The sequence below is a fragment of the Cupriavidus sp. SK-3 genome, assembly GCF_000611145.1.
In the GTDB taxonomy this organism is placed as follows: Bacteria; Pseudomonadota; Gammaproteobacteria; order Burkholderiales; family Burkholderiaceae; genus Cupriavidus.
Genome location: NZ_JFJV02000097.1, coordinates 1 through 47787, shown reverse-complemented (window position 1 = coordinate 47787; position 47787 = coordinate 1). Strand labels below are relative to the sequence as shown.

Annotated in this window: 48 protein-coding genes and 4 pseudogenes; 33 read left to right on the top strand and 19 right to left on the bottom strand. The window is 59.9% G+C overall.

The genetic code is table 11. The features are described from left to right. Positions 1–119: 119 nt before the first annotated feature. A complete protein-coding gene (locus tag CF70_RS09865; RefSeq protein WP_035863611.1) occupies positions 120–1604 on the bottom strand; it encodes a DegQ family serine endoprotease in 1485 nt (494 codons plus the stop codon). Between the two features lie 381 nt (positions 1605–1985). On the opposite strand from CF70_RS09865, the gene CF70_RS09860 reads away from it, so the two are divergent. From CF70_RS09860 to CF70_RS09845, 5 genes and pseudogenes are all read left to right on the top strand, one after another. Continuing rightward, positions 1986–2414 (top strand): carboxypeptidase regulatory-like domain-containing protein, encoded by a 429-nt coding sequence (locus CF70_RS09860; RefSeq protein WP_235184979.1) that lies wholly within the window; start codon positions 1986–1988, stop codon positions 2412–2414. Positions 2415–2727: 313 nt separating this feature from the next. Then, positions 2728–3252 carry a hypothetical protein gene (locus tag CF70_RS09855; protein ID WP_035863608.1) on the top strand — a complete coding sequence of 175 codons (525 nt, stop codon included), beginning with the start codon at positions 2728–2730 and terminating at the stop codon, positions 3250–3252. A gap of 104 nt (positions 3253–3356) precedes the next feature. Continuing rightward, positions 3357–3776 carry a MarR family winged helix-turn-helix transcriptional regulator gene (locus CF70_RS09850; RefSeq protein WP_035863606.1) on the top strand — a complete coding sequence of 140 codons (420 nt, stop codon included), beginning with the start codon at positions 3357–3359 and terminating at the stop codon, positions 3774–3776. A gap of 204 nt (positions 3777–3980) precedes the next feature. Continuing rightward, positions 3981–4082: pseudogene (locus tag CF70_RS39170) on the top strand (IS6 family transposase); the annotation flags it as partial. A 596-nt stretch (positions 4083–4678) separates the two neighbouring features. After that, a complete protein-coding gene (locus CF70_RS09845; protein WP_035863604.1) occupies positions 4679–4996 on the top strand; it encodes a DUF1840 domain-containing protein in 318 nt (105 codons plus the stop codon). A 165-nt stretch (positions 4997–5161) separates the two neighbouring features. Here CF70_RS09845 and CF70_RS09840 read toward each other — a convergent pair whose 3' ends face one another. The 5 genes from CF70_RS09840 to CF70_RS09820 form a co-directional block, all read right to left on the bottom strand. Continuing rightward, the gene (locus CF70_RS09840) at positions 5162–6133 is read right to left on the bottom strand and encodes a branched-chain amino acid ABC transporter permease (RefSeq protein ID WP_035863602.1); all 972 of its coding nucleotides are present in this window, start codon (positions 6131–6133) and stop codon (positions 5162–5164) included. After that, on the bottom strand, positions 6130–7023 hold the full coding sequence (locus CF70_RS09835) for a branched-chain amino acid ABC transporter permease (protein ID WP_035863600.1): 894 nt from the start codon (positions 7021–7023) through the stop codon (positions 6130–6132). Before CF70_RS09835 ends, CF70_RS09840 begins: the two co-directional genes overlap by 4 nt. Next, positions 7020–7754, bottom strand: a complete 735-nt coding sequence (locus tag CF70_RS09830; RefSeq protein WP_035863597.1) for an ABC transporter ATP-binding protein — start codon at positions 7752–7754, stop codon at positions 7020–7022. Before CF70_RS09830 ends, CF70_RS09835 begins: the two co-directional genes overlap by 4 nt. Continuing rightward, entirely contained in the window at positions 7751–8509 is a 759-nt protein-coding gene (locus CF70_RS09825) for an ABC transporter ATP-binding protein (protein ID WP_035863594.1), read from the bottom strand. Before CF70_RS09825 ends, CF70_RS09830 begins: the two co-directional genes overlap by 4 nt. 121 nt (positions 8510–8630) lie before the next feature. Next, the gene (locus CF70_RS09820) at positions 8631–9890 is read right to left on the bottom strand and encodes an ABC transporter substrate-binding protein (RefSeq protein ID WP_081862105.1); all 1260 of its coding nucleotides are present in this window, start codon (positions 9888–9890) and stop codon (positions 8631–8633) included. Between the two features lie 363 nt (positions 9891–10253). Here CF70_RS09820 and CF70_RS35830 point away from each other — a divergent pair, with 363 nt between their 5' ends. Both CF70_RS35830 and CF70_RS09815 read left to right on the top strand, forming a co-directional pair. Next, on the top strand, positions 10254–10475 hold the full coding sequence (locus CF70_RS35830) for a hypothetical protein (protein ID WP_152561764.1): 222 nt from the start codon (positions 10254–10256) through the stop codon (positions 10473–10475). 606 nt (positions 10476–11081) lie between these two features. Next, a complete protein-coding gene (locus CF70_RS09815; protein ID WP_035863592.1) occupies positions 11082–11516 on the top strand; it encodes a universal stress protein in 435 nt (144 codons plus the stop codon). A gap of 264 nt (positions 11517–11780) precedes the next feature. On the opposite strand, the gene CF70_RS09810 is transcribed toward CF70_RS09815, so the two are convergent. After that, positions 11781–13862, bottom strand: a complete 2082-nt coding sequence (locus CF70_RS09810) for an aconitate hydratase (RefSeq protein ID WP_200876723.1) — start codon at positions 13860–13862, stop codon at positions 11781–11783. 243 nt (positions 13863–14105) lie between these two features. Between CF70_RS09810 and CF70_RS09805 the strand changes: the two genes are divergently transcribed. From CF70_RS09805 to phaP (CF70_RS09780), 6 genes and pseudogenes are all read left to right on the top strand, one after another. Then, positions 14106–14759, top strand: coding sequence for an RNA polymerase sigma factor (locus CF70_RS09805; protein ID WP_235184977.1), 654 nt, complete (start codon positions 14106–14108; stop codon positions 14757–14759). A 47-nt stretch (positions 14760–14806) separates the two neighbouring features. Then, on the top strand, positions 14807–15385 hold the full coding sequence (locus CF70_RS09800) for a ferritin-like domain-containing protein (RefSeq protein ID WP_035863585.1): 579 nt from the start codon (positions 14807–14809) through the stop codon (positions 15383–15385). Then, positions 15386–15784: a c-type cytochrome gene (locus CF70_RS09795; RefSeq protein ID WP_035863584.1), complete on the top strand. Its 399-nt coding sequence runs from the start codon at positions 15386–15388 to the stop codon at positions 15782–15784. Between the two features lie 275 nt (positions 15785–16059). Beyond that, complete coding sequence (locus CF70_RS09790) at positions 16060–16497, top strand: PAS domain-containing protein (RefSeq protein ID WP_035863582.1); 438 nt, start codon at positions 16060–16062, stop codon at positions 16495–16497. An 18-nt stretch (positions 16498–16515) separates the two neighbouring features. Continuing rightward, a pseudogene (locus tag CF70_RS09785) lies at positions 16516–17073 on the top strand (DUF488 family protein). 314 nt (positions 17074–17387) lie between these two features. Continuing rightward, positions 17388–17756 (top strand): TIGR01841 family phasin, encoded by a 369-nt coding sequence (gene phaP / locus CF70_RS09780; protein WP_349675102.1) that lies wholly within the window; start codon positions 17388–17390, stop codon positions 17754–17756. A gap of 585 nt (positions 17757–18341) precedes the next feature. Here the strand turns inward: phaP (CF70_RS09780) and CF70_RS09775 are convergent. Then, positions 18342–20147 (bottom strand): PHA/PHB synthase family protein, encoded by a 1806-nt coding sequence (locus CF70_RS09775; protein WP_081862103.1) that lies wholly within the window; start codon positions 20145–20147, stop codon positions 18342–18344. Positions 20148–20524: 377 nt separating this feature from the next. Beyond that, a complete protein-coding gene (locus tag CF70_RS09770) occupies positions 20525–20704 on the bottom strand; it encodes a hypothetical protein (RefSeq protein WP_035863579.1) in 180 nt (59 codons plus the stop codon). Between the two features lie 384 nt (positions 20705–21088). On the opposite strand from CF70_RS09770, the gene CF70_RS09765 reads away from it, so the two are divergent. From CF70_RS09765 to CF70_RS37610, 8 genes are all read left to right on the top strand, one after another. Next, positions 21089–21568 (top strand): RrF2 family transcriptional regulator, encoded by a 480-nt coding sequence (locus tag CF70_RS09765; RefSeq protein WP_035863577.1) that lies wholly within the window; start codon positions 21089–21091, stop codon positions 21566–21568. Between the two features lie 95 nt (positions 21569–21663). Continuing rightward, complete coding sequence (locus tag CF70_RS09760) at positions 21664–21831, top strand: hypothetical protein (RefSeq protein WP_414629440.1); 168 nt, start codon at positions 21664–21666, stop codon at positions 21829–21831. Positions 21832–22042: 211 nt separating this feature from the next. Beyond that, the gene (locus CF70_RS09755) at positions 22043–22609 is read left to right on the top strand and encodes a phasin family protein (protein ID WP_035863573.1); all 567 of its coding nucleotides are present in this window, start codon (positions 22043–22045) and stop codon (positions 22607–22609) included. A gap of 657 nt (positions 22610–23266) precedes the next feature. Then, on the top strand, positions 23267–24451 hold the full coding sequence (locus tag CF70_RS09750; RefSeq protein WP_081862102.1) for a patatin-like phospholipase family protein: 1185 nt from the start codon (positions 23267–23269) through the stop codon (positions 24449–24451). A 265-nt stretch (positions 24452–24716) separates the two neighbouring features. After that, a complete protein-coding gene (locus CF70_RS09745; protein WP_160172247.1) occupies positions 24717–24926 on the top strand; it encodes a hypothetical protein in 210 nt (69 codons plus the stop codon). Between the two features lie 320 nt (positions 24927–25246). Then, a complete protein-coding gene (locus CF70_RS36555) occupies positions 25247–25672 on the top strand; it encodes a GreA/GreB family elongation factor (protein ID WP_051648220.1) in 426 nt (141 codons plus the stop codon). Between the two features lie 251 nt (positions 25673–25923). Further along, a complete protein-coding gene (locus CF70_RS34715; RefSeq protein ID WP_235184981.1) occupies positions 25924–26229 on the top strand; it encodes a universal stress protein in 306 nt (101 codons plus the stop codon). Next, on the top strand, positions 26219–26290 hold the full coding sequence (locus CF70_RS37610; RefSeq protein ID WP_235184980.1) for a hypothetical protein: 72 nt from the start codon (positions 26219–26221) through the stop codon (positions 26288–26290). Before CF70_RS34715 ends, CF70_RS37610 begins: the two co-directional genes overlap by 11 nt. 195 nt (positions 26291–26485) lie before the next feature. Here CF70_RS37610 and CF70_RS09735 read toward each other — a convergent pair whose 3' ends face one another. Then, a complete protein-coding gene (locus tag CF70_RS09735; RefSeq protein WP_035863622.1) occupies positions 26486–26719 on the bottom strand; it encodes a hypothetical protein in 234 nt (77 codons plus the stop codon). A gap of 609 nt (positions 26720–27328) precedes the next feature. After that, positions 27329–27613 (bottom strand): hypothetical protein, encoded by a 285-nt coding sequence (locus tag CF70_RS35825; RefSeq protein WP_152561762.1) that lies wholly within the window; start codon positions 27611–27613, stop codon positions 27329–27331. 721 nt (positions 27614–28334) lie between these two features. On the opposite strand from CF70_RS35825, the gene phaP (CF70_RS09730) reads away from it, so the two are divergent. Together phaP (CF70_RS09730) and phbB are read left to right on the top strand one after the other, a co-directional pair. Further along, positions 28335–28877, top strand: coding sequence for a phasin family protein (phaP, locus tag CF70_RS09730; protein ID WP_035863569.1), 543 nt, complete (start codon positions 28335–28337; stop codon positions 28875–28877). Between the two features lie 511 nt (positions 28878–29388). After that, on the top strand, positions 29389–30132 hold the full coding sequence (phbB, locus tag CF70_RS09725) for an acetoacetyl-CoA reductase (RefSeq protein ID WP_035863567.1): 744 nt from the start codon (positions 29389–29391) through the stop codon (positions 30130–30132). A 229-nt stretch (positions 30133–30361) separates the two neighbouring features. On the opposite strand, the gene CF70_RS09720 is transcribed toward phbB, so the two are convergent. After that, positions 30362–30679, bottom strand: a complete 318-nt coding sequence (locus CF70_RS09720; RefSeq protein ID WP_035863565.1) for a hypothetical protein — start codon at positions 30677–30679, stop codon at positions 30362–30364. Positions 30680–31770: 1091 nt separating this feature from the next. Between CF70_RS09720 and CF70_RS09715 the strand changes: the two genes are divergently transcribed. The 5 genes from CF70_RS09715 (at position 31771) to CF70_RS09695 (ending at position 34813) form a co-directional block, all read left to right on the top strand. Next, entirely contained in the window at positions 31771–32190 is a 420-nt protein-coding gene (locus tag CF70_RS09715) for a MarR family winged helix-turn-helix transcriptional regulator (RefSeq protein ID WP_035863620.1), read from the top strand. A 918-nt stretch (positions 32191–33108) separates the two neighbouring features. After that, the gene (locus tag CF70_RS09710) at positions 33109–33621 is read left to right on the top strand and encodes a universal stress protein (protein WP_035863563.1); all 513 of its coding nucleotides are present in this window, start codon (positions 33109–33111) and stop codon (positions 33619–33621) included. Between the two features lie 27 nt (positions 33622–33648). Continuing rightward, positions 33649–33939: a hypothetical protein gene (locus CF70_RS09705; RefSeq protein WP_035863561.1), complete on the top strand. Its 291-nt coding sequence runs from the start codon at positions 33649–33651 to the stop codon at positions 33937–33939. Positions 33940–34182: 243 nt separating this feature from the next. Then, positions 34183–34428, top strand: a complete 246-nt coding sequence (locus CF70_RS09700; protein ID WP_035863559.1) for a hypothetical protein — start codon at positions 34183–34185, stop codon at positions 34426–34428. Between the two features lie 79 nt (positions 34429–34507). Next, positions 34508–34813 carry a DUF1840 domain-containing protein gene (locus CF70_RS09695; protein WP_035863556.1) on the top strand — a complete coding sequence of 102 codons (306 nt, stop codon included), beginning with the start codon at positions 34508–34510 and terminating at the stop codon, positions 34811–34813. 65 nt (positions 34814–34878) lie between these two features. Here the strand turns inward: CF70_RS09695 and CF70_RS35820 are convergent, their stop codons facing one another. The 5 genes from CF70_RS35820 to CF70_RS37605 all read right to left on the bottom strand — a co-directional run bounded on the left by CF70_RS35820 (position 34879) and on the right by CF70_RS37605 (position 41867). Beyond that, positions 34879–35130: a hypothetical protein gene (locus tag CF70_RS35820; RefSeq protein WP_152561761.1), complete on the bottom strand. Its 252-nt coding sequence runs from the start codon at positions 35128–35130 to the stop codon at positions 34879–34881. A 23-nt stretch (positions 35131–35153) separates the two neighbouring features. Then, a complete protein-coding gene (locus tag CF70_RS09690) occupies positions 35154–35849 on the bottom strand; it encodes a heme-copper oxidase subunit III family protein (RefSeq protein WP_035863554.1) in 696 nt (231 codons plus the stop codon). 700 nt (positions 35850–36549) lie between these two features. Further along, positions 36550–39642, bottom strand: a complete 3093-nt coding sequence (locus tag CF70_RS09685) for a transglycosylase domain-containing protein (protein ID WP_081862106.1) — start codon at positions 39640–39642, stop codon at positions 36550–36552. 34 nt (positions 39643–39676) lie between these two features. Beyond that, positions 39677–40894 carry an SAM-dependent methyltransferase gene (locus CF70_RS09680; protein WP_035863552.1) on the bottom strand — a complete coding sequence of 406 codons (1218 nt, stop codon included), beginning with the start codon at positions 40892–40894 and terminating at the stop codon, positions 39677–39679. 52 nt (positions 40895–40946) lie between these two features. Next, positions 40947–41867, bottom strand: coding sequence for a DUF6306 domain-containing protein (locus CF70_RS37605; protein WP_255350643.1), 921 nt, complete (start codon positions 41865–41867; stop codon positions 40947–40949). Between the two features lie 318 nt (positions 41868–42185). On the opposite strand from CF70_RS37605, the gene CF70_RS09670 reads away from it, so the two are divergent. The 3 genes from CF70_RS09670 (at position 42186) to CF70_RS09665 (ending at position 44516) form a co-directional block, all read left to right on the top strand. Beyond that, positions 42186–42401 carry a DUF2945 domain-containing protein gene (locus CF70_RS09670; protein ID WP_035863616.1) on the top strand — a complete coding sequence of 72 codons (216 nt, stop codon included), beginning with the start codon at positions 42186–42188 and terminating at the stop codon, positions 42399–42401. A 94-nt stretch (positions 42402–42495) separates the two neighbouring features. After that, a complete protein-coding gene (locus CF70_RS35815) occupies positions 42496–43002 on the top strand; it encodes a DUF2231 domain-containing protein (protein ID WP_152561760.1) in 507 nt (168 codons plus the stop codon). A gap of 122 nt (positions 43003–43124) precedes the next feature. Next, complete coding sequence (locus CF70_RS09665; protein ID WP_081862101.1) at positions 43125–44516, top strand: FAD-dependent oxidoreductase; 1392 nt, start codon at positions 43125–43127, stop codon at positions 44514–44516. 123 nt (positions 44517–44639) lie between these two features. Here the strand turns inward: CF70_RS09665 and CF70_RS34700 are convergent. Next, a pseudogene (locus tag CF70_RS34700) lies at positions 44640–44864 on the bottom strand (Tn3 family transposase); the annotation flags it as partial. Positions 44865–44869: 5 nt separating this feature from the next. Between CF70_RS34700 and CF70_RS34695 the strand changes: the two are divergent. Then, positions 44870–45130 (top strand): annotated as a pseudogene (locus tag CF70_RS34695) (integrase core domain-containing protein); the annotation flags it as partial. Between the two features lie 153 nt (positions 45131–45283). Here CF70_RS34695 and CF70_RS09655 read toward each other — a convergent pair. Beyond that, positions 45284–45973 carry a phosphatase PAP2 family protein gene (locus CF70_RS09655; RefSeq protein WP_035863549.1) on the bottom strand — a complete coding sequence of 230 codons (690 nt, stop codon included), beginning with the start codon at positions 45971–45973 and terminating at the stop codon, positions 45284–45286. Positions 45974–47124: 1151 nt separating this feature from the next. Between CF70_RS09655 and CF70_RS09645 the strand changes: the two genes are divergently transcribed. Beyond that, complete coding sequence (locus CF70_RS09645; RefSeq protein ID WP_349675101.1) at positions 47125–47616, top strand: GNAT family N-acetyltransferase; 492 nt, start codon at positions 47125–47127, stop codon at positions 47614–47616. The last annotated feature ends 171 nt before the right edge of the window (positions 47617–47787 follow it).

The window sequence follows — 47787 nt, the reverse complement described above, 5'->3', positions numbered from 1 at the left end:
GGAAGCCGTCAAGTCCATTACGGATGGGTTCTGCTGACGCTTACTGCTTATTTGATCAACGATTGAAAAAGGAGCCACGCATTCAGCCAAATCATCCATTTGCGTCGGTTTGCCCCTGTTTACCCTAGTTCGACCGGAATAAAGATACGAGAGTTGTCGCGCAAGACGAGTAGGGCCACCTGTTTGCCCGCCTTCGCCGTCAGTGCACGCAGTTGTTCTGAAGAGGTAACTGGTGTGCCATTGAGCGAAAGAACGATGTCGCCGGGTTCGATGCCGGCGAGTGCCGCGGAGCCGTCCGTTTCTTCCACCACCAGCCCATTGGCAAGGCCGCTGGTGTGGCGCTCTGCCTCATTGAGCGGGCGCACTGCCACGCCGAGCCGGTCCGCAGCGCTGCCTGCATCCCGCTGAGCGGTTGACTTTCCATCCAATGTGCCGACCTTGGCCGTCACCGTGAGCGGCGCCCGATTGCGGATCAGTGTAAGCGTGGTCTCTGTGCCGGGCTTGAGGTCGGCAATATGCGCAGCAAGCTCAGCGGAGCTGTCAATTGCCTTGTTATCGATCTGGGTAATAACGTCACCTGACTTGAGGCCGCTGGCGGCTGCGGGCGTGTCAGGTTCGACGGAATCTATGAGCGCCCCCGCTGGTCGAGGCAAGCCAAAAGCGCGTGCCAGACCCTGATCGACGTCTTGGATGTCGATACCAAGACGGCCGCGAGTCACTTTGCCATGGGCCAGCAATTGTGCTTCCACCTTGATCGCCACATTGATGGGAATGGCAAAGGCGAGTCCCTGGTACCCGCCCGTTTGCGTATAGATCTGCGCATTAATGCCGACTACCTGGCCGTAGCGGTTGAAGAGGGGGCCGCCGGAGTTGCCGGGGTTGACCGCGACATCGGTTTGGATGAAGGGAACGTAGGTGTCCTCCGGCAACGAGCGTGCTATGGCGCTGACAATGCCGGCAGTGGCCGTGTTCTCGAAGCCGTAGGGCGATCCGATCGCCAGCACCGGCTCGCCTGCGCGGACCCGTGACGAATCGCCAAGCAGCACGGTCGGAAGATTCTTGGCATCGATTCGGATCAACGCCACGTCGCTGCGCGCGTCGACACCCAACACCGTTGCCGGGAACTCGCGCCGGTCGGTCAGCTTGACCTTGACCTGCTTGGCACCGTCTACCACATGGGCATTGGTGAGAACCAGTCCATCCTGGCTCACGATAAAGCCAGAACCGAGACCTCGCATCACACGTGGCGTGTTGCCCTGAGGCCATTGGAATTGGGGCCCGAAGCGCTTGAAGAACTGGTAGAAGGGGGCGTCCGGGTCGATGCCATTGGGCATTGGCACCGAAGTACGCTGCTCCGCCGTCGTCACGCTGATATTGACGACGGCAGGTCCATACCGCTCCACAACAGTGGGGAAGTCGACCGGCGGCGCCGCATCTCCGGACCCATGTCCGGTCCCCGTACCAACCTGTCCAACCTGTCCAACCTGTCCAACCTGTGCGGTACCCACGGCGATCGCCTTGCGCTCCAGGTAGGGATAGCCGCCCGCCACGGTGGCAATGACAGCGGCGCCGAGAAGCGCGCGAGGCAGGATATGCCGGAGCATAGTGCACCTCCAGTGCAGACAATGTGCAGGTCGCCGGCCTCTCACCAGCACCATAACTCCACACTAGACCATCATTCTTAATTCTGCCTTAAAAGGCTGCCGCGCCTGCGAGAGCAGGCGCACCCGTCAACGCAAATGCATAGGCAAGCCATGAGCGGATTGACTGGCCGCTTTAAGCCAGTTTTAAGTCCTGTGCCATAGGCTCAAATAGTCGGCGCGCCTGGGTACATCGGCCGCCACCGCGGTCCATCCGCCTCAATGCGGTCTCCGCACCATCATGAGGCAAGTAACAGGCCATTGTGACGGGCGACCTCAGGTCAAGTATATCCGCGTACGGTAGCGGATAGCGCCGCCATTGCAAGTTCTGAAATGGAGCGCAACATGAAGCAGAAACTGATTTGGCGATGGCTAGCGGTGATCACAACAGTTGGGTGCACACAGCTGGCATGGGCCGGCATGACGGCATTGCCAGCAGCGCAGCACGCCGGACCCGTGACCTATGTATCCGGGGGAGTGGGGTCGGACGAGTCGCAGGCAATCAAGGAAGCGATGCACAACTACCCGTTGGTGCTTGAGTTCGCCGGCAGAACCTCATACGGAAACGAATACTTGGCGGGGGTGCCGGTCAAGATCGTCGATGCGCACGGGAAGACCGTGCTCGAGACCAGCGCGCAGGGGCCATTCCTGCTGGTCTCACTGCCGGCAGGGCGCTATGCAGTCTCCGCCAGCTATGGCGAGAAGACAGAGCATCGCTCGGTCAGCTTGTTGCCAAGCGGCCACGTCCGCGAATTCTTCTTGTGGCAGATGTAAGGGCAGGGGCCGGTGCGGCCCAGTATCCCAAGCCTCGGCGCATTGCATCAGCGTAACTTCAGGCTTGACGCATGATCTTCCGTTTGGACCATCAGATGTCCTGCGCGGTTCGTCACGTTCTACCCGCTTGAATATATCACAACATGATATAAATTAGAGTGTGAAGACATGCTCTGCCGAGGTTGCAAAACACGCCGTTCGCGTCCATCTTCAGTCCGGCTGAAACTGTCTGCACAGGCTGGTTTTGCCGTGCCTCCTGCCAAGTTTTTCGGAGACGGTGTCACCAGGCCCCGGCTAACCGCAGGAGGACATCATGGAACTTCACATGCAATCGCATCACTTCGCGCGCCGAACGCCAGACTGGCGCGTCGCCGCCATCGCCGGACTCGCGGCGGGGGTGATCTTTCTGATACTGGAAGTGTTGGCGACGTGGATCCTGGGAACAAGCCCGTGGGCACCGTTGCGGATGACGGCGGCCATCGTCATGGGACACAGTGTTTCTTCGCAATCGGCGACCTTTGACCCAAGCGTAACGCTGGTGGCGTTGGTGGTTCACTTTGCGCTGTCCATCATTTTCGGACTGATCTTGGCGGCGATCATGGCGTCGTTTAGTCTTGACTCGAGTATCGGCATGGCCTCGCTAGCGGGTGCCATCTTCGGTCTGGTTGTGTATGGGCTTGACTTCTACGGCATGACTCGGGTTTTTCCGTGGTTCGGGGATGCGCGCAGCGCTGCTAGCCTCGCTACACACCTCGTGTTCGGGCTGGTGGTGGCCATTACCTATATGAAACTTGAGCGTAAGCTAGACAACCTTGGCGCGACACCTATCAAGAGGTGACGTAGCTTCGCAGGGACTGGGCTGGTCAAGACGCCTGCTTCGCCCCAATGGCAGGCCAGTGCTTGACCGGCCAAGTGTCGATGGCGAGGCCCAGGGAGCAGAATATGGATTCTGACACGCGATACAACGTCACAAAGCAGAACTTCGAAGCCCTGTCCGAGTTCCGCTATGAGCTGCGCCGCTACCTGCGATTCTCCGAAATAGCGGCGCGCGCGGAAGGCATCACGCTTTTGCAGTATCTGCTGCTGCTACATATCAAGGGGTTCCGCGACCGCGATTGGGCCACGATTGGTGAGCTGGCGGAACGCTTGCAAGCCGCCCCGAACGGTGTCGTCGCACTGGTGTCGCGTTGTGAGGCCGCAGGGTTGGTGACCCGTTTGCAGAGCGATGCGGATCACCGGCAGGTGGAAGTGCATCTGCGAGCGCGAGGAGAGCGCTGCCTGATGCGTCTGGCAACGCTTCACAAGATCGAGCTCAAGTCATTGGGTTCGGTTTTCAAGATAGCAAAACTGTCGGTACCCTAGCTTTGTTTCGGCCGGATGGACGCATTTGTCTGCGGTGCTCGGACAATGCCGAGATACCGGCGCGTGCGTCCGGCCATCCGCCGAATTGGCAAACGTGGTCGGTTTGCGGCACCGACACCCGCACCGGCCACCGCGAACGTTGGCCAGAACAAGTCCTCGCCAACCACGTTGCGGTCATCCTGCAACTTGCCGAGGACTCCCTCCGAGACAGTCACGCTGAACGACTATGCGGCCTCTCACCGTGCGGTGCGCGAAATGAGAGCCGAGGATTTGCTGCTCGAAGGTACGACGTTGCGATTGTCGAAGTGCAAATCACTATAGAGAGACTGTCCACGAAAATGCCGATGGCGCGTTCTTAGAGGTATGGATCGATCCGCTGGGAAAAATCCATATTTGCTATGGCCCTGGCATTCTCGGAGGAATGCGCATCATGAAACTCGTTCACTTTTGGTTCACGGTTCTGCTTGCAGGCGCAGTGGCGGCCCCGGTCTTCGCCGCCGATACGTCCGCGAAGCCGGCCCCAGCTACGGCGGTCACTACGGCACCTGCCATCCCTCAGCACGCAGTGAAATCTTCCACGCACAAGAGGCACCACCATGCGCATGCCGTGAGCAAGTCCGGCGCTTCTGCGACTGCCATCAAGGCAGGCGGGCTCACGCTAGCCCCAAGACGCTAGCGTCCTCGTAGAAGCGCCACAGGCCTCGTCTGCAACGGGCCCCTTGCCGGTACTCCGGGGGTCTTCGCGGCAGTCAGCTGCCGCACCCGGCCCCGGAGCATTGGCAGCAGACATCGGGTACCGGGAGCAGATCTGCATCCTGGAACCCGCGTGTCAGCGGAACAGGCTAAGGTGCCCGGTTGCCGGTGCCGGCAGCATTTCAGCAATCATTGACCAGGAGATTCGAATGCTCGTTACCTTCCACTCTCCCGCCACAGCGGATGTCACCATGCTGAGCGATCTCGCTCAGTATCTGCTGGGCATCGTTGGCAAGCGCATTGGAAAGCGCGGCGTGATTTCCAGCAAGGAGCTGCCTGAAGCCATCAGCAAGCTTGAGGCCGCGATCACGGCAGAGGCGGCTGTTCGGGCAGACGAAAAGTCTGCAGATGGCTTCGCGGTGGCGCGTGCGCCGGCTTGCACTGTGCTACCCAATCGCGCCTATCCATTCTTGGACATGATGCGTGCGGCACGCCAACAGCAAGCAGACATTCTTTGGGGCGTCTGACCGAGATTGGCGTTCCGGACATTGCCATCGAACACTGGGCCCCAGCATGTCGCCATTCGCCCTGCAGGTGTCTTACCAGGCCGCTGTACTGCCACGACCAGCAGGCTGACGAGATCGACGAAGCGCCAGGCAAATCCGGCGACCTCGACAATCGGGTGGTTTTCATTACACCTGCTTCGTCTTGAGCGTCTTCACCAGCGCCTCGCGCGACACAGTCGCCTCTTCGCCAATCAGGCCGCGCGGCCTGAGGATCAACGTCAGCATGAGCACCAGCCCGATCAGGATGATCTGGGCGGCCCCGCCTTTGACCTGCAGGTCGATCGGCAACAGTGCCAGGGCCGCGCTGCCGCTCAGCGTCCACACGGCCCACATCAGTACCGCGCCCAGGATGGCGCCCTTGTTGTTGCCACTGCCACCAACGATCAACATGGTCCAGGCCTGGAAGGTGAGGATCGGCAGGAAGTCATCGGGGCTGATGAAGCCGATGAAGGTGGCATAGAGGGCGCCCCCCAGACCCATGATGGTCGAACCAATCACGAAGGACTGGAGGCGAAAGCTGAAAGGACTCTTGCCGAGGGACGAAGCCGCTACCTCATCTTCGCGGATAGCCTTGAGAACGCGTCCCCAGGGCGAACGCACTATGGTTTCCAGGGCGCCGTAGATCAACAGAACCACTACCATCATGAGCGCAAGCATCAAGAGATTGCGACCCAGCACGGACTGGAACACGTCGGGCAGCAGCCTCGGAATGCTGGCAGCCCCCTGGCTGCCTCCCGTGAGCGGCGAGGCGTTCAATGCGATCAACTGCAGGATGGATCCGATGCCGATCGTGACGATCGCGAGGTAGTCCTCGCGCAGGCGCAAGGTGGGAATCCCGACGATGAACGCGATCAGCGCGGCCGCGCACATCGCCCCTGCCAGGCCGACCCCGAAGGGCAAGCCAAAGCCTCCCAAATGGCTCGCGTAGGGCGGTCCGCACAGAATGGCAAAGGCGTACGCGCCCACCAGGAAGAATCCGGACACGCCGATGTTGAAGAGGCCGGTGTAGCCCCATTGCAGGTTCAAGCCTAGGCAGACGACCGCGAAGATCAGCGCCTGGATCAGGAAGAAGACCAGATAGGAAGCCAGTCCATTCATGAACGTTCCCCCAGAATCCCTTTGGGATAGACCAGAAGGATCAGAAACATCAGGACGAACCCGACTGCCGGCATAAAGGCGGCTCCGATGAACGGCACCGAGATGGATTCAGCCACACCGATGATCAGGCCTCCAAGGACCGCACCGTAGATGCTGCCCACGCCGCCGAGAATAGCGGCGGCGAACATGGACAGGATCAGGTTGGCGCCCATCTCGGGCGAGATCTGCACCGTCAGACCGAACAGCACGCCCGCCACCGCGGCCAGGCTGCCGCCGACCACCCAGGTCCAGTGAATGACCCCTTGCACGTTGATACCTGTGATGCTCGCCAATGCCGGGTTGTCCGAAACGGCCCGCATGGCCTTGCCCAGCCGGGAGCGGGTCAGGAAGAAATGTAGCGCGGCCATCAGCAGGATCGTCGACGCCACGACAAAAACCTCATCCGCGGTGAGCCGCACGCCGGGAAGAATCTCCCTGGCGATGGCGATACTGCGCGAGTAGTACTCCGGCTGCGAGCCCCAGATGAAGACCACCACATTGCGCAGCATCAACGCGGCGCCGAAGGAGGCGATCACCAGCGTGACAGCCACCCCGCTTCGGCGCAGCAGGCGAAAGAGTAGCCAGTCCAGCAGCAGCGCAAGTGCAGCTGTCATGGCACCGGCGAAGACAATTGCCGCGAGGAAGTTCCAGCCAAAGGTAAAGGGGCCGAACGCGGCGCCACTGGCGAAGAGGCTGGTGAATACCAGCGCGAAGTAGCCGCCAAACGTCAGGAACTCGCCGTGGGCAAAGTTGGCGAAACGCAAAATGTTGTAAGTCAGCGTCAGGCCAATGGCCCCGAGGGCCAGAGTTATCCCCAGGATGACGCCGTCGGCAATGTATTGCCCGATCATGACAATCCTCGCAGGATACCGAGATACAAGCGGCCAATTTCGGTGTTCTCAAGTAGTTCACGGGCGTCGCCGTTCACCTGGTCGCGGCCCTCGGCCAGCACGTAGCCCCGGTCGGAAATGGCCAGTGCGGCCTTGGCATTTTGCTCGACGATCAGGATGGTTACGCCAAGATCGCGCGCCTCGCGAATCTTGCTGAAGACCACGCTGACCAGCTTCGGCGAGAGCCCGGCCGAAGGCTCGTCCAGCATCAGCACCTTGGGGTTCGCCATCAACGCCCGTGCTACCGCGACCATCTGCCGTTCACCGCCCGACAGTGTGCCGGCCAGCTGGCGTCGCCGTTCCCACAGTTGCGGGAACAGGTCGAACATACGTTCGATGCCCCGCCTGACCTCGGTTCGCTGGCCTTGGGTGTACGCACCCATTTCCAGGTTCTCCTCGACACTGAGCCTGGCAAAGATGTTGTTGATCTGCGGCACGTAGGCCAGGCCTCGCCGCACCATCAGGTGCGCGGCCACCTCCGCGATGTCCTCACCGAACAATTGCACGCTGCCGCCGCGCACGGCGACCAGTCCGGCGATGACCTTGACCAGCGTGGATTTTCCCGCGCCGTTCGGCCCCAGCACCGTAACGATCTCGCCGCGTCGAACCTCGAGCCCCACTCCACGCAAAATATTTACCTCGGGGGCATAGCCTGCCACCAGGTCATGGACGGATATCGCCAGGTCGTTCATGCCGGCATCCCGCCCAGGTAGGCCTCGAGCACGCGAGGGTCGCTACGCACCAGGTTTGGTGGTCCTTCCAGGATCAGCTTGCCCTGGGCCATCACCACCACCGGATCGCACAAGGTCGTGATCAGATCCATATTGTGCTCAATGATCAGGAAGGTGATGCCCCGAGCATTCAACTCCTGCAATTTATCCATGATGGTGACAAGCAGGCTCGGATTGACCCCGGCCCCGGGTTCGTCCAGCAGGATCAGCTTGGGATCCGCCATCAGCACGCGAGCTAGTTCCAGCAGCTTCTGCTGGCCGCCGGAGAGGTTCCTGGCATACTCGCCCGCGAGCGCGGCTAGTCCGACAAAGGCTAGTATGTCGTGTGCCCGGTCGCGGCAGGCACGTTCTTCGGCGCGTACCCTTGCCCGGTGGAGCCAGTTGTTCCAGAATCGCTCTCCTGCTTGCCGGGACGGCACCAGCATGCAGTTTTCCAGTACAGTCATGGCCGCGAAGGGACGCGGAATCTGAAAAGTCCGCACCAGGCCTTCACGGAAGATATCGTGCGGCCGGGCGCCGCCGATCGGCTTGCCCAGGAAGGAGATATCACCTGACGTCGGGCGATACAGGCCGGCTAGCGTGTTGAACAGGGTAGTCTTGCCTGCGCCGTTGGGCCCGATCAGCCCAGTAATGGTGTTGGTGTGCAAGATGAAGGAAACGTCATCGACCGCACGCAGTCCGCCAAACTCCTTAACCAGCCGGTTGACTTCAAGCATGCGCGTTGTGTCCTTCTCAGGGCAGCCCCCTGCAAGGACCGCGCTCGGTCGGGGGAGGGAGCTGCCATTCTGTGCGAATAAGCCAATGTGTGACGGGTCCTTCGTTTGATGCTCGGCGGGGTTATTTGATCTCCTTGCGCAGTTGTGCGATCTGATCCACCGTAACCATGCCGGTGGGTGCCACCTTCCCGTGACTATCCACGGACCAGACCAGCATAGGCGCATTGATGTCGCCATAGGCGTCGAACTGCAGCGGCCCGGAGGCGCCCACATACTGGATGGCTTTCCTTTGGGAAAGAAGTTGTGCGGCCTTCTTGATCTGGGCCGTGCCGGCATAGATCTTCTCGCCCTTGGGGTCCGTGACCTTGCGGATGCTGTCGCGGACGGCCGTGGCGTCGGCACTCCTAGCGTATTCCATGGCCAGGCCGAGGATCACGGTACCGTCGTAGGCATTCGGGATATAGGCTTGCGTGGGCAACTCGCCGAATTTGGCCTTGTACTCCTGCTTGAAGGTGGCAAGCGATGGCGTTGTCACCGAGCCGGCCGCAGTGCCGTGCACATTCTTCATGTACTTCACACCCACGTCATTGACGAAATCCTGTGATTCCAGGCCATCGGGGAGTAGGAAATTCTGTGGTCCGCCAGCGGAAATCCACTCGCGTGCGATCGTAGTTCCGTCGCCCGGATAGCCGATCAGGAACAGCGTGTCGGGAGCCGGACTCATTGCCTTGTTGACTTCGGAGCGATACGAGGGCTGACTGGGGTTATAAACCACGTTTTCAGTGACCGTGCCCCCCAGTTTGGTGAAGGCATTGGCAAATTCCGTGCTCAGGCCCTGCCCATAGGCATTGTTGAGATACAGTACTGCTGCCTTCTTGATACCCGAATCCATTGCTACCTTGGCCATCGCAACACCTTGTAGCGTGTCCGAGGGCGTTGTACGGAACCAATAGCCTTCTGTCTTGCCGGCCTTGGCAAGCTCGGTAAAGATCGGCGATGTGGAGGCGGGGGAGATCAGAACGACTTTTGCAGGCGTCGCCACCGAGGTCAGGATGGCAGCGCTGACGCCGCTCGAAAGGGCGCCGACAATGGCCGGTACATGTTGTACGTCCACCAGGCGCTTGGCTGCATCCACGCCCACGGAAGCCGTGGTCTGGTCATCCAGCAACGCCAGACTGACGGTGCGGCCATTGACACCACCTGCCGAATTGAGGTCCGCGACCGCCAGCTGCGCACCTTTGGCGATCTGCTGGCCAAGCACGCCCAGCGACCCGGTTAGCGACATCACACTACCAATCGTAGTGGTGCAGGCGGCATTGGCGGTGCCGAAACTCAATACTTCGACGAATGCTGCGCCGATTAGAAGATATCTCATTAACATGGCAAGTACCTCCAATGAGAAAGCCAAGGGTGCCGGCCGCTAGCATATGTGTGCCGGACAGGCGTTGCGAAGCTGCGATCCGCATGTTGCCCAGGTGGGTGCAAGCGCTGACCACAAACGCCGGATTCGGGTGTTCCCTGCGTGAGCGAAGCGCGTTGCGACCATAGTTCCGATGCGGCGCAGAATAGGGGGGCTGGGATCGAGGTCCGCGAGAGTCGGATCGCATCGGCTGATTGCCGGCAGGAACGCGTTGGCGCGATTGACGATGACAGAAGGCCTACCGCGCCATGTGGAAAACCTGCCCTTCCAGAGGCGAAACGCGCCATAGCCCACACCGATCGGAGTCCCTCCGGAGCGTGCCCGATGGCGAGATTCAACGCAGTCGGCAAAGGGCGCCAGGGAAATAACGCGACAGACGCCGCCAGCGTTCAAGGCCGCTATCGGCCAGCGCCTGCGCGCGGCCTTCATGCCCGCAATCTGCTGTTCGTCCATTGCTTCATTCCCGGCAGCGTTGCCACCGGAACGCGCATTCAATACACATTAAATTGGACTGGCGATGATCCCGTGAAGGTCATCACGTTATGAGATAGTTGCGATCAAGAGGATCTTGGAAACAACAAGCCAGATTTGCGCGGCTGATGCTTGAATATGTCACAAAATGATATAAATTTCAGAATAGAGTTGTCGCCATGGCGCTTGCCCTGGTTGGAGATGCAACGAGGCTGTCTGCCGATATCCGAAGGATGTCCGAAGCCGACGACTTGGCGTGACGGGTTCCACCGGATGACATAGCCTGCAAAGGCTTGCTTGGTTTTGCCTGCCGCGGCGAGATCTGCAGCAAATCTTCTTGCTGTGTGTCCCGATCGGCGCAGTTCCTGTTCGGAGAACCGTTTCCCGTGACGCACGAGATGCCGCACGACCGGCTTGTCGGTTTCGCTCAGTCTGAACGCGGCGTCAGGACCTTTTGGGACATGTTCTAGCGACCGAAATCGTGAACGACGCGGATGCGCTACCCTTCTCGGAGACCGAGCCAGAGCCGGGACTGGGATCAAGCCTGCGCTTTTGTGCGATCCCCAAGCGGCACCGCCTTGGCGTCCAAGCCGGATACAGCCATTGCCATTCCAAAAACTTGAGCAAACAGTCTATCCTTTGAGACAGCCACTCGCACCATTCGAAAGAAAGGAGGCTAAGATGTTCAAGCACGTCCTGCTACCCACCGACGGTTCCGATCTCTCCAGGAGGGCCACGGCTGCTGCCATGGAGTTTGCGAAGTCAATCGGCGCGAAGATCACGGCCTTCACTTGCATGGAGGAGTATCCCTTCCTGCAATCGAGCGATGCGGGTCACCAGACACGCAAGACATTCAAGGAGCACGCAGAGGCGGACGCGCGTGCTCGCCTGAACCAGATCGTCGCGGCGGCAGAGGCGGTGGGTGTCGCCTGTGGCACAGATATGACGACCTCCACCGCACCGTACAAGGACATCGTGGAGGCTGCCACCCGACACGGTTGCGATGTGATTTTCATGGCATCCCACGGCCGTCGCGGCCTCGTGGGCCTGCTCGTCGGGAGTGAAACGCAGAAGGTTCTCACGCATTGCACGATTCCGGTCCTCGTCTACCGCTAGGGCGTCTCCGCGAAGTTGCACGGCATGAGCGCGAGCACAGGACCGCACGCTACCGGATCATCGCTCCTCCCTCAAGGAGAGCGTGCCAAAGCGGGGGCTAGGCGGTGCGATGAGTCGGTTGATATGCTGTTGCGGTGAGACTCGCCAAAGGCCAATGACCTTGATTGTTAATCCGCCAGAAGCAGCACGCAAGGAACGATTCGCAGATCGGATTGCCGCATGCGCAATGAATAACCGACGCTGCCGCATAAATGCGGCGCTGCGTCATCTGCTGTGTGGCTCGTTGCCGTGGCGGGCGGACGAGTCGACCTGTGATTCGTTCCTCTCACGCATCCAATTGATCAGGCCGCCGGCGCGCAGCACCGCGATCTGGCGCGGCGAGAGTTGGTGGGTCAGTGTCAGGCGCTCGCCGCGGCCGTCGATTTCGGCCTCTATCTCGGACCCTGCGGCCAGGGCGACGTCGAGTTTCTCAAGCACCAGCACGTCACCCTGCGCCAAAGCGTCATAGTCACCGGCATTCTTGAACTTCAGCGGCAGCACCCCAAAATTGATCAGGTTCTGCCAGTGGATGCGAGCGAATCCTTTGGCGATGACGACGCGTAGGCCCAGAAAACGCGGCGCGATGGCTGCGTGCTCGCGGCTCGAGCCCTGGCCGTAGTTCAACCCACCCACGATGACGTGGGCGCCAGCGGCTTTTGCGCGCTGCACATAGTGTTCGTCGATCTGTTCGTAGACGAACTCGCTGATCGCGGGAATGTTGCTGCGGTAGGGCAGCACGCGGGCGCCAGCCGGCATGATGTCATCGGTGGAGATGTCGTCACCGACCTTTAACAGTACCGGCAGGCTGAGCTTGTTCGGTAGCGGCTGGAAATCGGGCAGCGAATGGATGTTGGGGCCCTTGAGCAGCGTCTGCGCACGAGCCTGCACGTATGGCAGCGGCGCCAAGAGATTCTGCGTGTTGATTACCGGATCGTCCGGCTCGACGATACGCGGGTAGTCCATGTTCAAGTCGCGCGGATCGGTGATCCTCCCAGTCAGGGCCGAGGCCGCGGCTGTTTCCGGACTACACAACCAGACGTGATCCTCGCGGGTGCCGGAGCGGCCCGCGAAATTGCGCGGCACGGTGCGCAGGCTGTTCTTCCCCGTGGCCGGGGCCTGACCCATGCCGATGCAGCCGTTGCAGCCGGCCTGATGCAGGCGCGCACCGGCGTGCAGCAGGTGAATCACGTGGCCGTCGCGGATCAACGTCTCCAGCATGCTGCGCGAGGTCGGATTCACGTCGAACGAGACATGTGGCGCCACCGTGCCGTTCCGCACGATCTGGGCTGCGACGGCAAAGTCACGATAGCCTGGATTGGCCGAGGACCCGATATAGGCCTGGTAAATGTCTTCGCCAGCCACCTCTCGCACCGGGACGACGTCGCCCGGGCTGGACGGTTTGGCAATCAACGGCTCGAGCTGCGACAGGTCGATCTCGGCCTCGCTATCATAGCGGCAGTGCGCGTCGGCCAGCAGGCTGGTGAAATCGTCCTCGCGACCCTCGGACGCAAGAAAGCGCCGCACTGCATCATCGGCGGGAAAGACGCTGGTCGTCGCGCCGAGCTCGGCCCCCATGTTGGCGATCACATGCCGGTCCATGGCCGACAGCTTGTCCAGGCCCGGCCCGTGGTACTCGATGATGCGGCCGATGCCGCCGTCAACCCCGTATCGTCGCAACATTTCCAGAATCACATCCTTGGCGCTGACCCAATCCGGCAACTCACCGGTCAACTTGACGCCCCAGATTTCCGGCATGTTCAGGTAGAACGGCTCACCGGCCATCGCCATCGCGACCTCAATGCCGCCGGCCCCGATCGCCAGCATGCCTAGCGAGCCGGCCGCGCAGGTATGGCTGTCCGAGCCGAGAAGTGTCTTGCCCGGACAACCGAAGCGCTGCATGTGGGTGGGGTGGCTGACGCCGTTGCCGGGCCGGCTGTACCATACGCCGAAGCGCTTGCAGCCGCTGAACAGGAATAGGTGATCGTCGGGATTTTTGAAGTCCTCCTGCAGCAGGTTGTGGTCCACGTATTGGGCGGAAAGCTCCGTCTTGACGCGGTCGAGCTGCATCGCCTCAAGCTCGAGCATGACCATCGTGCCGGTGGCATCCTGGGTGAGCGTCTGGTCGATGCGCAGCGCAATCTCCTCGCCAGGCTGCGTGCGGCCGCCAAGCAGGTGAGCGTCAATCAGCTTCTGGGCGACATTCCTTCCCATGGTCTGCCTCCTTTCGGTACGCGGTGCCAGCCGAGCTGGCCTGGCAGTCTGGGGGATCCTTCCCTTGCTAACTATAGGCGACAGAATTGATGGCAAGGTGTTCCGCCATGGAGCAGGATTTGAGAGGCCAATACGGGAACTGGCGACCGCGTCATCCGAATTGGCCTCAGACTACGTTCCTGGAAAAACCTAGTGTCGCCATGCCGGTATGAGTCAATTGCAAAAAACCGGTCTTTCCGGAACGCCGCGGCAGCGGGCGACATCTAATGCGCACGAGTCAAGAGAAAAGGGAGGCCGACGATGCAGCGGAGGAGGAATGTCCTACCCGATTTTGCCGGGATGCCAGACGCGGCTCTGGCTCAGCTCGTAGCCGCTGGCGATCCGGACGCGTTCGGGCATGTAATGCGGCGCTGCAATCAGGCGCTGTATCGGGCAGCGCGTGCCATTCTCAAGAATGATGCGGAGGCCGAGGATGCGGTTCAGGATGCCTATTTGCTGGCCTACCGTGGTATGGCGGGCTTCCGCAGTGACGCGAAGCTATCGACCTGGCTGACCCGTATTGTGGTCAACGAAGCGCTCGGCCGCATCCGCAAGCGTCGGCGCAGCGCTTCGGTGATTTCGATTGCGAGCGATGTTGGGCCAGGAGATTGCAGGAGCGGAGAACTGATGAACGACACTTCTGTGGAACGGCCGGAGCACGCCGCTATGCGTGCTGAGTGCCGGCGCCTGATTGAGGCGAAGATCGACCAATTGCCGGAGGCATTCCGTGTCGTGTTCGTGTTGCGAGCACTTGATGAGCTTAGCGTCGAAGAGGTTGCCCAATGTCTGAACATTCCCGAGACCACAGTGCGTACCCGTTTCTTCAGAGCGCGCAGTCTCTTGCGCGAAGCACTGTCCGCGGAAATGGATGTCGCGCTTGAGGATGCATTTTCATTTGCAGGAGAGCGCTGCAACCGCATCGTGGAAGCCGTTTTGGCCCGCGTGCAGTGGTAGCGCGTGTAGTTGTGAAGCTAGACAAGACACCTGTCAAGGAGGCAGCCATGTCATCGATTCAGCGTTGGACCCCCCCTTATGTGCAAGGAACGCGTCGATCGTTTCTGGGCCAGTCCGGCCTCTTACTGTCAGGCGCAGCGATCGCGCTGCTGTCAGGCAGGGAAGCGCTTGCAGCCGCGGCAGAAGGTTCACTTGAGAACGACGTCCGCGTTCTAAATACTGCGCTCGGTGCAGAATTTGAAGCCATCGCAGCTTACCAGGTCGGGGCGCAAAGCGGATTACTGAAAAAGCCGATACTTGATGTCGCTGTGACGTTTCAAGGCCACCATAAGGAGCATGCGACCGTACTCTCTCAGACCATAGCAAAGCTGGGCGGCAAGCCAGTTTCCGCGAAGGACAAGTATACGTTCCCGACCGACACGCTCAAGACACAGAACGATGTCCTCCGCTTCGCGGCCTCCCTGGAGAAGGGCGCGGTGAGCGCCTATCTTGGCGCAGTACCGATCTTTCACGACCGTGACCTCGCCAAGGCCGCCGCCAGTATCCTTGGCGATGAGGCCATGCATTGGGCCGTACTACGTCATGTATTGGGCGACACGCCGGTGCCGTCGGCGTTTGTCTCGTAAATGTACAGAAGCCTAATCGCGATTTGCGGCCTTGTCACGGGCTTGGCCGTGGCGGCCGCCCCAGGCGGCGGCGTCTTGCACGGCAACCCGGCCGCTGGCGCAGCAATCTATGACCGCTGTCTGGCCTGCCACGCGTTCTCCTATGACCGCACAGGTCCCAAGCATTGTGGTCTCCTTGGGCGACGTGCAGGAAGCGAACCCGGCTTCGCATACTCCGATGCCATGAAGCAGTCGAAACTGGTGTGGAATGAGCGTACCCTGGATCGTTTTCTGGCCGATCCTCTGAAGGTGGTCCCGGGTACCAGTATGGGGTATGCTGGAGTGAAAGATGATCAAGAGCGTGCCGATCTGATTGCTTACCTGAAACAGAAGAGCGGGGCCCCGGAGTGCAAGCAGTAGTCGAGTGACCCTGTCGACGGCACTGAGCCCCTCTAGGCGGCCATGCCTGTTGCAGGGTACCGGCGCTTGAGCTGTACTTGCATGCTGGCCTGTCCCGGCAGCTTCGCTGGAGCGATCAGGCTAGATTGTGCTCAAACCGGGGCGGCGCCAACTGCAAACGGGGCCCCTTGGCCTGTCCGACCTACATCGGCAAAACGCGCTCGAGAAACCACGGAACGGCGTCGCTATCCTCGCCAGCGCTTGCGATTCGATGCACGATGTACTGGAGATTTGCGATGAACATTGCTGATACGCTGGCCCGATCGATTGTCACCGATGCATCTGACGCGATTATCGCGACGGACAGGGAGGGCGTGATCTGCTTGTGGAACGCTGGGGCAGAGCGCATCTTTGGCTACACCGCCAGCGAGGCAGTCGGGCGGTCGTTGGACATCATTATCCCGGAGGGACTGCGAGAACGTCATTGGCGTGGATTCCGACATGTCATGGACACCGGTGACAGTCACTACGGTGCCGGAGATCTTCTGTCGGTCCCGGGAATTCGAAAGAATGGTCAGCGCGTTTCACTGGAATTTTCGATTGTCGCGTTGAAAGACGCCCAAGGCGAGATCGCAGGGCTGGCGGCGATCATGCGAGACGTGACCAAGCGCTTCGAGGAGGTGCGTTCGCTCAAGGCCGAACTTGCCGCCGCGAAGGGAGGCGAGCGCCGATAGAGCCGCGATTCCATGCATATGCAGCGCGACGACACCGACGGCTTGCCGTTTTTTACTATCGGCCACTCAACGCGGCCTGTCACTGAGTTCGTCGGCCTGCTCGCGGCCGCCGATGTCGACGTTGTCGTCGACGTCAGAACGGTTCCCTGATCGCGCACCAACCCGCAATTCAACCAGGAGACGCTACCTGCTACGTTGTCCGGATTTCGAATGGATTACGTGCATATGATTGAGCTCGGAGGGCTGCGAGGAAAGCAACGCGACATCGCAACCGATGTGAACGCCTTCTGGATCAATGATAGTTTTCACAACTACGCCGACTACGCAATGACGGAACCGTTTCAACAGGGCCTGATACGTCTTCGCGAGCTTGGGCGCAAGCGGCGCTGCGTGATCATGTGCGCGGAAGCCGTGTGGTGGCGTTGCCACCGGCGAATCATTGCGGATTATTTGCTCAATGCGGGAGAGCGCGTCTTCCACATCGTCGGGCAGGGCCACGTTGAGGCTGCTCAGTTAACCAGCGCAGCGCGGCGCATGTCCTCCTCGAGGCTGGCCTATCCAGCGCCAAGCGATTAACCGCCAGACGAATCGAAGATCCAGATGGGACCAGGTCATCTGATATTGAGCCTGATAAGTCCCGGAACTGCGATCGGCGGAGCATTGGAAATCGGGTGGCATCCATAGTCACCTTGTCAATGCACCATTCAGCGCTTCGTCGCGCCTGCTGGCAACAACGCAAAAGACTCGAGGAGGCAATCTGTGAAACGCCAAAAAAACAGTATCGTAGATACATGTTATGCTGCGCCAGTCGGATTGACAACCGCGCATTGCAGCGGAGGCCTTCCCAACGCGACGGCCAGCAAGTGGAGGCCTGACTAGGCGGCAACGTCTTGCCGCGAACGCATGGCGGTGCGAACGAGCGGTGTTGTGCATGCTTGCAGGAGTGTCATCATGAATTCTTTGGACATACACAAATTTCTGCAGGGCAACAAGCGAATCTTGAAGCCCTGCATGGAATGACAAACATGCTGGGTCTCATGGAGCGGGCCTTTGCAGGTTTTGATAAGCTGGTTGAATTGAATCTTCAATTGATCAGTTCGTCGCTATCTGGTTCCAGTTACTGCGCGAAGATGATGCTGGCAGTGAACAGGCCGCAGGATGTCTTCGAAATGCAAATCGGCCTATTGCAGTTGGCTAGCGGACAGGCTTTGCTTTACCGGCGGGATCTGTTTGAGATGCCTTCGAATTCCAGATTGTGAGGTGCTGCAATCTGCGGATCTGGATTGGCGGGGGGTGTTGGTGGCTCAGCGGTACCACCGGAGAGGCATGAGAGGTCGATGACCCCGTGCCTCTCCGGTCGTTGGGCCAAGAGCATGGACTACCCGCGAACGAGAACACGATGGCCTCGCCCAGCTTGCATCGGATGATCGCGCCCACCAGGCCACGTCGCCATGGGTCCAACCGACTTCAGCGCGACCAGAGCAGGTACAACAGGCCCAGGACGATCAGGCACGCAGCGAGCAGCAGGTAGTAGCGCATACCGTGGTGGGATTGATGGGCGTGGTGGAAGAGAGGTTTCATGGTGGGGGGAGCAGCCAGCGGAGAGGCCTCGAGCATGCGTCGGTATGTCGCTCAGGCCATTAGAAATTACGTACCCACCGCGTCCTCCACGGGTGGTCATCAGTGCAACCGACCCTTCCGAAGCCCGATACGGGGAGCTCCAACAAGCTACGAAATCGTCGCCGCGGCAGAAGCCAAATTTGCCAGGGAACGTGTCCGCGAATGTTGCGACCGCGCCGGTGGCATTCCGAGGCGCTCGATTCGGATGCGCCTCCGGCGCGCGCTCAGGGTTCGAGTACATAGGATCCGGGGGCCTCGGCCAGTACGGTACCCGCACCCAAGGCGGGCGGCGCCGTCTTCTCGCTGGAACGGTCGGCGAGCCATTGTTGCCAGCGCGGCCACCATGAACCTTCGCATACCGGTGTGCGGGCGAACCATTCGTTCGGACTGAGATAGGGACCGTCCTTTGTCCGCGTGCCGAAACGATAGTGCCGCCCGGCATGACCTGGTTCCGAGATGATGCCCGCATTGTGCCCGCCCGACGTAAGCAGGAAGGTGATCTCGGTGCTGGTCAGCAGGTGAAGCTTATAGACGGATCGCCATGGCGACACATGGTCGCGTTCGGTGCCGACGACAAACGCGGGCAACTTGAGATCGGCCAGAGCCACCGGCCGGCCCTGGACGCAATACCGGCCCTCGGCCAGATCGTTACGCAGGTACAGATGATGCAGATTTTCGCTATGCATGCGGTAGGGTAGGCGCGTGGTGTCGGCGTTCCACGCCATCAGATCGGTCGGCTCAGGGTGCTCGCCCAGTAAGTACTCGCGCATCAGTCGAGACCAGACCAGATCGCGCGAATGAAGCAACTGGAAGGCGCCAGCCATCTGTGCGCCATCCAGATAGCCTTGTTCCCACATCAAGGCATCGAGATAGCCGAGCTCGCTCGCATCGATGAACAGGCCAAGTTCGCCCGGCTCGCTGAAGTCCGTCTGTGCCGCGAACAACGTGACGGATAGGAGCGGGGCCGGCTCGGGCTGGGCGTCGCGTTCGAGCGCAGCGGCACCGATCGCCAGCAACGTGCCGCCGAGGCAATAGCCGGCGGCATGGACCGGGCTCGGGCCGGCAATGTGACGCACCTGTGCGAGCGCCTCGAACAGGCCAGACTCAAGGTAGTCGTTCAGACCCAGGTCGCGTGCCTCCTCACGCGGATTCTTCCAGGAAATCATGAAGACGGTGTGCCCGCGTTCCACCAGATAATGCACGAGCGAGTTGTGTGGCGACAGATCCAGGATGTAATACTTCAGGATCCAGGAGGGCACGACCAGCACCGGCTCCTGCCAGACCGCTGGTGTTTGCGGCGCGTATTGGATCAACTCCATCAAGGCATTGCGATAGACCACCTTGCCGGGCGTGATTGCAACATTCTGGCCGACACAAGACGGGGCACAACGCCGACGCGAAGCGCCGGGAACGTACCCAGACCAGATCTCCTGCTGATGCTCCAGCCAATGCGCTCCGCCGGCGAGAAAGTTTCTTCCGCCCGTCGCTAACGTCACCCGCAGTACCTCAGGGTTCAGCCACCAGCTGTTGCTCGGCGAGAGCAAGTCCGTCCATTGCCGAGCGGCAAAACTGATCACCTGCTCATGATGTGGAGAAACCCCACGCAGACCGGTGGTGGCGGCTTGCCAGCAGGCCTCTGTATGCAGAAACATGTTACGCAGAAGGCCATACGGCCACCGCTCCCAGTCCGGATCGGCAAAGCGCGGGTCGCCGATTTCCGTGCGAGGAGTAGGCATGTCTGGCGACTGGTCCCGCCATGGTTGCATCATCTGTTGTGCCAGCGCCACCTGCTTGCCAGGTGAACTGGCCAGATGCCACCCCCAGTCCAGCCATGCCAGGCCCAACGCGACAGGCGAGACGCCGCGCGTGACCTGAGCCAGCGCCGCATGCATGAGTCGATCGACGCGCTCGACTGGCGCGTTGAGCGAGCCGTCGGCGGGCGCCGGCGGACAATCGGGGCCAGTGGGGGAATCGATGGCATTCGCCACCAATTGCGGTTTGTCGAAAGGTTCTACCGCAGTCTCGGTCATCGCAATTCCTCAAACGGTTACGTGGCGAATTTCCACTATAGACAGCGGATTCGTCCGGCGATGCGACGTTGGCTGCGATCACTTGCAGTCACGAACCGATGTGGTGCGCCACTAGATCTCGCGCAAAAGCGTGCAGACCAACACCACCACCGGTTCGCAGCGAGCTCCGGGGGGATGCGTGCCAGCCCCGCGGGAAGTAAGGCGCGGCAATGACACCGCCGCCTGGCGACGAGGTTCTGCGGCTTCCCAGCGTCTGCGCCACCCGTCTCGGATCCTGTCAGGGTGATCGCTGTCTCATGCGGTCTGAAACCGCGAAGCGAAGGATTGATGTCACCGGCGGCGCAGTGCTCGGTCAGTCGGGTTGACGGAGAGTCTGGTCAGAGTTCCTTGCGGTGCACATAGCCGTATCGCTCTGCAATCTCGATCAATCGCGGTTCGTGCAGCAGCCTACGTGCCAGTTCGGCGGTAATCTGGATGCCGTACAACCAATTGAATTGATAGTCGAGGCGACCGCTTGCGGGAATACTGAACGTCCATTCGACGGGGACCTCTGTCACGGTGCCTGCCAGGCTCCCCCAAGCGTGGGCCGCTCGCTGATCGAGTACTGCCCGTTCCGAGCGCGCGCGACACAGTACCCGATGTCGCCAAAATACATTTGGGCGAACCAGCGCTCAAATTTCCAACGCGAGAGACTCAAGGGACTATCCATCGCTTGCTCCGTATCCGTTTCTCTATCATCGACGAAGTGCTAGAAATTCCATCCTGGCTTCCAGTGCCCACTGGCAATAGGGGAAAAACCGTAAAGGACGCAGTGAAACAAGTTGTGAAACGCCTCAGAAAACGAGTACTCTAGATGCATGTTATGCCGTGGCTGCCAGATTGGCAAACGCATATTGCAGCCGAGGCCTTGCAGACGTGACGACAAGCCCGTGGAGCCGCAGATGAGACTGACTGAGTACACTGACTACAGCCTTCGCGTGCTTCTCTATGTTGCCGTGCACCCGGATGAATTGGTGACGGTACAGTGCATTGCCGAAACTTTCGGCATCCCCAGGAATCATCTGACAAAGATTGTGGCGCACCTGGGCCATCTCGGATTTCTCACGACCGTGCGAGGACGATCTGGCGGCATTGCGCTTGGTATGGCACCGCAGCAAATCAATCTCGGCAAGGTGGTCCGCGCCACCGAGCCAGATTTCCGGCTGGTCGAATGCTTCGCGCCGGAAGGGAACCAGTGCATCATCACCAATGCTTGCGGCTTGCGCCATATCCTGGCTTCGGCGCTGGCTGCCTACCTTGCCGTTCTGGATTCGTACACGCTGAAAGACCTGATCAAGCGGCCTGGGGCACTTCAGCGCGTGTTGTCCGGCGCCAGCATGCTCCCAGCCACGATCGAAAGGCGCGCGACGCAAACCTCCTGAACGCTAGTTACGACTGTCACTGGCACTTCCCAGCAGAATTGACATTTTGATCCTAGGAGACAAATATGCTGAGTCCACATGAAGTGGCAACCCTTATGCTGATCAAGGATGCCCCACTTCACACCGAACTGGATCGCGCGGATCTTGACACCCTCCTCGAGCAGCAGCTTGTCAACCTGGAGGAGTTCGTCTGTGGTCACCGACGTCCTCGTATCACGGCCAGAGGTAACGCCGTCCTCAACGCCATGGCGCGCATCCGCTGAAGCCCGAAGGCGCAAGCGCCCCTCATGATGACGCGGCAAGCCAGTGGTTCACTTGAGTGCTATTGCTGGTGGGTGCCTAAGCGCCTGCAATCCGCGCGAGTTTGCATTGCCTAGGTGATGCCCGTCCTAGTCCATCAATCCAACCTGTCGCACGACCATAGACGTCCGGTATCCCCGGACACGCGTCGGGTTGAAATTTCAGGAGATTCACATGAATCCGTTTCCCCCCGAGCAAATTGCAGCCGCTCAACAAGCCAACCTCGCCGTCCTGTTCGGATTGGCGAACCACGCCTTCGCAGGCTTTGAGAAGCTGGTCGAGTTGAATTTGCAGGTAATGAAGTCGACGCTGACGGACACCCAGGCAAACACGCAAAAAGCATTAGTGGCCAAAAGCCCGCAAGAGCTACTCGTGCTCCAAGTCAGTCGGATGCAACAGCTCGGTGAGCAGGTACAGTCGTACAGCCGTCATCTGTACGACATCGGGTCGGCCGCCCAGGCCGAATTTGCCAAGATCGCAGAGGCGCAATACCAAGCGCACAACCGCAGGATGCAAGGGATTATCGACAACCTGGCGAACGGCGCACCGCCGGGTTCCGAAGGCGCCGTGAGCGCACTGACCTCGGTGATCACTGCCACCAACAACCTGTGTGAAAGCATGTACCAGACTGCGAAACAAGCAGTGGAAGTCGCCGAGAGCAATTTCAACAGGGCGAGCACCGCGGCGTCGAAGGCGGCTAAGCAGGTCACCGAGCAGGCGTCGCGCACTGCCAGGACGTAACGGTAGGCGTGCGCCGTATTGCCCGGGCTCCCAACGTGGTGCGGCGGGCAAGCCGTCCTGTCGGCGTCGCCGCCCGCCTGCCTTCGGTGCTGGGCGATCCGCCACTGATGGCTGGCAAGGAGCAGGCTCACACTGAAACGCCAATGCGGGGGAGGAGGCCGGCTCCCGCATGGGGACCAGACGGGTCGCCTCTCTGCTTAGCCGGGTGGTTGCGTCCCCGCCACGGCGCGGTTCGAGATGCCAAGACGAGGCGCACCTCGCCTGGGTATCGAACAGGGGCTATGTTGGCGCATTTTTGCTCTGCTGCGGGCGATCAATCCAGCAACATGACGGTTCCGTAGGGCGATTGCCTTGTCATGACGGCGCACTTGCTTCATCGTCAAAGACGAGCAGTCCGTCCGACCATTTGTATCGTCGGACCGGGATTCTCCGTGGCGGCAACGGGGACCATCAGCTATCGGGCGCACGCCTACAACGCATGGGGGCGTTGCATGTCAAGCGCGTTTCGTGCTGGAACTGGCACGATTGTTGGTGCCGGTCTTCTATTGAACAGTTTTCCGCTTCTTGTCGAACATGGTCCTATCGTATTGTCCCGCCGGCCGGCCGGCCGTGTGCGGGCGGACGATGGGGGTGGTGGTCATCTTTTAGTCGACATATATGGTCAATCTAACGTCTGCAGCTACGGTCGATGCGCCATCCGCTGGCCTGCCCCCGTCTCCGCTCCACGTGTTGGTCCTGCAGGGTGGCGGCGCCCTCGGTGCCTACCAGGCAGGCACCTACCAGGCGATGGAGGAAGCCGGGGTGTTGCCCCGGTGGATCGTTGGCACGTCGATTGGTGCCATCAATGGCGCGCTCATCGCCGGCAATCCGCCGGAGCGCCGACTGACGCAATTGCGTACCTTCTGGCACCTCGTGGCCGGTTCCGCGCCTCGCCTGCCGCCCCAGTTGCAGGCGGCCGCATCGCTCTGGGGCATGGCGAGCAGCCTGGTGGCGGGCGTGCCGGGATTTTTTGCACTCAAGGCACCGTGGGAGATCCCGTTCGCGTTGAATTGGAATCAGGCGGGCGTCAGCTTTTACGATACTGCCCCGTTGCGTCGGACACTTGCGCGCCTGGTTGATTTCGAACTCCTGCGGCATGGCCCTACCCGGCTTAGCATCGGCGCGGTCGACGTGGCGAGCGGCGAGTTGCACTATTTCGACAGTGCCGCGCAGGTGCTGAGCGCCGAGCACATCATGGCCAGCGGCGCTTTGCCCCCTGGCTTCCCACCGGTGCCGATCGACAGGGCTGAGTACTGGGATGGCGGCGTGTACTCGAATACGCCGCTCGAGTATGTGGTCGACGACACCACGCACCAGACCAAGGTCTGTTTTGCCGTCGACCTATGGAATGCGACCGGCGCCGTCCCCAGCACCATCCTGGCAGCGGCCGCGCGTCTCAAGGAGATTCAATACGCCAGCCGTACCAAGCGTTGGATCAGAACGCACAAGACCATTCACGACCTGCGCCACGCGGTGCGGGCGCTCGCCGAACAGCTGCCGCCTGCAGCGAAGGCGGACCCGGAGTTTCAGCGCCTGATCGCCCAAGGCACCGGCCGTACCATCAACATCGTGCACCTTGTAGCCCCGGCAGACGACCCGCCGCAACCTGCCAGGGACATCGATTTCTCAGCAAACACGATCGAGCGGCGCTGGCAGGCCGGCTACGAGGACATGCTCGCAGCGCTCAGCCACAAGGCCTGGCTCAAGCCCTTGCCGCCCAATACGGGCATTGTGGTCCACGAGTTCGCCCGCAACCAGGACGGCACCGTCGGCCCCAAGGCCTCCGGCAGTGCGATAGGGTGAAGACCCGCTCCGTTCCTGGCGCGGCAGTGTGCCGCCGTTCGGTCATAGAGACGACTCTGCCGGGATCGGCTCGTCGCCCCCGCCGCAGGCGTTGCCATTCGATGAGAGGACGGGTGAGCTCGATGCAATGAACATTTGCCACAGGCGGCGTGATCGCTACCGCAAAGCGTTACGCTCGGCGTCAGGTGGGACGCGATTTGTTTTAGCGCAAGATCCACGCGTGTCCGCAATCCTTCCGCCGACAATGATGCAAGGCGATCGTAAGTTGCTCGACTACACATGGGGTGTCGCCACGGCTTGCGCATGGCGCGCAGGCGGTAGCGTCGGCTGGATGCCCGCCGGCCATGGCGCGGAGGAACGGGCGCAAGAGACCGACGCGCTGTTCGTGAGCAATGAGCGCGGCGTGACAGAGGACAAGCGCGACCACCAACGGGTCACAGCTTCGCACGCCGGGTTGGGAGTGAAGCAGGCGTGATATCGGTAGTTGCCGCGCAGGCGGTTCTCGTCAAGCCCGCATGGCCTAGCGGCTTGGTGGCGGCGAGGGATAATCGTCCGGCTCCCTTCCGGAGCGTAGAACCGAATCAACGCCACCAAGATATCATGGCCGATGCATTCATCAGGATTCGAGTGTATTGTTCCTTCGTCGAACAACGTGGATCGCACGCGTCCCGGACACCGCACGGTCTGCCCTTCGTTTAGCTCAGCATGGAGCAACATGCGGACGGGTGCTGAGCCGTATGGCCCCCTCCGCATCGATCGTCATTGTGGTAAGTGGGAATTTCTCTGGAGTTGCCTATGACTAAGATACCCCTTCTCACTGACCTGGACGCAGCCCGGCTCAGGACACGTGCCAGTCGAGCGATCGCGCGCCCGCACTATGGCGCCGCCTTGTCCCGATTCTTGCGGAGGGCCGAGATCCTTCCTGTCGGTCACATGCCAGCGGATGTCGTTACCATGTTCACCAGGTTTGTCTGTATTGATCTAACCCGGCGCCAGAAGATGATCTGGACCCTCGTCTATCCGGAGGAAACGGATCATTCCCTTGGCCGGATATGCATCTTCTCGCCAGCCGCATTGGCGTTGCTGGGCAGTCGAGAAGGCGATCTCGCGCCTTGCAGTCCGGCACCGGATATCTTGCTGGAGTTGCAAGTGCAGCGGATTCTGTTTCAGCCTGAAGCTGCGGGCATCCCCGAAATGGACAGATGCGCCGTATGGTGTTGAGCGCGCGGGAACAACGACAGATGCATCTGCGCCAGACGGGCGCCTTCCGGCCTTTGGGGATTTTTAGCTAGCCTGATGTGCAGCGACGGAGAGCCACTTGCGCCAGCGCAAAGCCGCCTCTGCAAGTTGGCGGAGGCCGTCGGTACGTGGCTCGATGCGGTGCGGAAGCCCGTCGCATGCGGCGCAGGCGGGCGTCGCATGCCATTGTCGGCGAAGCCCACCATGGCTCTCTCAAGGCAGGGGGATAAACGATGGCACTGTTTTCTCGAATTCTGCTGTGTTATGACGCAACGCGTGAAGGGCGCAGAGCATTGCGCTATGGCGCCGAGTTAGTGCACCACCTTCAGGCGGAAACCCACTTGCTCGCGGTGCTCGGGAACGCCTACTGGATCCGTGGTTTCGAGGCCATGGCTGCGGAAGCGCCCTTGGTTGAAGAACAGTCCGCTAGAGAGATTCCGAGCGAGGGCGTGAGCAAGCTCAAAGCACGCCGTGTGGCAGCGATCGGGCCATTTTGCGACCGGCAGCCCGATCGACCAGATCGCCCGGGTGGCACGTGAGTTGAATGTCGACCTGATTGTAGTGGGACATCGGCGGTGCGGCTTGCTGGCGCGCTGGTGAGCAGGCCAAGGCCATGGATTACTCCTCGACAGGGTGTCGTGCAGCATTCTTGTCGCGATCGATCCGGCCTAAGCGGCGCTAAGCGATATGACGTCACGCTGGCGTACCGACATTGGAGCCAGCTCCACTGGGGACGTACCCGTTGCGGCAACGCCTGTGCCAGCGGCGAAAGCATCCTACCAGGAAATCCAAACATCAATGCATCGGCAACTGCCCAAGAGCCGTCAACGCCAACATCACCTCCGGCGACAACCGCCGCTCACAGCACGGTACCCCAGCGCTCTCGAGCGTAGTCCAGAGATCCGTGTCCCCCGTCACAATTTGCAGTCGAAGCTGGGCAAGGTACGAGTATTCGGCCGTCGTCAGCGAGCGCGAGGTGATGCGCAGGTCGGCCAGGATCGAGCCAAGCGTGGTGTCGGTAATGCTCATACGGAAGGGAGAAATCATTTGAGACGTTGTACAACTGCATGATTCTAGCCATGCAACGCAGCAAACGCTTAACTAAAAGGCAAGTTAGCAGCGGGTAAGGAAACACCAAATTCCGAGATGTGCGGGCTACGGAGTTTAGGCGAACTGTAGTGTGACGATCACGCCAGTGCGCAGCATCGCAAGATGCCTATGCGCCGCGCGGTGCCGCTAGGGAAGCCGCAGCGGATGTTGCAGAAAAACGCCAATCTCCTCCTCCCGCCATCTCTCTCGTTGGCGCCGCTCCGTCCTTATCTTGCAGTCGGCACCCGCCTCTAGGCTTCGTGTCCGTGCCGGCCATGCTCTCCGTGGCCACGTCTGTGCCATCGCCTCTCCCCCTGGTCATCGTCATCATCGCGTCCCCGCCAGTAAGGGGCGTAAACGGGCGCAGGAGCCACGACCACCGGGCGGGGAACGTAGACGGGGCTGCGGTGCAACACACACGGGCGGGGCCACATAAATCGTAGACGACCCCCGGAACCCCGTTGCCGATATCGACGTTCACATGCGCTTGCGCAATAGCGCTGACGCCGAGCAGCGCACCGCCAAATGCTCCAATGATTGCAGTTCGTTTCATTTTTTCCTCTGTGCTAAGCGGCAGTGACAGTACCGGCGCAGGGGAGCAGCTTTGACGCGTCCGCTGTAAAAATCTGTAACCCAATCGCCAACTGGTTGTGCGGCGCAGGGACGGGCATGGTCTTTCAGGCGTGCGCCACGGATATTAAAAGTCACTCTGGTTTCCTCTTGCTCGGCATGCAACGTCAATGGCGTGATCACTGATGCTGCAGTCCACCCGGACAGCCCAGTGCCCAGATAATGGGCGGCCGCTTTCCAGCGGAGCAGGCTGCGATTCGTCACGATTTGTCTCCTGAAAAGGGCGACGCAGCCGACTGTTCATGCGGCGATACTCGTACGCCAACCTACGGTTGTCCGATATCCGCAACTTTGCATTCTCGCCGAAGAAACTGTCGTTTCCGGCGGCACGCGTGTGGTGTGGACCAACCACAACGACGAACCGCATCTGATCGCGATACACCATTGAACGTGAAGTGGATCGGCGCCGTGATTTCGGCAGCACCGCCCACGTCCTCGAAGCGCGGCGGGCTGGCTGCCGATGCCGCGAACGATACGGCGAGATCGGTCGTTGGCGTCGACACCGTGCGTGAGGTTCTATGCGAGGACGTCAGGTAAGCAGCCAAAGGGGAGGTCGTCTTTGATCGCGCCAGCGCTGAATGAGCGATCCGCGGCGTGGCCCCGGGAATAGCCTGCGCCGGCGCTAACTGGCGTCGCGTCATCCCACAAAAGTTGCGTGGGTGTGGCCTTCGCACGCTTGTGGAGACGAGTGAAGTCTAGATAGCTGCACAAGGCCAGTCGTTGAGCAAGGCTTATTGGGGGTATTCCCCTAGCAATGCAAACGCTCAAATTAGAGGCTTTCCTCTAGAATCTGCACTCGGATGGTGCAGCGCGCAAGCGGCAGCATTGCCCATCAGTGAACCCCATTTCGACCTTGTATCCGCGACATCACATATTGTCAGGCACCCGTCAGGCACGCACGGGTCGATCTAACAGGAGAGCATGCATGTCTTTTTTTGCGCCCGATCAGTTTGCCATCGCCCACAAAGCGAATCTCGCCAACCTGTTCGCACTGACGAACACGGCCTTCGAGGGTTTCCAGAAACTGGCCGAACTGAACCTGCAGGCAGCCAAGTTGACGCTTGCCGAGAGCCAGGACCGCATCCAAGGCGTGCTGGCCGGGAAGGATCTGCGGGAAGTGGTCGCTGTGCCGGGCAGCCTCGCGCAGCCCGCAGCCGACAAGGCGATTTGGTATGCGCGCCACCTGAATGACATCGCATCGAGCACGCAGGCGGAATTTGCGAAGGTGGTCGAAGCGCAATACCAACAATACAGCAGCAACGTACAAGCGTTTGTCGACAATGTCGTCAAGAACGCGCCGGCCGGATCGGAAGCGGCCACTGCGGTGTTGCAAGCGGCGGTTGCCGCGACCAACGGTACCTATGACGCGGTGCAAAAGGTCGCCAAGCAAGCGGCCGAAGTCGCCAAGACCAACTTTGATGCCGCGAACGCGGTTGCATCGGGTGCCGCCAAGCGCGCTGCCGCTTAAATGCCGCGCTAGACCAAGTAATAACGCAGAACCACTGCGCGCCGGCCGTCACGGCGCTGCGCGATGGTATCCGCTTGCGCAAGTCGGCTGGGCAAGCGAAACCGTGCACAAGACGGGCAGTCCCCCCCGTGGGGGCCTTCTCGAGCACCGTCTCCCAGAGATCATTGGTCTCCCGGTTCGGTATGCCAATCGTCGAAGGATCCAGTACCTCGTCTCCCCCAGTTCAGTTCATGGCGCCGCGAGTCACGCCACGGATGGACCTGACGGTTGGTAGGTACGGGCGCTGCCAAGATGCCCTTCGAAGCTTTCCGGCCGGCGGGAGTGGTGCGCTTGCGGACCGTGCGCCAATAACACAGAAGCAGAATTCGGAAAGACCGACGGGTAGTCAGCCGTGGCTGAGGACGTTCAACTTGTCCCATGCAGGCTGGCACGGTCGAAAGCCGAAGGAAAATTAATCGGGACCACCAAGGGTGTCAGGGGTCGATCAACTTTACGATGAGAGATAGGCAGTATGACAAAACGAATCGCAGTAGTGACAGGCGGCATGGGCGGCCTGGGAGAGGCCATCAGCATCAAGCTGCACGACGCGGGTTACACCGTGGTCGTGACCCACTCGCCAGGGAACCCGAACGTGCCGGGCTGGCTTGCTGCCATGGCCGTCGGCGGCCGGGAGCTGTGCGCGTACTCGGTGGACGTGGCCGACTACGGCGCGAGCCAGGCCTGCATGGCGCAGATCCTGGCCGACCTGGGCCGTGTCGACATTCTGGTGAACAACGCAGGCATCACCCGCGATATGGCCTTCAAGAAAATGGACAAGGTCAATTGGGACGCCGTCATCCGCACCAATCTCGACTCGGTGTTCAACGTCACCAAGCCGCTGTGCGAGGGCATGGTAGAGCGCGGCTGGGGCCGCATTATTAACATCGCGTCCATCAATGGCTCCAAGGGTGCCTTCGGCCAGACCAACTACGCAGCCGCCAAGGCCGGCATGCACGGCTTCACCAAGTCGCTGGCGCTGGAAGTGGCAAGAAAGGGCGTGACGGTCAACACCATTTCGCCTGGTTACCTGGCGACCAAGATGGTCACCGCCGTGCCGCAGGAGATCATGGAGACAAAGATCCTGCCGCAGATTCCCGTCGGTCGTCTCGGCAAACCGGAGGAGGTGGCGGCCCTGGTTGCGTATCTGTGCTCGGAGGACGCGGCGTATGTAACCGGGTCCAATATCGCCATCAACGGCGGGCAGCACATGCAATGAAGATGGGCGAGACGTGGTGATGTCGCCGCTGCAGCGGTAGCACCACCGCGTCTCCCGCGCGTTGCGGGGCTGTGTTCGGCGTGGCCCCGTCTGGAGGGGGCGGTGCGTGCTTGGCTGGGAGCCGCGGCGAGCTGCCGGAAAGTCTTTAGTGTCATGTCGGTGCAGGCAGGCCCGGCGGGAAGCACGCCTGCGCAGAGCAATATCCACGAGCGCATTCTATTGGAACGGATCAGGGATCGCCGAGGGGATTTGAGAAGGGAAAGGCACTAGCCAGCACGAAGCGCACCGCGCGCGGACCGTTGCCGGCGGATTGCCCCCGCAGTTTGAAAGTCCATAATTGAGCCACCTCGGGAACCTCGAAGGAAATCCGATCCGGCGTCCACTTTAGCGCGCCCACTTGGTGAGCCGCGATGCCGCGCACCACCAGCGTCGGGCGGGCGAGATTGAGGTCCATCTCGATGGCCTCACACGGAAAACGGATCTCCTCGTGGCTGCCGCCGAAGTAGCTGGCCTCAAGCAGCAGTGAGCCGGTGACAGTCGTGAGCATGGCTACCAGTCCTTGACCAAATGCGGGACGCTGATTTTGAGATCTTCGCCGGCATTCGGTCTAAACCGCCGTTAAACGCGACGTGCCGTGGCGCACATCGTACGATGGAGCGAGTCATAACGATGACGCCGCGGAGAGGCTGCAACTTCGCAGTGACTTCACCAGAGTATGCCTTATGCGGGATCGAGCATCAGGAGAAGATGAGAGCCCCGCAGATGTGAAGCGCGCCAGGAAGCAACGCTGATGGACAGGGATCTCCCATGAAATAGTGGCCTTGGGGACAGCTAGGCGGCGCAAGCCTGATTTCTTGATGAATAGTGTCGTAGTACGCAAATACGATTACGCTCGCTAAGGAGTTTCCTACGAATCCGAACTTTAGCCAGGAAAAGATTCCGTCCTTGATAGAATTTACAGATCGATTTCTCGCATACCAGGCGCACTCGAAGCGCCTGATACGCCACCGCGTTCCCCAATCCCGGTCGGGCCAGTTTTGCCATCACCTCATGCTTGCCTGCGCAACCTGCGGAAGTGCATTTGGCTTTCAACGAATACGCACGCACTCATGCCCGCACATCCGTCCTGTCGCCAGGTGGATGGAACGCATCGCCGTGGCGGAGCAGAGCCCACGCAATTCGCACGTTCTTGTTCGCCATCACCACCACGACGCCATGCATATGGCGCCTTGCCCCAGCGTGTTGACGTCCGAGAACTAAGCCGCGCCTGCGCTAATATCTGCAATGGAAGACGTCGAGTTGGATTGTCGGATAGATCAGACCGAAAATGGGCGCTCGGGCCTACTCGATACGCCGCCATGCGGCTATCCGTTCGGATCCGACCAGCCTGCGCTGGCGAGTTCGCGGGAAGTGCCCTTCGGATTGTGCCTGGAGTTCGCCGAGCGGCGGCTAGACATCCGTCTGGGCGAGCAGTCATTGGCGCGGGCCAATGCCAAGGTGGGCAGACATTTACAAGCGGCTATGACGTGCCTGAAAAATATTAGACTGAAGCCAGGATACTTGTTCTATCGTCGTTCAACTTATGTCACAGTGCGATATAACATATCACGTGACGGATCGACGGATCCGTTCGTACTCATGACGACTGCCAAACGTGATGCCGTAACGAAGCAGAGCTTCGAAGCCCTCTCCGAGTTCCGCTATCAACTGCGTCGCTTCCTGCGATTCTCCGAAGAAGCCGCGCAAGCGGAGGGCATCACGCGTCTACAGTATCTGCTGTTGTTACACATCAAGGGCTTCCCGGGCCGCGACTGGGCAACGGTCGGGGAACTAGCGGAACGCTTGCAAGCGGCCCCCAACGGAGTCGTTGCATTGGTGTCGCGTTGTGAGGCGGCAGGCCTGGTGAAACGCTGCCAGAGCGATTTCGACCATCGCCAAGTGGAGGTGCATCTGCGTCAGCGAGGCGAGCGGTGCCTGATGCACCTGGCGGCACTTCACAGAACGGAGCTGGAGTCATTGGAATCGGTTTTTAAGGTCTCTAAGTTATCAAGACTATAGACTTCTCCATGGCAACGCAGGTTCGAGTTGGCGTAAGGCTCTGGAATCGAACGCTTTACTTGCCGTGCGGTCCGACGAAAACTTGCCGCAGAGGACATCAAAGTCAATGTTGCCCACGGCCTACGTCGTTCCCAACTGAAGGAAAAAGGCCGTGTCGCTTGGGGTTCCTGATCGATCCGGATATGCCGGCTCGGTGACATACGCGCGTGGGACGGATCGAACCAATTTGTCCGAATTCGAGCCATTGAGGCGGCGATGCGTCGATCGCGATGGTGGCCGTCCGAAGCACGGATTCCACATGGCCGCCGTTTCCTCCGCGTGCTAGCCCGGTACTAGTGGATGCGCTGGGATTCGGGTAGGTGGCTTCCCTTGCTCGAATTGCCTAGCGCGCCGGGTCACGCCGCCCCGAACTGGCGATGCCGCCGTGCTACCCAATACACAAGCGAGACAGCCGGCGCAGTGGCTGCCGAATAATCTCCACCTCCGCTGCATGGGTGTTAGCGTTGCGCGTTCGCCAGGATTTGGCAAACGATAAGGACCCTCAGGCAATGGTTCAACGAACAAGGTCATGATATATATCATGACGTGACATATAATTCGTTCAGGACGGCGAATCGGCCACAGCGCACATGGTAGCCTTCCCGGAGCCGCCGGGTTGAGGTCGACGCCTTGTTTCTTTCGAGATGTCGCATAGCGGGCATGGCAGGAGAGGTGGCGTTGGGTATCCGGGGGCGAGACTAGGTAGGATTCAATTCAGTCAGCAGGGTCTATGCGTCTCGTGACCGCCGCTGCAAGTAGGGGGAGGCCGTCGGTGCGTGGCTCGATGCGGCGCGGAGTGAAACCAGTCGCATGCGGCGGCGTCGCATGTCATTGTCCGCGAGGCCCACCATGGCTCTCTTAAGTGCAAGGGGATAAACGATGACACTGTTTTCTCGAATTTTGCTGTGTTACGACGCAACGCGTGAAGGGCGCAGAGCGTTGCGCTATGGCGCCGAGCTGGCGCAGCACCTTGAGGCGGAAACCCACCTGCTCGCGGTGCTCGGTAACGCCTACTGGCTCCGTGGTTTCGATGCCATGGCTGCGGAGGCACCGTTGGTTGAAGAACAATCCGCTAGAGAGATTCTGAGCGAGGGTGTGAGCAAGCTCAAGGCACGCGGTGTGGTAGCGATCGGCCATTTTGCGACCGGCAGCCCGATCGACCAGATCGCCCGGGTGGCACGTGAATTGAATGTCAACCTGATTGTCGTGGGACATCGGCGTTGCGGCTTGCTGGCACGCTGGTGGGCAGGCCAGGGGCACGGCTTGCTCCTCGACAGGGTGTCGTGCAGCATTCTTGTCGCGATTGATCCGGCCGAGGCGGAGGTTCCCGAACTGGCGGAGAACGAGGCGGACGAGCGAACCGATGTCATCGGCCTGGCGGCGCATCGGTGAACTGCGATGCTGCCTCCACCAGTTGAAGTGAACGAGGTGACCGCATGCGTCGACGCCAATGTGGCGAAGAACGTGGCCGTGTCGAACCGACTTCATGAGCAGTACATCCAGTACCGCGGCTATCACATCCTTGTCCGCTGTTTCCGGTCTTGCGACCTGACCAAAACACAATGGACCATCCAGGTTGATGTGGCAAAGAGCGGGCACGCGCCAATGCTGCGACATCGCGACGCGAACCATCGGTTCGCATCGATCGCCGAGGCAGAACAGGCGGGATTCACGTGGGGAAGAAACAAGGTCGACGAGATCCTACTCTAGTGCCCCTTCCGCATTCAGGACTGAACAGGATTATGTTCCCTCGATTCAGGTGATTCTCTGCGTGTGCCAATGGGCAGACCGCTCGGTCAGGGCTGGCCCTTTCGTGCAGTTGGCGGGGGACGCGTGCGAATTCTTACAATTTGCATGTCCACGCTGGCGCTGATGAGGCGTTATTTGAGATATGGATCGATCTGTTTGGAATGATCCAGCTTTGCTCCCTGATTCTCGCTGAGGAAACCTATCATGAAACTCACGCACGCGTTATTCGCAGCTCTTCTCGCCGGCGTAACGACTGCGCCGGTCATCGCGGCCGAAACGGCCGCGAAACCTGTCCCTGCTCCCGCGGCCCCACTCGCTCCCGCGACCCCAGCGCACGCTACCCAATCTGCTGCTCACAAGAAGTACCACCATGCCAAGGCGGCCAACAAGGCCAGCGCCCCTGCAGCCACCGTTAAGGCCGACTCGGAAATGCCCGCGGTCAAGCACTAGAGGCTTCACTGCAATCAGGCGCCGAGTAAGTCAGCGTCTGATTGTGGATGAGCATTCCCGGAGATTCGGAGGGATCCGAATGTTGGTCACTCTCCACTCTCCTGCGGCACCGGATGTCACGATGCTAAGCGATCGCGCCCAATATCTGGTGGGCATTGTTGGGAGGCGCATTGGCGAACGCGGCGTGATACCTGCAGCGATCGGCAAACTCGAGGCCGCAATCTCCGCAGACTTGGCTGCGCGCGTGGAAGACGGCGACCCCGTCCAAGGTGTCGCGATGGCGCACAGGCAGGCTTGCGGCACCTTGTCTCAATGCGCATATCCATTTCCGGGCATGATGCGTGTGGCGCGTCGGCAGCAAGCGGACATCCTTTGGGGCGTCTGATGGGAAGCGGCGCCCTTTGAACTGTCTATCGATATACGCGATGGCTTGAGTTTCCCGGGGGCTGGTCAACCGATGTTGGGCAGCATGGTGAGTGGTTCACTATTGCGGAAAACCTTAAGCGCGGCTTCGCTACCTGGCGCAATATCGGCGACGTGCTTGCGCAGCTCGACGGAGCGGTCGATTTCGGCATTGCCAATCTGGACAATCACGCCGCCTACCAACGCGTTTCCAACCTTGCCGCGGGGACGCTTGCGCGACAGAGCAATGGCGACAGGATGAACGGCCGCACCCGCTGGGGCGTTGGCGGACCAAGACACGGCCTATGAGCCCTGGATGGGTCTTACCAGAGATAGAAGAGGGCGAAGATGAAAATCCAGACCAGATCGACGAAATGCCAGTACAGGCCAGCAATTTCGACGATCTGGTAGTTTCCGCCTCCCTCGTATCGGCCGCGCAGTACGCGAATGGCCACTGTCGACAGATAGATCACCCCGCATGTCACATGCAACCCGTGGAAGCCGGTGATCGTGAAGAAGGTCGCGCCGAATTGCGCCGCCCCCATTGGGTTGCCCCATGGACGCACGCCCTCACCGACGATCAACTCTGTCCATTCGAATGCTTGCATGCAGACGAAGGTGATGCCAAGGAGAGCCGTCATCAGCATGAACATGGCACACTTCACGCGTTCACGGCGATAGGCGAAATTGACCGCGATGGCCATGGTGCCGCTACTGGTGACGAGAACGAATGTCATGATGGCGATCAGCAGTAATGGCACTTCGGCGCCGCCGATATGGAGTGCGAAGACATGTGCATTATTGGGCCAGTTCGCCGTGGTTGATATCCGTACCGTCATGTAGCCAATCAGGAAGCAACTGAAGATAAAGGTGTCGGATACCAGGAAGATCCACATCATGGCCTTTCCCCACGACACCTTAAACGCCTGCTGGTCGGACGACCAGTCGGCTACCAGGCCACGCCAGCCGGTAGTCGATTGGACAGGTGAGTCCGCAGATTGCGTGAATGGTGATGACATGTATCTGCTCCTCGCGCTCTCGGCTGGCACGACCAATAGTGCTGCCGCTGCACGGTACTGATCCTTGTGTGACCTGCTGCGCCGCGGTAGTGATGCCAGGCGCGGCGCCGGTATGATGTCGGTGATAGCAGGGCAGGGCTTATCTTCGCGTGGTGGCTCGCGTGAAACAGGACGCTGCATGGTAGCCGACGAGATTCCGTGGATAACGAAGCATAACCACTCCGAGGGAAGTATAGGTGTCGAAATACTCCAGTCAACAAGATGGATTTCTTCGTTTTCACAACCACAAAGGTCCGTGGCAAACCTATCACACCGTGATATGTTGTGACGAGATGGAAGCGCCGTTTGGAGAATACATCTTGCGGGATCCATGACGAACGGGCTGAAAAACAGGCCGAATAATGGGGAGGGGTGGGGATGGGAGCCGCGGAAAGTTATGGCGTAGCCCGTTGCGGCTCGTGGCTTCCAGCAAGGAACCGGATCGCGAGGAGGCGATGATGCGAATGACATCATATCGACGCTCAACGAGTCTGACCGGAGTGGAACGACTAGCGTTTCGATCGTACATAGAGCCGTGATTCGCGCACGCCACGGAACTTTTTGGCAATCACCACAACGTCCAAATATGCCAGCCAGTTCGTGAGTCGCGGCTGTGGTCTCGCTCAGTGTTGCCGACAGCGTCGAAATCGCCGGGTACGAGCTATGGTGCACGCACTTGCAAATTCAAAGTAGACAAGGGACCGTCTTCGTTGCGGATGACGTGGTCATCCGCACCAAGCAAGGGTTGTAACACCGGCGCTAGCGACTTCAGCAACTGCACCGACATCGCACTCGTGAAGTCGTAGCGCGCCGCATATGGTTCGTGCACATAGGCGGTGAGAGCGCCGAAGAACCGGTCCCCGATGACGAAGACGAATGTCGCGGTTCGATTGACCTTGCGCGATTCGATCAGCCTGCCGCCGCGAGCGAATACGTTGAACCGCTGATCGCCGGTGCCTGTCTTTCCGTATACGTCCAGCACGCGCCCACCCGCAATTGGTATTCCGTCCGCCAGCCGTTTCGCGGTGCCGTCGAGGACGACGTCGCGCAGCAATCTATGCACCAAATCGACGATCTCGGGTAGCAACACTGCCTCCCCGGCGCCGGCCGAACTCGTGAGATGCGTCTCATAAGGGGTACCCTGTGCGAAGTCGAGCGCGATGAGGCTCCGGGCCGGCAGCTTCGCGCCGCCGCTCGCAATGATCCCGATCAATTGAGCGAGTGCGGCGGGCCGGTCGCCCGATGCGCCGATCGCCGTCGCATATGACGGCGTGATTGTCGCAAACGGGTATCCGAGCGCACGCCAAGCATTGCCAATCTCCGCATACGCCTGCAATTCGACCATGTGCCTGATGCGGCGATCCTGGGTGGCGTGGTAGCGTGTTTTGAAAAGCCAAGCGTACGAAGCGATTCGTGCCTCGCGACTGGCAGTCTGCACTTCGCTTTCCGTCGTATGGGGATGATCGCGAAGGTAGTTGACCGTCCACAGTTCGAGTGGATGCACCCTGGCGATATAGCCTCGATCGTTCAGACTGAATCTGTCGATGCCGTATTTCTTATAGAGTCTCGCGAGATCTGCGGGAGCCAGCGATGCCGCTGGAGTGCCCCTCAACGCGGCGCGCATCTGCGCGTCGAACCATGGCTCGAGTGCATTTCGCGCCACACTGCGCAATATCGTCGCGATCGTCGACGGCGACTTGTGCACGTCGTGCAGCACGGCGGCGAGCGCGTCGTCCGGCCTCATCCCGCGGTACTTGGCATAGAAGCGATGCTCATAGACACCGCTCTCCATATCGGCAAAACGCATTAGATACGTACGGCGCGCCACCGGATCGTCGAGCCATTGCGACGACGGCCCCGCCGTTTGAATCATCTCATAGTGCACGATGTCGCGCATCAGCCGCACGAACACCAGATTGACAGAATGCTGGAACGCTCGATGGACCGTTAAGATTCTGCCGTTGTCCGTCGCTTCGAAATTCGTGAAGCTCTGGGCGCCACCGCCCGTATAAAATGTCTCACCAGTGCTCGCGGAATACGTGCGTTCGACGGCGGCCTCAAGCATCGCACGTAGCGACCGATCCGGCGTGTGCGACAGATAGTCTAGTGCCCAGCGGGTCAGTAGATCCAGTTTGTCGGGGTGGACACTGCGCAGTTGAACCGTGCTCATCGGTGCGTAGCGCGTATGCAGGGCGGCGACGATCTGCAGATATGTGATCAGCGTTCGCAGCTTGGCCGTCGAGCCGAGATTCAGGCGGGCGCCTTGGTTGATGTCGAACGGCTGGTCCACGCTGTCGGTCTGAACGCGCACGAGGTTCGCGCCGTCATGCCGCTCGAACAGCGTGAAGCTGAAGGCTATTCTGGACGGATCGTCCTTCGGGCGTAGCATCTCGAAGCCATACAAGCCTGCCGCGTTCGCGCCCTTCGGGGTGGTGGCGCGCGCCAGCCTCTCGCTGACCGCCTGTTGCACCGAGTCGTCGAGAGTTGCATGTGCGGAGAGGTCAAGGCGATCGAGGTCATAGACCCTCGCCACGCCAAGCACGTCAAGCAGATGCGCGCGCAACGCGGTGACCGCCTTCTGTGTGACGAACGATGCTTCCGGGCGCAGCGGCGACGCCTGCTTCAGTTCGAGATGGACCGCCAGCGCGGCGTCGCGAAGTTGCACCGGGATGATCCCGTTGATCGTCAGGAGCCGTATGTGGCTGTCCGTCAGCCGTTCGAGCGCGGCGTTGTTCTGACGCAGAAAGTAGGATGGCGCGCGCTGCGCGACGATCAGCGACAACGCTTGCTTGAACGCGACCGCTTGTGCGCCGAGCGTGTCAGCAGATAGGGGGAGCGCCAGCAGGCGGTTGACTTCGCCGAAGTCGCGCCCATACCAGGTGGCCATGCCGTCGCCGATGCCCGCGATTTCGCCAACGCCGGGCTGTGCGGCAAGCGGCACCGTGTTCAGATAGCTGACGACGATCCTCCTGCGCGCCGGCAGCGTTTGAGGGCCGTCGAGATAGGCCCGCACTGACGCGGACGCGATCTGGCGCAATTTCTCGGGAGCGGTTGCAGTACGGCCGCCAGGCGAATGACGGAATTTCTCGAGCTGGGTGGCGAGCGTGCTCCCGCCTGGCGTCAACTGGTGCTTATCCACGATCCGCAGTCCCTGATCAAGCACTGCGCGGCCGAAGCGGCCCCAGTCGATCGCAGGATTCCGGTTCGGCTGATCCGCATCTAGCAGGTTGCGGTCTTCGATGAACAGCAGCGCATTGACGAGCAATGCAGGAACAGCGTCGAAACTGTCATAGATCCGCGCTGGATAGCGCCGATCATATAGCGTCGCACCGGCTCTGTCGAAGAGGCGAAGACCAGCCTGATCCTTTTCCTCATAGGGCATGAACAGACCGTGGTCCGCCACCGACGTCATCGCTGCAGAGTCGCGTGCCTGCGCAGTGATGGAGAATCCGCGCTCCAGCAAGCGCTGCTCAAAGACCGGCAATGATGTATAGCCAAGACGCACGTCGTACGGGCCGCTCACGGGAAAGTGAATGCTGTTGCTGGGTCCATTGGCTACGGTAGAGCGGATGTCATGTCCCAACCCGGACAAGTAGCGCGCCTGTAGCCGCGAGCTTTCGATCTCCATCTGAACGAATTGTGCAGCAATTGCTATAGCCGTCAGAATAACGACCAGTAATAGCCATCTGAGCCACCGCAAAAGCGAGGCGGAGTGAGTTGCTCGAAGAGGTAACTGAACCAGCGGCCGAGTCATGATGGCGTGCGGCATTAACCAAGCGGTCCTTAGTCTATAGTGTAGTGTCTACTCCGTAGATATAGCGACGAGACCACGGAAGCGTGCTGGCCCGACGCCCAGCCTTGCGTCCAACAATCTGGTAAATGCTGAGAATATCGTTTTCGAAGGCGTATGCGCAGCCAGCCAGGTAGATCCGCCAGATGCGGTACCTTTCTTCGCCCACCAATGCGCGCAGCGTTGTCGCTTTGGCTTCATAGTTACAGCTCCACAGCCGCAGCGTCCGCGCGTAGTGGCGACGCAAGTTCTCAACGTCGAACGCTTCCAGTCCGCCTTCCTGCATCGCTTGCATTGCGAGGCTGATATGCGGGAGTTCGCCGTCCGGGAACACATACTTGTCGATGAACTTGCTGCCATGCGAAACCTCGTCACTGCCTGGATCTGTTGAGGTGATGCCGTGGTTCATGATGAAACCGTCATCGGCAATTAGCTTCCGCATGCGCGCAAAATACTCCGGCAGTTGTCTACGGCCGACATGCTCGAACATGCCGATGCTGGTGATGCGGTCATATTGGCCAACGAGGTCGCGATAGTCCTGCAGGCGGATTTCAATACTGTCCACCAGGCCAGCCGCCTTGACACGCTCGGTAGCAAAGTCGAACTGGTTCCGGGACAGCGTGACACCCAAGCAGCGCGCGCCGAATTTCTGCGCGGCCCGAATGACCAAGCCCCCCCAGCCACAGCCGATGTCGAGCAGCGTCTGGCCTGGCCGCAGTCGGATCTTGGTGAGGATATGGTCGATCTTCTTTAGCTGGGCCGTCGCGAGGTCTTCGTCGCCATGTTCGAAGTAGGCGCAGGAATAGACCATGCGAGGGTCCAGCCAGAGCTGATAGAAATCGTTCGAGACGTCATAGTGATACTGGATCGATTTCTTGTCCGAGGCTTTCGAGTGGGTAAAATGCCGTGCCACACGTTGTAGTTTTCCCGGCGATCCCACTGACGCCGTGGCAAGCCGATAGCCAATATCGATGATGTCGGCCAGATTACCTTCGACATCGATCTTTTCCTTGACATAGGCTTCACCGAGGTTGTCGAGGCTTGGGTCCAGGAGCAGTGGCATCGCCGCTACCGTCTTCACGCGTAACGTGATTGCAGGCCGTTCGAATTTGCCAAAATCGTACGATTTTCCATCCCACAGCGCGACACGTGCGGGCACATTTGCGTGAGCACGCACGGCGGCAGTCCATTGCGCCAGCTTCGTTTCCCAAAGCATCAAGTTCTCCGTTTTGCCGGTTGTAGATGGTCTTTTGATCGATAGCACCTGGTCACTTTTCGCCCGACGACATACGCGCCTGCGTCGCGGCAAGCTGAACTTCAACACGCCGGATATTGTCCCGGTGGGAGGCCAGCATGGCGGCCAGCGCGTTGTGGAGTTGCTCTTCGTGGATTGCCGGCAGCAGGCCTCGAGCTTGTGAACGAGCCAGCCCTGGCCCCGGTTCAGGAAGGCCATGCGTTGCGGCAGGTCGGCGATAGCCATCGCCTTGTTGTAAAGCGCGCCGGTTCTCCGGGTAGGTGTAGCTTGCCACGCCAAAAAGTGCCTTGGTCAGGATGACGCACCAGCGTGCCTCGTCCTGTCGGATGCTGGCCACAAGTCGCCTGAGATCGGGATCACTGATTTCGGCTGCCGTCTGCGAGGTCACCTTCGCACCTGCACGCTCCGCCTCCAGCAACGCATTCAGTGTGGCGAGCACGACATCACGGTTCGCATTATCCATCTCTATTTGTGCATCAATCATCGGCGCTGGCGAAGCATTGATTCGGACGACCATCGCGCTCCTGGTGGCGTCCCAGTCTGCCGATTTCGGCTTGCAGTGGATCAATGACCGTGGGCATGGAGCCCCTCGTCCGAACTCGAATTCGGATTCGCCGCCGTCGTGTCGAGCGCCAGCGCCGAACGGGCATACGCAGCGCCCGCACGCATCTCGGCCGCAATTCAGATGGCCTCCATGATTTCCTGCCCGGTCGCGCCGCTTTTTCAGGGCCCCCGCCGTGTGGCCGCGTATGCAATAGGGGCACTCAGTGACATGGGCAACTACCACGGCGCACTGCTTCATCGTCGTGAGCAGTGCGCCGTCGGCGAAAACGCTGTCGCTGAATGCCTTAAACGCCGCGAGTGGTCCGGGCGCGAACTTCTTGCGCCTTGCTGTGATTCGGGCGTCCGACGGCGGATGCGTTGCTTTGTCCATGGCATTGCTCCCAACGCTGATTCAATGACGGCACCACTTCGTGAAGCCGGACATACATGGCGTCCGACCGCAGGCGACGCTGGAAAGCAGCTGGCTGCCGGCCCTGCCTGCCGAACCGGAATAACACGCAAGCGATCAGCTGAAGCCACCTGTTCGGATTCCGTGTCAATCTCTGTAGCGCAACTTACTTTAAAATATATCACAAGATGATATATATTGAGATGCATGAGAGCACCTGACTTTGCTGTTGATTGCGTGACACGTTTGCGCGATCCGCCGCAGCATCACTGCACTCAGCACCGAATGGAGGACTCCATCATGACAACAAGATTCAAGGTTGACGATCACGTGACCTGGAACTCGGAGGCCGGTCATGTCAGCGGCAAGATCGTCAAGGTGCATACGAAAGACACCGTTTACAAGGGGCACACTCATCACGCCAGCGCGGATGATCCGCAGTACGAGATCAGGAGTGACAAGACCGACCACATCGCGATGCACAAAGGTGGCGCGCTGAAAAAGATGCATCGCTGAGCGGCATTGACTGCTTCCATACGGCTGAGCCGCTGACGAATGTGAAATCCCGTCGCTGCACGCATTGGGCATTCCGGGATCGCTCCCGTGAGGCATGCATGAGCGAGAGCGGGCGCATCAGGCGCTGTTTGTGACAGGGCATCAGATGCCGGAACGTGTTTCGCCCTGTCGCGAATTGTCCAGCGATCAACGGAAGATACGCGTGCGTACTACCGCGAACATCAAACATCTCATCCATCCGATGCTGATTGTCTTTTCCATCGGTCTCTGGATTTTTTCCCTCGTCTGCGACGTCATCCGTCTGGCCGGCGCGCGAGGAGACGCGTGGTCCACCGTCGCGCTTTGCAGCATGATCGGTGGCCTCGTCGGCGCGCTCTGTGCGGTAGTACCAGGATATGTGGACCTCTTCACAAGGGTGGCGCTCCGCCAGGCAGCAAGATTGCGCTGGCCCACATGGAGATCACTCACCGTCGTCGAGCTGTTTACGGTCAATATCTGGCTACGTCCCCGGAATCCCACAAGGATGGGGTTCGGGCATCGGCACGCTGGTTCTGCCTTCGATCGCCGGTGTCGCACTGTTCTTTGTTTCAGGCTGGCCTGATGGCCAAGGTGCATGTCTACGGGGGTTGGTGTCGAAGGACGTGAATAGCGGCGCGCTGCCGCGTCTGTCCTGCGAAGTGGCGGGTGGGACCTGCCCGCCATCGTCGGCGTCAGGAGAGTCGAATGAACGAACCAGCGAAGAAACTAAGCGGACCCGACCTCGCCAGGGGCATTGCGCTTTCAGAAGTCACCGACGGCGAGATGCTGCCGGGGCACGCACACGGCGAGCCGGTATTGCTTCTGCGGCGCGCAGGCGAGATGTTCGCGATTGGCACTCATCGTACGCACTACGGCGCTCCACTGGCCAATGGGATGCTGGTTGACGACCCGGTTCGTTGCCCGTGCCATCAAGCCTGTTACAGCCTGCGCACCGATGACGCGCTTTGCGCCCCGGCGCTTGACTCGGTTGCCAGCTGGCGCGTCGAACAGCAGGACGGCAGCGGGTACGTTAAGCTGGTGCCTGCGGAACAGAAACAGTTGCCGCAGGTGGCCGGCACGCCTCAATCTATCGCTATCGTGGGCGGCGGCGCGGCAGGCAACGCCGCCGCCGAGACGCTTCGGCGCGAGGGTTATTCCGGGCTTATCACCCTGCTGAGCGCCGATGAAGCGAGACCGTGTGATCGACCCGAACTCTCGAAAAGTATCCTGGCAGGCACCACGTCCGCAGAGTCGAATCCGCTGCGTCCACTGGCGTTCTATCAGGCAAATCGCATTGACCTGAAGCTGGATGCGCCCGTCGCCTCGCTCGACACATCGAGCCGGCACCTGCGACTCGTGGACGGCAGTCACGTTGCCTTTGATGCGCTGCTGCTCGCCACCGGCGGGGAGCCGGCGCGGCTGGGGGGGGTGGGGAGGAACCTCCAGCACGTGCACTATCTGCACTCGCTCGCCGACGGCCGCGCACTTATGGCCAGCGCACTCACTGCAGAGCGAGCAGTGGTGATCGGCGCGAGTTTCATCGATCTCGAGGTGGCAGCATCGCTGCGCGCTCGCAATATCGAGGTGCACGTGGTTGCGACGGATAGCGTTCCCATGGAGAAACTCCTCGGAACGAACGTCGGAAACTTCATCCGCTGGCTCCACGAACGCCACGGAGTAACGTTCCATCTCGGCTCAACAGCGATCTCTATAGACTCGAAGGGAGTTCAACTGATGAGTGGGGAGTATCTACCTGCTGATCTTGTCATTATCGGCATCGGCGTACGGCCGATGATCGCACTCGCGGAGCGGGCGGGCCTCGCCATTGACTGCGGCATCACCGTCAACGAATACCTCGAGACGAGCGTGCCGGGCATCTTCGCGGCTGGCGACATTGCACGCTGGCCGGACCGGCTCACCGGCGAGCACATCCGCGCCGAACACTGGGTGGTGGCCGAACGCCAGGGACAGACCGCGGCACGCAACATGCTCGGTCGGCGCGAGCGGTTCGACGCCGTGCTGTTCTTCTGGACCGAGCAATACGATTTCGGCCTAGCTTTTGGGCGATCCGAAGGAAACGTTGACGAACTGGGTTAGTCGCATTGCGAGCCTGCGAAAACGGTTGGCCAAAATCAGAGCTGTGTTCGACAACCTCAATGGTCCAACAGTCGGGCGATGAATTGACAGACAACAACAATGGATTCGCAGAACTGCTGCTGGTTCCAGACTCAGGTGCCGGCGGTTGACGAAGGACGTCATGTGCGGCGTGACCCGGTCCCCCATGTGTCGGGCGGCCCGGGTGGGTCCGAGTTTGCAGCCCATGGCAAAGATCGTGAGCAGGTACCGCTCGCCGGCGTGGTGGATCTTGGGGTCGCTGCCCGAGAGCGGGCCGAAGTGTCGGGTGAAGTGGGTCCAGTGCTCGATGTTGGCCAGCACGTCGAGCACGCACCATGCGCGACTGGGGCATGCGCTCGTCCATGAGCCGGAAGGGGAATTGCTGGGATAATGCGCCGACCGAGAGCTTCTGGGGACGGCTCAAGACCGCCAGTTTGCACGGAAGAAAGTTCGCCACCCGGCGGGAGGCCATGGACGCGGTGCTCGACTGGATAGCCTTCTATAATCACCGACGGCCGCATTCCACGCTGGGTTATCTCAGCCCCATGCAATACGAGCAACGCTGGCATGCGGCACAGCGTAAAAGGGCCGCATAACCCGAGCGCTAAGAGCTACACCAAACAGGGGCAACATCACTTCTCATGAGGCGCTTACCGTAGAGGCGATGGCAGGCAGGACCTCGCCAATCATCCAATTGCTCGGCGGTGAGCAGCTTCGAACTGCATCACGAGGCGGCGAGGTGTTATTGTTCAAATGTATTTGAGTAACGAGGAGCTCAGCATGAGCAACTCGTCAAAATGGGTCACCAGTCCGAAGCTCAGTAGGAACATGCATACATGGAAAGCACTTGGGTATTGACTCGAAAATTGCAGAACCGGGGCCGCTATAATCTGGCGGCACCACGTGAGATTCAGCAAAAAGCACATTGACACGCCCAGCGCTGCGCCGCCAAGCACATCCGTCGGATGATGCAGTCCAACGTAAACACGTGGCACGCAGATAAACAGGAAGGCATACGCCAGTGCAATGATGCCAATTCGCCAGGACACTAGCAGAATTCCGGTCGCCACGGAGCACCACAACATCGCATGGTCGCTCGGGAAAGCGCTCCAAATTCGAATCCGGTCTTCTGAGGACTCGATAAAGCGTAATCCCAATTCCGGGTTCGCAAAGGGGCGAATGCGGAATGGCATCCAGTGAGCCAGGAATCGGCCCAGGGCCAACACGCAAAGGCTGGCGACAATAGTTGTGATGATGATTTCCCGGTCGTGCTGCTTGGTCGGACTGTCTCGGAACCAGAGCCACCACAGCAGTGTAATCAATGGCAAGCCGCGCAATATATAGAGCTGGGTCATTGCCAACGCGGCACGGTCGAAGAAGGCAGAGCGGAAAGCGAACTGGTTCAAGAAGTGAATGATGCTGCTGTCAAATGTATTCATCGCGCCCTCGCCATCCACGAAATAACAATGTTAGTCCCTTGCCTCAGCGTGTGGTAAGTATGGGGAGTGACCACGCCATGCCAATGGGTCGGCTGTGGCGAGAATGAGGTAACCTCAACGATATCGTGCTGGTGCAGTATCATTCTCTCACGTGAACTTCTGTACGCCATTGGCGACACGCCGAAAAATGTAGTCAATCGGATTCTCGGTGAAATCGCCATAAGCGAAGTATGCCCTGAGCATCTCGTCAAGATAGGTATCCCGCTCAGCTTGCTGCAATACCAGCGCGTTTGCTAGCACAGACCGCGAGTGCCACTGCAGCCATCGGCGCACCTCCATTGCTTGTAGCTATCGTCTCGGAAGTGACCTTCCCTGGCCCAGCGGCCCCGTTCGTCACGCTATGCGCAAACTCACCAGGAGCTGCGACCACATGTGTGAGCGGAGCACTATTTGAAAAGTATCATAGCGTGATGGAAATAGGAGAGCAATCGGCTGCGCCGAGTAAAAGAGTCCCTCAAAGGCTGCGCGAGCGTTGGGACGACCGTCTGCCCGAGCGCATCCACAAGACGTGGCCAGCGAACGAGGGGCTGGCATCTTGCGGTCATGTGCCATCGGCTGGATATGAAAGCTCTGACTACAGTTGCTGCTACAGCTTTATACGTGGCGGCGCGTGTTGCCATCTGATGCCAAAACTCATGTGTTCCTGAAAACAAATTTTCTGGAAATTGACATGGGGGGGCATGTCGATTTGTTTCCTCGTGCCGCTATGTCATCACCTGCGCAACGTGGCTCAAAGGGGTAGCGAAGTTGTGCATTCGACACTCGCGACGGAGTTGCAAGCCATCTCTCGATAGAAGCGTTTCGCTTGCTCGAGCGCGCCATACTCCACATTGCATTTTTAAATGACCTGCTTGTGATACATGTAACGAGGCTTTATATGTGTTAACCCCTATACGGGTACGTTGTAAGCATGGGCTACATTGGCGTTGTTGGCATTGCAACCATCGGTGTTGCCACGTCGACGACAACGGTTTTTTGCGGTGTTTCGTCGATTCGTCGGCAAGAACCGGTGTTGCATAGCGAATTTTCCTACAGATTTCGTCACTTGAGTCTGTGGTGTAACAACGAACGGTCTGCTGGTTGCCCGCGAGATGTTGCGTGTACGCCATCGCGTTGCTGTTCGTGAGTCAGGAAAGGGAATGATAAGGACGCTCAAAATCCGCGCGGCTGGGCCAGCCGATGTGCAAGCTATTTCGAAGGTCCTCCACAAATGCGGATTGCCAAGCGGTGGTGTAGAGCCATCGGTGCGCCTCTATCATGTAGCTGTACTGGGCGACAACGTTATTGGTTGTGCGTGTGGGGAGCAGTTCGACGAAACCGTTGTTGTCCACACAGTGGCCGTGCTCCAGGACTATCGAGACCAGCAAGTAGCTACGCATCTTGTTGGCGCCCTACTGATGCGAGCGCGCGCCAACGGTTGCACCAAGGCAACTCTGCTCACGGCGGAGCACCCAAGCTTTTTCGCTCGCTATGGCTTCACTCTTACCTCAGTCGACGTGATTCCAAAACAGGTGAAGTTGACCAGGAAGTTTCAACGGCGCTTTGGCGCGAGGACGCACTGTATGTGCCGTCGACTTGACTGAGGCGTCGTTAAGCCCTCTCCCTAAGACTCGTTGTCTCCGCCGATTCAAGGCGCGCTCGAGACGTAGCCAAGAGACCAAATTAAGGTTGCCTGTTGGATATCGTCTAGTTGGATATCAAAGCTGATGGTCGGCTAACCAGAAGAGCTAACGTCAAGAGTGGTGTATGGGCAT

Bases quoted from the DNA above. Each gene is read 5' to 3' on its own strand.
- CF70_RS09845 (WP_035863604.1), top strand. From the start codon at position 4,679: ATGCTCGTTACCTTCCACTCTCCCGCCACAGCGGATGTCACCATGCTG.
- CF70_RS09790 (WP_035863582.1), top strand. From the start codon at position 16,060: ATGAACATTGCTGATACGCTGGCCCGATCGATTGTCACCGATGCATCT.
- CF70_RS09825 (WP_035863594.1), bottom strand. From the start codon at position 8,509: ATGCTTGAAGTCAACCGGCTGGTTAAGGAGTTTGGCGGACTGCGTGCG.
- CF70_RS09760 (WP_414629440.1), top strand. From the start codon at position 21,664: ATGCTGATCAAGGATGCCCCACTTCACACCGAACTGGATCGCGCGGAT.
- CF70_RS09755 (WP_035863573.1), top strand. From the start codon at position 22,043: ATGAATCCGTTTCCCCCCGAGCAAATTGCAGCCGCTCAACAAGCCAAC.
- CF70_RS09695 (WP_035863556.1), top strand. From the start codon at position 34,508: ATGTTGGTCACTCTCCACTCTCCTGCGGCACCGGATGTCACGATGCTA.
- CF70_RS35815 (WP_152561760.1), top strand. From the start codon at position 42,496: ATGCATGAGCGAGAGCGGGCGCATCAGGCGCTGTTTGTGACAGGGCAT.
- CF70_RS09680 (WP_035863552.1), bottom strand. From the start codon at position 40,894: ATGCTTTGGGAAACGAAGCTGGCGCAATGGACTGCCGCCGTGCGTGCT.
- CF70_RS09865 (WP_035863611.1), bottom strand. From the start codon at position 1,604: ATGCTCCGGCATATCCTGCCTCGCGCGCTTCTCGGCGCCGCTGTCATT.
- CF70_RS09720 (WP_035863565.1), bottom strand. From the start codon at position 30,679: ATGCTCACGACTGTCACCGGCTCACTGCTGCTTGAGGCCAGCTACTTC.
- CF70_RS09800 (WP_035863585.1), top strand. From the start codon at position 14,807: ATGTCATCGATTCAGCGTTGGACCCCCCCTTATGTGCAAGGAACGCGT.
- CF70_RS09690 (WP_035863554.1), bottom strand. From the start codon at position 35,849: ATGTCATCACCATTCACGCAATCTGCGGACTCACCTGTCCAATCGACT.
- CF70_RS09830 (WP_035863597.1), bottom strand. From the start codon at position 7,754: ATGAACGACCTGGCGATATCCGTCCATGACCTGGTGGCAGGCTATGCC.
- CF70_RS37605 (WP_255350643.1), bottom strand. From the start codon at position 41,867: ATGGACAAAGCAACGCATCCGCCGTCGGACGCCCGAATCACAGCAAGG.
- CF70_RS09835 (WP_035863600.1), bottom strand. From the start codon at position 7,023: ATGATCGGGCAATACATTGCCGACGGCGTCATCCTGGGGATAACTCTG.
- CF70_RS09765 (WP_035863577.1), top strand. From the start codon at position 21,089: ATGAGACTGACTGAGTACACTGACTACAGCCTTCGCGTGCTTCTCTAT.
- CF70_RS09820 (WP_081862105.1), bottom strand. From the start codon at position 9,890: ATGTTAATGAGATATCTTCTAATCGGCGCAGCATTCGTCGAAGTATTG.
- phbB (WP_035863567.1), top strand. From the start codon at position 29,389: ATGACAAAACGAATCGCAGTAGTGACAGGCGGCATGGGCGGCCTGGGA.
- CF70_RS09855 (WP_035863608.1), top strand. From the start codon at position 2,728: ATGGAACTTCACATGCAATCGCATCACTTCGCGCGCCGAACGCCAGAC.
- CF70_RS09805 (WP_235184977.1), top strand. From the start codon at position 14,106: ATGCCAGACGCGGCTCTGGCTCAGCTCGTAGCCGCTGGCGATCCGGAC.
- CF70_RS09655 (WP_035863549.1), bottom strand. From the start codon at position 45,973: ATGAATACATTTGACAGCAGCATCATTCACTTCTTGAACCAGTTCGCT.
- CF70_RS09670 (WP_035863616.1), top strand. From the start codon at position 42,186: ATGACAACAAGATTCAAGGTTGACGATCACGTGACCTGGAACTCGGAG.
- CF70_RS09860 (WP_235184979.1), top strand. From the start codon at position 1,986: ATGAAGCAGAAACTGATTTGGCGATGGCTAGCGGTGATCACAACAGTT.
- CF70_RS09735 (WP_035863622.1), bottom strand. From the start codon at position 26,719: ATGAGCATTACCGACACCACGCTTGGCTCGATCCTGGCCGACCTGCGC.
- CF70_RS09775 (WP_081862103.1), bottom strand. From the start codon at position 20,147: ATGACCGAGACTGCGGTAGAACCTTTCGACAAACCGCAATTGGTGGCG.
- CF70_RS35830 (WP_152561764.1), top strand. From the start codon at position 10,254: ATGGCGAGATTCAACGCAGTCGGCAAAGGGCGCCAGGGAAATAACGCG.
- CF70_RS09795 (WP_035863584.1), top strand. From the start codon at position 15,386: ATGTACAGAAGCCTAATCGCGATTTGCGGCCTTGTCACGGGCTTGGCC.
- CF70_RS36555 (WP_051648220.1), top strand. From the start codon at position 25,247: ATGACTAAGATACCCCTTCTCACTGACCTGGACGCAGCCCGGCTCAGG.
- CF70_RS09750 (WP_081862102.1), top strand. From the start codon at position 23,267: ATGGTCAATCTAACGTCTGCAGCTACGGTCGATGCGCCATCCGCTGGC.
- phaP (WP_035863569.1), top strand. From the start codon at position 28,335: ATGTCTTTTTTTGCGCCCGATCAGTTTGCCATCGCCCACAAAGCGAAT.
- CF70_RS09700 (WP_035863559.1), top strand. From the start codon at position 34,183: ATGAAACTCACGCACGCGTTATTCGCAGCTCTTCTCGCCGGCGTAACG.
- CF70_RS09685 (WP_081862106.1), bottom strand. From the start codon at position 39,642: ATGACTCGGCCGCTGGTTCAGTTACCTCTTCGAGCAACTCACTCCGCC.
- CF70_RS09840 (WP_035863602.1), bottom strand. From the start codon at position 6,133: ATGAATGGACTGGCTTCCTATCTGGTCTTCTTCCTGATCCAGGCGCTG.
- CF70_RS09665 (WP_081862101.1), top strand. From the start codon at position 43,125: ATGAACGAACCAGCGAAGAAACTAAGCGGACCCGACCTCGCCAGGGGC.
- CF70_RS09715 (WP_035863620.1), top strand. From the start codon at position 31,771: ATGACGACTGCCAAACGTGATGCCGTAACGAAGCAGAGCTTCGAAGCC.
- CF70_RS09850 (WP_035863606.1), top strand. From the start codon at position 3,357: ATGGATTCTGACACGCGATACAACGTCACAAAGCAGAACTTCGAAGCC.
- CF70_RS34715 (WP_235184981.1), top strand. From the start codon at position 25,924: ATGGCACTGTTTTCTCGAATTCTGCTGTGTTATGACGCAACGCGTGAA.
- CF70_RS09815 (WP_035863592.1), top strand. From the start codon at position 11,082: ATGTTCAAGCACGTCCTGCTACCCACCGACGGTTCCGATCTCTCCAGG.
- CF70_RS09645 (WP_349675101.1), top strand. From the start codon at position 47,125: ATGTTGCGTGTACGCCATCGCGTTGCTGTTCGTGAGTCAGGAAAGGGA.
- CF70_RS09710 (WP_035863563.1), top strand. From the start codon at position 33,109: ATGACACTGTTTTCTCGAATTTTGCTGTGTTACGACGCAACGCGTGAA.